The 55294-nt window shown below is 68.2% G+C and carries 53 protein-coding genes (2 of these 53 running past the window's edge); 26 read left to right on the top strand and 27 right to left on the bottom strand.

The annotated features are described in order from the left end of the window. The 7 genes from mtnA to BMZ21_RS21660 all read right to left on the bottom strand — a co-directional run. On the bottom strand, window positions 1-758 hold the 5' portion of the coding sequence (gene mtnA / locus BMZ21_RS21690; RefSeq protein ID WP_091839266.1) for an S-methyl-5-thioribose-1-phosphate isomerase. The gene continues 352 nt to the left of window position 1, outside the view; 758 of the gene's 1110 nt are visible here — the first part of the coding sequence; it begins with the start codon at window positions 756-758; the stop codon falls past the left edge of the window. Window positions 759-762: 4 nt separating this feature from the next. Then, window positions 763-1308 (bottom strand): adenine phosphoribosyltransferase, encoded by a 546-nt coding sequence (locus BMZ21_RS21685; protein ID WP_091839483.1) that lies wholly within the window; start codon window positions 1306-1308, stop codon window positions 763-765. Window positions 1309-1377: 69 nt separating this feature from the next. Continuing rightward, on the bottom strand, window positions 1378-2259 hold the full coding sequence (locus BMZ21_RS21680; RefSeq protein ID WP_091839262.1) for an S-methyl-5'-thioadenosine phosphorylase: 882 nt from the start codon (window positions 2257-2259) through the stop codon (window positions 1378-1380). 134 nt (window positions 2260-2393) lie between these two features. Next, window positions 2394-3272, bottom strand: a complete 879-nt coding sequence (locus BMZ21_RS21675; RefSeq protein WP_091839259.1) for a cytochrome c1 — start codon at window positions 3270-3272, stop codon at window positions 2394-2396. An 8-nt stretch (window positions 3273-3280) separates the two neighbouring features. Then, window positions 3281-4552, bottom strand: a complete 1272-nt coding sequence (locus BMZ21_RS21670) for a cytochrome b (RefSeq protein ID WP_091839256.1) — start codon at window positions 4550-4552, stop codon at window positions 3281-3283. 54 nt (window positions 4553-4606) lie between these two features. Then, window positions 4607-5158, bottom strand: a complete 552-nt coding sequence (gene petA, locus BMZ21_RS21665; RefSeq protein ID WP_280141487.1) for a ubiquinol-cytochrome c reductase iron-sulfur subunit — start codon at window positions 5156-5158, stop codon at window positions 4607-4609. Between the two features lie 191 nt (window positions 5159-5349). Beyond that, window positions 5350-7215: an ABC transporter ATP-binding protein gene (locus BMZ21_RS21660; protein WP_091839253.1), complete on the bottom strand. Its 1866-nt coding sequence runs from the start codon at window positions 7213-7215 to the stop codon at window positions 5350-5352. A 133-nt stretch (window positions 7216-7348) separates the two neighbouring features. Between BMZ21_RS21660 and BMZ21_RS21655 the strand changes: the two genes are divergently transcribed. Together BMZ21_RS21655 and hemF are read left to right on the top strand one after the other, a co-directional pair. Continuing rightward, the gene (locus BMZ21_RS21655; RefSeq protein WP_091839249.1) at window positions 7349-7822 is read left to right on the top strand and encodes a tRNA (cytidine(34)-2'-O)-methyltransferase; all 474 of its coding nucleotides are present in this window, start codon (window positions 7349-7351) and stop codon (window positions 7820-7822) included. Window positions 7823-7836: 14 nt separating this feature from the next. Then, a complete protein-coding gene (gene hemF, locus BMZ21_RS21650; protein WP_091839245.1) occupies window positions 7837-8760 on the top strand; it encodes an oxygen-dependent coproporphyrinogen oxidase in 924 nt (307 codons plus the stop codon). A gap of 145 nt (window positions 8761-8905) precedes the next feature. On the opposite strand, the gene BMZ21_RS21645 is transcribed toward hemF, so the two are convergent. From BMZ21_RS21645 to BMZ21_RS21630, 4 genes are read right to left on the bottom strand one after another with little or no spacing between them, the layout of a single operon-like run. Next, entirely contained in the window at window positions 8906-10150 is a 1245-nt protein-coding gene (locus BMZ21_RS21645; RefSeq protein ID WP_091839242.1) for a CCA tRNA nucleotidyltransferase, read from the bottom strand. Next, window positions 10147-10419 (bottom strand): DUF6111 family protein, encoded by a 273-nt coding sequence (locus tag BMZ21_RS21640; protein ID WP_091839239.1) that lies wholly within the window; start codon window positions 10417-10419, stop codon window positions 10147-10149. Before BMZ21_RS21640 ends, BMZ21_RS21645 begins: the two co-directional genes overlap by 4 nt. Window positions 10420-10445: 26 nt before the next feature. Continuing rightward, the gene (locus tag BMZ21_RS21635) at window positions 10446-11114 is read right to left on the bottom strand and encodes a CoA pyrophosphatase (protein ID WP_091839235.1); all 669 of its coding nucleotides are present in this window, start codon (window positions 11112-11114) and stop codon (window positions 10446-10448) included. Further along, a complete protein-coding gene (locus tag BMZ21_RS21630; protein ID WP_091839231.1) occupies window positions 11114-11698 on the bottom strand; it encodes a DUF1285 domain-containing protein in 585 nt (194 codons plus the stop codon). Before BMZ21_RS21630 ends, BMZ21_RS21635 begins: the two co-directional genes overlap by 1 nt. A 182-nt stretch (window positions 11699-11880) precedes the next feature. On the opposite strand from BMZ21_RS21630, the gene BMZ21_RS21620 reads away from it, so the two are divergent. From BMZ21_RS21620 to BMZ21_RS21605, 4 genes are read left to right on the top strand one after another with little or no spacing between them, the layout of a single operon-like run. Beyond that, window positions 11881-12897 carry an AAA family ATPase gene (locus tag BMZ21_RS21620; RefSeq protein ID WP_091839224.1) on the top strand — a complete coding sequence of 339 codons (1017 nt, stop codon included), beginning with the start codon at window positions 11881-11883 and terminating at the stop codon, window positions 12895-12897. 10 nt (window positions 12898-12907) lie between these two features. After that, window positions 12908-13825, top strand: a complete 918-nt coding sequence (locus BMZ21_RS21615) for a DUF58 domain-containing protein (RefSeq protein WP_091839220.1) — start codon at window positions 12908-12910, stop codon at window positions 13823-13825. A 13-nt stretch (window positions 13826-13838) separates the two neighbouring features. Further along, a complete protein-coding gene (locus BMZ21_RS21610; protein WP_091839217.1) occupies window positions 13839-16664 on the top strand; it encodes a DUF4159 domain-containing protein in 2826 nt (941 codons plus the stop codon). 18 nt (window positions 16665-16682) lie between these two features. Further along, window positions 16683-18770, top strand: a complete 2088-nt coding sequence (locus BMZ21_RS21605; protein WP_091839214.1) for a hypothetical protein — start codon at window positions 16683-16685, stop codon at window positions 18768-18770. Here BMZ21_RS21605 and BMZ21_RS21600 read toward each other — a convergent pair whose 3' ends face one another. The 5 genes from BMZ21_RS21600 to BMZ21_RS21580 are packed head-to-tail and all read right to left on the bottom strand — an operon-like array spanning window position 18771 to window position 22645. Then, a complete protein-coding gene (locus tag BMZ21_RS21600; protein WP_091839211.1) occupies window positions 18771-19271 on the bottom strand; it encodes a GNAT family N-acetyltransferase in 501 nt (166 codons plus the stop codon). Window positions 19272-19317: 46 nt separating this feature from the next. Next, a complete protein-coding gene (locus BMZ21_RS21595) occupies window positions 19318-20157 on the bottom strand; it encodes a class I SAM-dependent methyltransferase (protein ID WP_091839207.1) in 840 nt (279 codons plus the stop codon). After that, entirely contained in the window at window positions 20154-21203 is a 1050-nt protein-coding gene (locus BMZ21_RS21590; protein ID WP_091839205.1) for a glycosyltransferase family 4 protein, read from the bottom strand. The genes BMZ21_RS21595 and BMZ21_RS21590 overlap by 4 nt, the downstream gene beginning before the upstream one ends. Next, window positions 21200-21601 (bottom strand): 6-pyruvoyl trahydropterin synthase family protein, encoded by a 402-nt coding sequence (locus tag BMZ21_RS21585; protein ID WP_091839201.1) that lies wholly within the window; start codon window positions 21599-21601, stop codon window positions 21200-21202. The genes BMZ21_RS21590 and BMZ21_RS21585 overlap by 4 nt, the downstream gene beginning before the upstream one ends. Window positions 21602-21652: 51 nt before the next feature. Continuing rightward, a complete protein-coding gene (locus BMZ21_RS21580) occupies window positions 21653-22645 on the bottom strand; it encodes a zinc-dependent alcohol dehydrogenase (protein WP_425285464.1) in 993 nt (330 codons plus the stop codon). 56 nt (window positions 22646-22701) lie between these two features. Between BMZ21_RS21580 and mdoH the strand changes: the two genes are divergently transcribed. Next, window positions 22702-24510, top strand: coding sequence for a glucans biosynthesis glucosyltransferase MdoH (gene mdoH, locus BMZ21_RS21575; protein WP_244543943.1), 1809 nt, complete (start codon window positions 22702-22704; stop codon window positions 24508-24510). Then, entirely contained in the window at window positions 24507-25265 is a 759-nt protein-coding gene (locus BMZ21_RS21570; protein ID WP_091839195.1) for an FkbM family methyltransferase, read from the top strand. The genes mdoH and BMZ21_RS21570 overlap by 4 nt, the downstream gene beginning before the upstream one ends. A 7-nt stretch (window positions 25266-25272) precedes the next feature. On the opposite strand, the gene BMZ21_RS21565 is transcribed toward BMZ21_RS21570, so the two are convergent. Continuing rightward, window positions 25273-25662 (bottom strand): hypothetical protein, encoded by a 390-nt coding sequence (locus tag BMZ21_RS21565; RefSeq protein ID WP_208862339.1) that lies wholly within the window; start codon window positions 25660-25662, stop codon window positions 25273-25275. 194 nt (window positions 25663-25856) lie between these two features. Here BMZ21_RS21565 and BMZ21_RS21560 point away from each other — a divergent pair, with 194 nt between their 5' ends. The 5 genes from BMZ21_RS21560 (at window position 25857) to BMZ21_RS21540 (ending at window position 30721) form a co-directional block, all read left to right on the top strand. Then, window positions 25857-26840: a hypothetical protein gene (locus BMZ21_RS21560; protein ID WP_091839469.1), complete on the top strand. Its 984-nt coding sequence runs from the start codon at window positions 25857-25859 to the stop codon at window positions 26838-26840. Between the two features lie 163 nt (window positions 26841-27003). Beyond that, complete coding sequence (locus BMZ21_RS21555; RefSeq protein WP_091839191.1) at window positions 27004-27756, top strand: sulfite exporter TauE/SafE family protein; 753 nt, start codon at window positions 27004-27006, stop codon at window positions 27754-27756. A gap of 95 nt (window positions 27757-27851) precedes the next feature. Then, a complete protein-coding gene (gene otnI / locus BMZ21_RS21550; protein WP_091839188.1) occupies window positions 27852-28631 on the top strand; it encodes a 2-oxo-tetronate isomerase in 780 nt (259 codons plus the stop codon). Further along, window positions 28628-29629, top strand: a complete 1002-nt coding sequence (locus BMZ21_RS21545) for a glucokinase (RefSeq protein WP_167561702.1) — start codon at window positions 28628-28630, stop codon at window positions 29627-29629. The genes otnI and BMZ21_RS21545 overlap by 4 nt, the downstream gene beginning before the upstream one ends. Window positions 29630-29674: 45 nt before the next feature. Next, window positions 29675-30721, top strand: a complete 1047-nt coding sequence (locus tag BMZ21_RS21540; protein ID WP_244543942.1) for an acyltransferase family protein — start codon at window positions 29675-29677, stop codon at window positions 30719-30721. A 96-nt stretch (window positions 30722-30817) separates the two neighbouring features. Here the strand turns inward: BMZ21_RS21540 and BMZ21_RS21535 are convergent, their stop codons facing one another. Further along, window positions 30818-31177 (bottom strand): hypothetical protein, encoded by a 360-nt coding sequence (locus BMZ21_RS21535; RefSeq protein WP_091839180.1) that lies wholly within the window; start codon window positions 31175-31177, stop codon window positions 30818-30820. Window positions 31178-31389: 212 nt separating this feature from the next. Here BMZ21_RS21535 and BMZ21_RS21530 point away from each other — a divergent pair, with 212 nt between their 5' ends. After that, window positions 31390-33201, top strand: a complete 1812-nt coding sequence (locus BMZ21_RS21530; protein ID WP_091839176.1) for an ABC-F family ATP-binding cassette domain-containing protein — start codon at window positions 31390-31392, stop codon at window positions 33199-33201. A 118-nt stretch (window positions 33202-33319) separates the two neighbouring features. Further along, window positions 33320-34066, top strand: coding sequence for a glucose 1-dehydrogenase (locus BMZ21_RS21525; protein ID WP_091839171.1), 747 nt, complete (start codon window positions 33320-33322; stop codon window positions 34064-34066). 9 nt (window positions 34067-34075) lie between these two features. On the opposite strand, the gene BMZ21_RS21520 is transcribed toward BMZ21_RS21525, so the two are convergent. Then, the gene (locus BMZ21_RS21520; protein ID WP_091839167.1) at window positions 34076-34975 is read right to left on the bottom strand and encodes a metallophosphoesterase family protein; all 900 of its coding nucleotides are present in this window, start codon (window positions 34973-34975) and stop codon (window positions 34076-34078) included. Window positions 34976-35311: 336 nt separating this feature from the next. On the opposite strand from BMZ21_RS21520, the gene BMZ21_RS21515 reads away from it, so the two are divergent. Continuing rightward, entirely contained in the window at window positions 35312-35833 is a 522-nt protein-coding gene (locus BMZ21_RS21515) for an NUDIX domain-containing protein (RefSeq protein WP_425285463.1), read from the top strand. A gap of 155 nt (window positions 35834-35988) precedes the next feature. Here the strand turns inward: BMZ21_RS21515 and BMZ21_RS21510 are convergent, their stop codons facing one another. Next, a complete protein-coding gene (locus BMZ21_RS21510; RefSeq protein ID WP_091839161.1) occupies window positions 35989-36579 on the bottom strand; it encodes a cytochrome b in 591 nt (196 codons plus the stop codon). 260 nt (window positions 36580-36839) lie between these two features. Between BMZ21_RS21510 and ribA the strand changes: the two genes are divergently transcribed. After that, window positions 36840-37967: a GTP cyclohydrolase II RibA gene (gene ribA / locus BMZ21_RS21505; protein WP_091839156.1), complete on the top strand. Its 1128-nt coding sequence runs from the start codon at window positions 36840-36842 to the stop codon at window positions 37965-37967. A gap of 47 nt (window positions 37968-38014) precedes the next feature. After that, window positions 38015-40393 (top strand): hypothetical protein, encoded by a 2379-nt coding sequence (locus BMZ21_RS21500; RefSeq protein WP_091839153.1) that lies wholly within the window; start codon window positions 38015-38017, stop codon window positions 40391-40393. Here the strand turns inward: BMZ21_RS21500 and BMZ21_RS21495 are convergent, their stop codons facing one another. The 4 genes from BMZ21_RS21495 to BMZ21_RS21480 all read right to left on the bottom strand — a co-directional run bounded on the left by BMZ21_RS21495 (window position 40394) and on the right by BMZ21_RS21480 (window position 44182). Further along, the gene (locus BMZ21_RS21495) at window positions 40394-41254 is read right to left on the bottom strand and encodes a TIGR01459 family HAD-type hydrolase (RefSeq protein WP_091839149.1); all 861 of its coding nucleotides are present in this window, start codon (window positions 41252-41254) and stop codon (window positions 40394-40396) included. Next, on the bottom strand, window positions 41251-42183 hold the full coding sequence (locus tag BMZ21_RS21490; protein WP_091839144.1) for a sugar kinase: 933 nt from the start codon (window positions 42181-42183) through the stop codon (window positions 41251-41253). The genes BMZ21_RS21495 and BMZ21_RS21490 overlap by 4 nt, the downstream gene beginning before the upstream one ends. Before the next feature lie 92 nt (window positions 42184-42275). After that, window positions 42276-43523, bottom strand: a complete 1248-nt coding sequence (locus tag BMZ21_RS21485) for a coiled-coil domain-containing protein (protein ID WP_091839140.1) — start codon at window positions 43521-43523, stop codon at window positions 42276-42278. Window positions 43524-43609: 86 nt separating this feature from the next. Next, on the bottom strand, window positions 43610-44182 hold the full coding sequence (locus BMZ21_RS21480) for a DUF1134 domain-containing protein (RefSeq protein ID WP_091839135.1): 573 nt from the start codon (window positions 44180-44182) through the stop codon (window positions 43610-43612). 185 nt (window positions 44183-44367) lie between these two features. Here BMZ21_RS21480 and BMZ21_RS21475 point away from each other — a divergent pair, with 185 nt between their 5' ends. Continuing rightward, window positions 44368-44886 carry a YHS domain-containing (seleno)protein gene (locus BMZ21_RS21475; protein WP_091839130.1) on the top strand — a complete coding sequence of 173 codons (519 nt, stop codon included), beginning with the start codon at window positions 44368-44370 and terminating at the stop codon, window positions 44884-44886. 120 nt (window positions 44887-45006) lie between these two features. Here the strand turns inward: BMZ21_RS21475 and BMZ21_RS21470 are convergent, their stop codons facing one another. Next, window positions 45007-45852, bottom strand: a complete 846-nt coding sequence (locus BMZ21_RS21470; protein ID WP_167561701.1) for a 3'(2'),5'-bisphosphate nucleotidase CysQ family protein — start codon at window positions 45850-45852, stop codon at window positions 45007-45009. A 280-nt stretch (window positions 45853-46132) separates the two neighbouring features. On the opposite strand from BMZ21_RS21470, the gene chpT reads away from it, so the two are divergent. The 6 genes from chpT to BMZ21_RS21440 all read left to right on the top strand — a co-directional run bounded on the left by chpT (window position 46133) and on the right by BMZ21_RS21440 (window position 52464). After that, complete coding sequence (chpT, locus tag BMZ21_RS21465) at window positions 46133-46771, top strand: histidine phosphotransferase ChpT (RefSeq protein ID WP_091839123.1); 639 nt, start codon at window positions 46133-46135, stop codon at window positions 46769-46771. Window positions 46772-46894: 123 nt separating this feature from the next. Next, on the top strand, window positions 46895-49513 hold the full coding sequence (locus tag BMZ21_RS21460) for a hybrid sensor histidine kinase/response regulator (RefSeq protein WP_091839120.1): 2619 nt from the start codon (window positions 46895-46897) through the stop codon (window positions 49511-49513). After that, window positions 49510-50013 carry a chemotaxis protein CheW gene (locus BMZ21_RS21455; RefSeq protein ID WP_091839117.1) on the top strand — a complete coding sequence of 168 codons (504 nt, stop codon included), beginning with the start codon at window positions 49510-49512 and terminating at the stop codon, window positions 50011-50013. Before BMZ21_RS21460 ends, BMZ21_RS21455 begins: the two co-directional genes overlap by 4 nt. Window positions 50014-50034: 21 nt before the next feature. Then, complete coding sequence (locus BMZ21_RS21450) at window positions 50035-50400, top strand: response regulator (RefSeq protein WP_057190702.1); 366 nt, start codon at window positions 50035-50037, stop codon at window positions 50398-50400. Window positions 50401-50452: 52 nt separating this feature from the next. Beyond that, the gene (gene cheB / locus BMZ21_RS21445) at window positions 50453-51571 is read left to right on the top strand and encodes a chemotaxis-specific protein-glutamate methyltransferase CheB (protein ID WP_091839114.1); all 1119 of its coding nucleotides are present in this window, start codon (window positions 50453-50455) and stop codon (window positions 51569-51571) included. Further along, window positions 51568-52464, top strand: coding sequence for a CheR family methyltransferase (locus BMZ21_RS21440; RefSeq protein WP_091839110.1), 897 nt, complete (start codon window positions 51568-51570; stop codon window positions 52462-52464). The genes cheB and BMZ21_RS21440 overlap by 4 nt, the downstream gene beginning before the upstream one ends. A 296-nt stretch (window positions 52465-52760) precedes the next feature. Here BMZ21_RS21440 and ctrA read toward each other — a convergent pair whose 3' ends face one another. Further along, on the bottom strand, window positions 52761-53462 hold the full coding sequence (gene ctrA, locus BMZ21_RS21435; protein WP_091839107.1) for a response regulator transcription factor CtrA: 702 nt from the start codon (window positions 53460-53462) through the stop codon (window positions 52761-52763). 392 nt (window positions 53463-53854) lie between these two features. Between ctrA and fliI the strand changes: the two genes are divergently transcribed. Beyond that, on the top strand, window positions 53855-55147 hold the full coding sequence (fliI, locus tag BMZ21_RS21430; protein ID WP_244543948.1) for a flagellar protein export ATPase FliI: 1293 nt from the start codon (window positions 53855-53857) through the stop codon (window positions 55145-55147). Between the two features lie 6 nt (window positions 55148-55153). On the opposite strand, the gene BMZ21_RS21425 is transcribed toward fliI, so the two are convergent. Then, window positions 55154-55294 carry the final stretch of a TlpA disulfide reductase family protein gene (locus tag BMZ21_RS21425; protein WP_091839099.1) on the bottom strand. Its footprint extends 438 nt past the window's final position, so 141 of the gene's 579 nt are visible here — the last part of the coding sequence; the start codon falls outside the window, past its right edge; the stop codon is at window positions 55154-55156.

Raw genomic sequence — 55294 nt, 5'->3', positions numbered from 1 at the left:
GCGACGTCGCCGCTGGCGGTCGTCCGGTCGGTGCCGACGATCACCATGTCGACCTGCCCGTGCTGCATCAGATGGCCGCCGGCATTGTCGACGATCACCGCATGCGGCACGCCATGGCTGCCGAGCTCATAGGCTGTCAGCGCCGCGCCCTGGTTGCGCGGCCGGGTCTCGTCGACCCAGACATGGACCGGGATGCCGGCATCGTGAGCCAGATAGATCGGCGCCAGCGCCGTGCCCCAGTCGACGGTGGCGAGCCAGCCGGCATTGCAATGGGTCAGGATGTTGACCGGCTCGCCTGCCGGCTTTCTCGCCGCGATCTCGCGGATCACGCCGAGGCCATGCTCGCCGATGGCATGGCAGAGCGCGACATCCTCGTCGCAGATCGCCCCCGCCTCGGCATAGGCCGCAGCGACGCGCTCGGCTTGCGGCAGGCCGGTCAGGCGCCGGCGCATCCGCGCCAGTGCCCAGTTCAGGTTGACCGCCGTCGGCCGGGTCGCGCCGAGCAATGCAAGCGCCTGCTCCAGGGCCGCGTCGGAGGCATCGACGCGCAAAGCCAGCGCGACACCGTAGGCCGCGGTCGCACCGATGAGCGGGGCGCCCCGCACCGTCATGTGGCGGATCGCATGCGCGGCTTCTTCTGCGGTCGCCAGCCTCACCGTCTCGAAATGGAAGGGCAGCCGCGTCTGGTCGATGACGACAACGCCCCAGCCGTCCTCGTCGAGCCAGATGGTGCGGTAATGCCGCCCGTGGATCTTCATCGCCTCAATGCCCCGCGAAGGAGACCAGCGTGCGCACCGGCACGCCGAGCCGCCTGACCCTGTCGGCGCCGCCGAGGTCCGGCAGGTCGATGATGAAGCAGGCGGCGACGACCTCGGCCCCGAGCGAAGAGAGCAGCTTCACCGCCGCCTCGGCCGTGCCGCCGGTGGCGACGAGGTCGTCGACCAGCAGCACCCGCTCGCCGCGCGAAACCGCGTCCCTGTGTACCTCGATCTCGTCGTCGCCATATTCGAGCGAATACGGCATGCCGACCGTCTCATGCGGCAGCTTGCCCTTCTTGCGCACCGGGACGAAGCCGGCCGAGAGCTGGTGCGCCACGGCGCCGCCGAGGATGAAGCCGCGCGCTTCGATCCCGGCGATCTTGGCGATCTTCAGCCCGGCGAAAGGCTGCACCAGTTCGTCCACGGCACGACGGAAGGCACGGGCATCGCCGAGCAGGGTGGTGATGTCGCGGAACTGGATTCCCGGCGCCGGATAGTCGGGGATCGTCCGGATCGCATTCTTCAGATCGTCGAGCGCGCTGCGGTCCATGACAAAGTCCATCGGCTGGGGCGGCTCCTCTTAACCCGAGGTGGCCGGTCCGGGAAAGCCGGCGCAGTGTCAGCCCTGCGCCGTCAGCACGCGCCCGGCCACCGCGTCGAGCTTGGCCACGAGGTTGGGGTCGCGATGCTCTGGTGCCGTGACGATGGCGAAGTCCAGCGCATTGTGCGAGCCGGCCGGGCAGGCTTCGCGCTCGCGCGGGAAGTCGGCGGCGAGCCGCGCCACCAGCCGGCGGGCCTTGTCGGCATTGGCGTGCAGCACCGCGATCACGGAGGCGACGTCGACCGCTCCATGCTCCTCGTGCCAGCAATCATAGTCGGTCACCATCGCGACGGTGGCGTAGGTGATCTCGGCTTCGCGCGCGAGCTTGGCCTCCGGCATCGCCGTCATCCCGATCAGGTCGTAACCGAGGCCTTTGTAGGTCAGCGATTCCGCCAGCGTCGAGAATTGCGGGCCTTCCATGGTGACGAGCGTGCCGCCCTTGACGAACGGCAGGTCCTCCGCCGTCGCCGCAGCGGCGATCCGCCCCTGCAAGGCCGGGCCGACCGGATGCGCCACCGAGACATGGGCGACGCAACCCTTGCCGAAGAAGGAGCTGGCGCGACCTGCCGTGCGGTCGACGAACTGGTCGACCAGCACGAACAGGCCGGGATAGAGCTCGGCCTTGTAGGAGCCGCAGGCCGAGAGCGAGACGAGATCGGTCACCCCTGCCCGCTTCAGCACGTCGATATTGGCGCGGTAGTTGATCTCCGAGGGCGGGATCGCATGGCCGCGGCCATGGCGCGGCAGGAAGACGATTTTCGTCTCTCCCATCCGCCCGATCCGGAGCACGTCGGACGGCTCGCCCCAGGGGCTCTCGATCCGCTCTTCGCGCAGATCGGTCAGGCCCGGCAGGTCATAGATGCCGGACCCGCCGATGATGCCCAGAACCGCTTCAGCCATGCCTCAGCCTCCGATGATTGCCCGGATAAGGATCGAGATTCGTGACAGCCGTAATACGGCTGCGCAGACGATCGAATGTGGCCGATAAACGAAAAGGGCCCCGTCTCCGGGGCCCTTTCGAACTCAGATCTCGCTCAGTGCGCCGAGGCGTGGTCGGGCAGGCGCGACCAGATCTTCTTCTTGGTGAAGTAGAGCAGGCCGGCGAAGAGCGCCAGGAAGATCATCACCTGGAAGCCCATGCGCTTGCGCGCCTCGAGATGCGGCTCCGCCATCCAGACCATGAAGGCGGCGACGTCCTTGGAGTACTGCTCGACCGTCTCCGGCACCGGCGACTTGCCGTCCGCACCCTTCGGGTACTCGACCTGGCCGTCGCTCAGCGGCTTCGGCATCGCGATCAGGTGGCCGGGCATGTAGTTGTTGTAGTTCTGCCCCGGCAGCAGCGTCACGCCGGCCGGCGGCTCGGCATAGCCGGTCAGGAGCGCGACGATATAGTCCGGCCCCTGCTCCTGATACTGGGTGAAGATGTCGAAGATGAAGGTGGGGAAGCCGCGCGTATAGGTGCGCGCCTTGGCCAGCATGTCGATCGGCGGCGGATAGGCGCCGCCATTGGCGGCACGGGCCGCCTGCTCGTTCGCGAACGGCGCCGGGAAGGCGTCGGCCGGACGGCCGGGGCGCTCGAACATCTCACCCGCGTCGTTCGGGCCGTCCTTGATGTTGGTGTAGCTCGCCGCAAGCGCCGCGACCTGCGACGGGGTGAAGCCAGGGCCGCCCGGCTGCGACAGGTTGCGGAACCGGATCAGGTTCATCGCGTGGCAGTTGGCGCAAACTTCCTTGGCGACCTTGAAGCCGCGCTGCAGCTGGGCCTGGTCGAACTTGCCGAACGGACCGGCGAACGACCAGCTCTGCGCCGGCGGCTTCGGAGCGCCTTCGGCAGCCAGGACAGGCGCGGACACGGCAAGGGTCAGGCCAGTGACGAGACCGGCGAGCGACAGGCGGAGGGACATCTTGCTCATGGTCTCGTTCAGCCCTTGGCCTGCGGTGCCGCGGCGGTGGCGTGGCCGAGGCGCGCGCCCGAGCCGCCGAGCACCGAGTCGGCGATGGAGGTCGGCAGCGGGGCCGGCCGTTCGAAGATGCCGATCAGCGCCAGCGCCACGAAGAAGCCGAAATACAGCACCGTCAGGATGCGCGAGATCGTCACATAGGGCTCGTCCGCCGGCATGGCGCCGAGATAGCCGAGGCCGATGCAGACCAGGACGAACATCCAGAAGAACTGGCGCGCGATCGGGCGGTAAGTCATCGACTTGACCTTGGAGGTGTCGATCCAGGGCAGGAAGGCGAGGATCACGATCGCGCCGCCCATCGCCAGCACGCCGCCGAGCTTGTCGGGAATGGCGCGCAGGATCGCGTAGAACGGCAGGAAGTACCATTCCGGCACGATGTGGGCAGGCGTCGAGGCCGGGTTGGCCGGGATGTAGTTGTCGGCGTGGCCCATGAAGTTCGGCTGGTAGAAGACGAACCAGGCGAAGACCAGCATGAAGCAGACCATGCCGAACAGGTCCTTGATGGTCGCATAGGGCGTGAAGGGAACGGTATCCTTCTTGACGTCCTTGACCTCGACGCCGGTCGGGTTGTTCTGGCCGACATGGTGCAGCGCCCAGATGTGCAGGACGACGACGCCCGCGATCATGAACGGCAGCAGGAAGTGCAGCGAGAAGAAGCGGTTCAGCGTCGGGTTGTCGACCGAGTAGCCACCCCACAGGAAGGTCACGATCGTCTCGCCGATCACCGGCAGCGCCGAGAACAGGTTGGTGATGACGGTCGCGCCCCAGAAGGACATCTGGCCCCAGGGCAGCACGTAGCCCATGAACGCCGTGGCCATCATCAGCAGGAAGATGATGACGCCGAGGATCCAGAGCACCTCGCGCGGCGCCTTGTACGAGCCGTAGTACAGGCCGCGGAAGATGTGGATGTAGACCGCCACGAAGAACATCGAGGCGCCGTTGGAGTGCAGGTAGCGCAGCAGCCAGCCGAAGTTCACGTCGCGCATGATGTGCTCGACGGAGTTGAACGCCATGGTCGCGTTCGGCGTGTAGTGCATCGCCAGGATCACGCCGGTGATGATCTGCGCCACCAGCATGAACACCAGGATGCCGCCGAAGGTCCACAGCAGGTTGAGATTGCGCGGCACCGGATAGGAAACCGCGGAATCGTGCATCAGCCGCACGATCGGCAGCCGTGCATCGAGCCAGCGCTCGATCCCGGTCTTCGGTTGGTAGGTGCTGTGACCGCTCATGCTCGCCTCAAGCTCTCTCAAATCCGCTCGATGCCGTCCTCGCCTTCAGGAGGCTCAGCCGATCTTGATCTTGGTGTCCGCGGTGAACGCGTAGGGCGGCACCGGCAGGTTCAGCGGCGCGGGACCCTTGCGGATGCGGCCGGAGGAATCGTAGTGCGAGCCGTGGCAGGGGCAGAACCAGCCATCGAACTCGCCCTTCGGCTCGCCGGCGGCGTTGCCGAGCGGCACGCAGCCGAGATGGGTGCAGTTGCCGTAGACGACGAGATAGCGCTCATGGCCCGCCTTGGTGCGCTGTTCGTCGGTCTGCGGATCGCGCAGCGTCGCGACATCGACGGCCTTGGCCTCGTCGATCTCCTTCTTGGTGCGATTGCGCACGAAGATCAGCTTGCCGCGCCAAAAGAGTTTGATCGCCTGGCCTTCCGCGATCGGGGCGAGGTCGAGATCGATCGGAGCGCCGGCGGCAACGACCTGCGCGTCGGGAGCCAGCTGGCCGAGCAAAGGCACGACGAGGGCGGCGGCGCCGACGGCGCCGAAAGCGCCGGTCGTCAGCATCAGAAAATCGCGGCGGGTGGGTTCGGTGCCAGTCGTATCGGTCGCGTGCGCCACGATCCAGTTCCCTGCTCGGCGGCCGGCCTGGCCGGCTGAAACAAATCAAGCGCCCCACAGGGGCGCGGGCACACAGCCCGCCTTGCGGCGGCGCGTCGCCTGCCGCGCTCTTTGGCATGCAGTTTTGACGAAGTCTACTGTCGCGCGTGCCGCAGCCCACTGCATCGCAGCAATGCCGCCGTGCAGCCGGCTCAGGCCGGAATCCGCTCGCTGTCGGCCAATGCGAGGAAGCCACCGGACTGCCGGGCCCATAGGCGGGCATAGAGCCCGCCGCGCCGCACCAGCTCGTCATGGCTGCCCATGTCGACGATCCGGCCCTTGTCGAGCACGATCAACCGGTCGAGCGCGGCGATGGTCGAGAGCCGGTGCGCGATCGCGATCACGGTCTTTCCTTCCATCAATGTGGAAAGCTGGGCCTGAATTTCGGCCTCGACCTCCGAATCGAGCGCAGAGGTCGCCTCGTCCAGGATCAGGATCGGCGCGTCCTTGAGCAGCACGCGAGCGATCGCGATGCGCTGGCGCTGGCCACCGGAGAGCTTCACGCCGCGTTCACCGACACGCGAATCGAAACCCTGGCGCCCATCCTGGTCGGAAAGTCCGAGAACGAAGTCGTGCGCCGCCGCCCGCTTGGCCGCCGCCGCGATCTCGTCCTGCGTCGCGCCGGTCCGGCCATAGGCGATATTGTCGCCGATCGAGCGGTGCAGCAGCGAATTGTCCTGCGTCACCATGCCGATCTGGCTGCGCAGCGATTCCTGCGTGACATGGGCGATGTCCTGCCCGTCGACCAGGATGCGGCCCGAATCGAGCGGGTAGAGCCGCAGCAGCAGGTTGACCAGCGTCGACTTGCCGGCTCCGGACGGGCCGACCAGCCCGATCTTCTCGCCCGGCTTGATCTCGAGGTCGAGATTCTCGAACAGCCCCTGCGGCTTGCCGTAATTGAAGCGGACATGCTCGAAGCGCACCCCGCCCTGCGTCACCTGGAGCGGCACCGCGTCCGGCGCATCCGGCAGGTCGTGCGGCTTGGCGATCGTCTCCATGCTCTCCTGCACCGAGCCGATATTCTCGAAGATGCCGCGCACCAGGTGGATCAGCCAGCTCGACATCTGCACGAGGCGCAGCACCAGGCCGATCGAGGCGGCGACCGCGCCCGGCGTCATCTCGCCTTGGCTCCAGAGGTGCAGACAGAGCCAGGCGGTCGCCACGACCAGCAGGCTGTTCATCGTCTGCAGGATGACGCTGACGCCGGTGATCAGCCGCGACAGGTTGAGGAAGGAGGCGTTCCAGCGCGTCAACGAGTCGCGCACGGCCGAGCGCTCGGCGTCGGCACGGGCGAAGAGCTTCACCGTCAGAATGTTCGTATAGGCGTCGACGATGCGCCCGGTCGTGCTCGAGCGACCGAGCGAATTCGCCTCCGAGCGCTTCTTGGCCCGCGGCACGAAATAGATCAGCAGGGCGACATAGGCCGCCAGCCAGACGATCACCGGCATGGCGAGCCACAGGCTGGTCGAGCCGAAGAAGCCGATCGCGACCGAGGCGAAGATCAGCGCGTACCAGAGGTCGTCGATCACCTCGATCGTCGCGCCGCGGATCGCCTGCCCGGCCTGGATCACCCGCGACGAGAGCCGGCCGGCGAAATCGTTCTGGAAATAGGAGAGCGCGTGGCCGAGCGTGTAGACATGGTTGCGCCAGCGGATCTGGTTGGTGATCTGCGGCACCACCACCTGGTCGACGATGGCGTGGTTGGCGAAATAGATCAGCGGCCGCGCCACGGTGACCACGAGCGCCGCGCCGATCAGCAGCCAGCCATGCTCGCTGAAGACCTGTTCCGGTGAGTTCTTGGTCAGAAGATCGACGAACCAGCCGACCATCAGGTACATCGCCGCCTCGATGCCGGAGAAGCCGAGGCCGGTCAGCATGATCAGGGCCATCCAGCCCTTCACGCCCTTGATGTGGTGCCACATGAAGCGGAACACGCCGGTCGGCGGCGTCTGCCGCTCGTCGAAGGGCGCGAACACGTCGATGCGGCTTTCAAGGAAACGGAAAAGCGGGGCGAACATGGAGTTAGGGTGGCCCTCCTCGGGCAGCTGGCAATGACGACGCTTCGTTATATGGGTCGACTGCCAAATGAAGGCCAGAGCATGGCCGAGCTGCCGCTTGACGTGCGCCCTGCGCAGACAGCATGACCCCGCCATGCTGCGCCTCGCCCTCTACCAGCCCGACATTCCGCAGAACGCCGGCACCATGATCCGCCTGGCGGCCTGCCTCGGCATCGCCGTCGACATCGTCGAACCGGCCGCCTTCGACGTGTCCGACCGCAATTTCCGCCGCTCCGGCATGGATTACATCGAGCGGGCCGCGGTGACCCGGCATGATTCCTTTCGCGCGTTCGAGGACTGGCGTCGGCAGGCCGGCCACCGCCTCGTCCTGGCCGAGACCGACGGCGCCTGCGCCCATACCGACTTCGCCTTTCGCCCGGGCGACATCGTCATGGTCGGCCGCGAGAGCGCGGGCGTGCCGCCCGAGGTCTATGCTGCGGCGCAGGCCAGCGTACACATCCCGATGCGCCGCGATTTGCGCTCGCTCAATGTCGCCATGGCCGCGGCGATGGTAGTGGGCGAGGCGCTGCGCCAGCTGCGTGCCTATCCCACGCCGGCTGACGCCTGACGAAGAGACCGCACATGACCGCACAAGCCACGCAACCCGCAGCCGTCGATCCCGCTGTCGTCGAAGCCCTGAAGCCACGCGCCGCCGCCTGGTTCGAGAGCCTGCGCGACCGCATCTGCGCCGCCTTCGAGCAGGTCGAGGAGGAGGCTGCCGGCCCTTTTCCCCCTGAGACCGACAAGCCCGGCCGCTTCGTGCGCACGCCCTGGCAGCGCAGCAACCATGACGGCGCGCCGGGCGGCGGCGGCGTGATGGCGCTGATGTCGGGCCGCGTCTTCGAAAAGGTCGGCGTCCATGTCTCGACCGTGCATGGCAGCTTCGCCCCGGAATTCGCCGCGCAGATCCCGGGGGCGGCCGAGGATCCGCGCTTCCACGCCACCGGCATCTCGCTGATCGCCCATCCCTGGAACCCGCACGCGCCGACCGTGCACATGAACACCCGCTTCGTCGTGACGACCAAGCCCTGGTTCGGCGGCGGCGCCGACCTCACTCCGGTACTCGACCGCCGGCGCAGCCAGGACGACCCCGATGCGCAGGCCTTCCATGCCGCGATGCGCAGCCCCTGCGAGGCCCATGCCGGTGTCGCCGACTACGAGCGCTTCAAGGCCTGGTGCGACGAGTACTTCCACCTCAAGCACCGCAACGAGCCGCGCGGCATCGGCGGCATCTTCTACGACTATGTCTGGACCGGCGATCCTGATGCCGACCTCGCCTTCACCAAGGCGGTGGGCGAGGCCTTCCTCGACATCTATCCACGCATCCTGCGCGGCAATCTGGCGACGCCCTGGAGCGAGGCTGAGCGCCATGAGCAGCAGGTCCGCCGCGGCCGCTATGTCGAGTTCAACCTGCTCTACGACCGCGGAACGATCTTCGGCCTGAAGACCGGCGGCAACGTCGCCTCGATCCTGTCCTCGATGCCGCCGACGGTCAGGTGGCCGTAGGGACCTGCGCTTTCCACCTTATCGCGGGTCATCCCGGACAAGCGGCGAAGCCGCGCCGATCCGGGATCCATTGCTGAGCCTCACCGATCGAGGTTCAGGAATTGATCCCGGGTCTCACTTTGGTCGCCCGGGACGACCGCGAGGGCTACGGCGAGACCTTGTGCCGGTTCTTGGTTCCGATCACCTTCGCCAGCATCCGCAACTGCACGCCCCGCCCGGCCGGACACCCAGCCTCGATCCAGGCCTCCCGCGCCGCCTCGAGCACCTGCCCGACCTTCGGGCCGGCGCCGACGCCGAGCGCCAGCACATCCTTGCCGGTCGGCAGGAAGGGGGGTGTCCGCGCCAGCTCGGCGATCACACCCTGAACCTCGACCCCTCCGCCCTGCGTGCCCAGCAGCACCAGCCCGCCCGCGACTGCATCCATCCCGAGGCGATGGGCCAGTCGGCGCAACGTCGCGATCTGCGGCAGCGCCTCTCTGCCCGACAACCCCTCCAGTGCCGCGGCAACGCCGGAAACCCGCTCGAACTCCGCATTTGAGAGCCGCAGCCGCTCGCGCAGCCTGAGCGCATCCTCGCCGACCGCGACCGCCAGGGCCGCCAGCCGGAAGGCGGGATACACACCCTCCCCCGGCCCATCGGCGATTGCGGCGAAGCGCGCGAGACGGGGTACGCCGCCGATCACCGGCATCAGCAGCCCGGCACCTGCCATCGCCTGCAGGGTTTCCGCCGCACGCGGCGCACTGAGGAGCTTGCGCAGCTCCGCCCAGACCCGCTCGCGCGACAGCCCCTCCAGGCCGCCACGGCCGGCGACGCAGGCAGCGAGCGCTGTCCTATCCGGCTCACCGACGCCATAGCGGGCATGGAAGCGGAAGAAGCGCAGGATGCGCAGATAGTCCTCGGCGATCCGCTCGCCGGCCGCACCGATGAAGCGCACCCGCCGCACAGCAAGATCAGCGAGCCCATCGGCATAGTCGTGCAGCCCGCCGGCAGCATCGAGCCCAAGCGCGTTGATCGTGAAATCGCGGCGCAACGCATCCTCGCGGAAGTCGCGACCGAAGGCGACGACGGCATGGCGGCCATCCGTCTCGACATCGCGCCGCAGCGTCGTGACCTCGAAAGGCGCGCCGTCGATCACGACGGTGACCGTGCCGTGTTCGACCCCGGTCGGCACCGCCTTGAAGCCGGCGGCGCGTACCCGCCGCATCGTCTCGTCAGGCAGGCAGGTCGTGGCGACGTCGATATCGGCGACGGGCTCGCCCAGCAGCGCATTACGCACGGCGCCGCCGACGATGCGGGCCTCCTCCCCGCCCCGGTTCAGCGCGGAAAGCAGCGCGGCGACATCGGCGCGCGCCAGCAGTCCGGCAAGCCGCTCGCGCTCGGCACCGGTCATCGCTTCGGCCGGTCGTCGAACTCGCCGGGGACCACCCTGCCGTTTTCGACATGCGGCGGCACGAACGGCCCGGTATGTCGCGGCGCGACCAGGCCGGCGTAGACGAAGGAGCCGATCCCCAGCACGATGCCGACCACCGACAGCCAGAACAGATGGCGGCTCCAGTGCTCGACATCGAACGGATTGCGCCGCCGGACCACGAGATAGCCCGCGAACAGGCAGAACGGCAGGACGAAGAGCAGGAACTCCTCGATCAGCGTGCGCAGCATTGGATGATCTGTCCCGGCCTCTCGTTTCAGCCGGCGAGCCGCTCGTAGAGATTGCGGATCATGCCGGCCGTCGCTCCCCAGATATAGCGATCGCCATGTGGCATCGCATAGTAGGTCCGATAACGCCCGCGAAATTCCCGGCCATGGCGCTGGTGATTGGCCGGATCGAGCAGGAAGGCGAGTGGCGTCTCGAAGGCCTCGTCGACCTCGTGCGGGTTGATCGTCAGCGCCAATGGCGGCTCGACCAGCCCGACCACCGGCGTGACGCGATAGCCGGTGCCGGTGAGATAGGCGTCGAGATAGCCGACCGCCCTGACCTTCCCGGGGGAGAGTCCAACCTCTTCTTCCGCCTCGCGCAAGGCCGCCACCAAGGGCGAGCCGTCGGTTTCATCGACGCGCCCGCCCGGGAAGGCGATCTGCGCGGAATGCTTGCGCAGCGCCGCGGCGCGCTGGGTCAGAAGCACGGTCGGCTCGCCCGGATGCAGCACGATCGGGATCAGCACGGCAGCCTCGATCGCGCTGGCCTCGTCCGGAATGTCGATCGGCTCGGATTGGAGATCGTGATCGCCGCGCGGCCGCGCGATCAGGTCGCCATGGGCCGGCGGCTCGGGTCTCAAGGCGTGCAGCAGCAGCGCCTCGAGATCGCCACCGTTCCAGAACGCCGTCTCGGCAAGCCGCTTGGCAAGTTGCTGCATCAGAGTACCTCGATCTCGCTGGCCGGCGCGACCACGTGGAAAACGCCGCCGGCCGCGATGCCGAACCGCGCCTCTCCGTCGCCCTCCCTGATCTCGCCGAGCGCCAGCAGATCATAGGTCAGAGCCCGCGTGAGCCGGGCCCAGAGCCCGCGCCGGACATGCACATAGGGCTTCACGCCCTCGTTCGCAGCCCTCTCGAAGCGCAAGACATTGTCCGGTCCGACCGTCACCAGATCGTCGGTACGGGTCCGGAAGGCGATGCTGCGCCGGTCGCGCTCACCCTCCACCGCCATCTCGACGGCCTGGAGCGGCGCATCCTCGACCTTGATCCCGACCTTCTCGACCGGGGTCACGAGAAAGTAATCGTCGCCCTCGCGCTTCAGCACCGAGGAGAACAGCTTGACCAGTGCCGGCCTGCCGATCGGCGTGCCCAGATAGAACCAGGTACCGTCTGCGGCGATGCGCATGTCGAGATCGCCGCAGAAGGGCGGGTTCCAGCGCTCCACCGGCGGCAGCCCGCGGGCAGGACCGGCGCCGAGCCCGCTCAGCAGGCGATTCATCGCGCCTGCGGCCTCGGCAGTCATGTCACCTCGCGCTTTCGTCATCGGCATGCCGGTTGCATCGCTCTCTCGCCTTGAACTCTACATAATCGTGAAGCGGACTGTTGTGCACCGCCGCTCTCTGCCCCTTGAGCATGCTCCCCGCGAGGGTCACAGTTTGGAATCGGACAGGAAGGCCCGCGAGCGCGAGGCTGAAGGAGATCGACATGGTGGCGCAAGCCCGTGATGCCAACGCCCCGATCAACCTCGACACCGGCATCGTCGAGGCGGCGGAAGCGGCCCTCGCCGCCATCGGCGCCGCCCGCACCGAGATCGGCCAGGTCATCTTCGGCCAGCAGAAGGTCGTCGATCTCTCGCTGATCACCCTGCTCGCCGGCGGCCATGGCCTGCTCGTCGGCGTGCCCGGCCTCGCCAAGACCAAGCTGGTCGAAGCGATGGGCACCGTGCTCGGCCTCTCGGCCCGCCGCGTCCAGTTCACGCCCGATCTGATGCCATCGGACATTCTCGGCTCCGAGGTGCTCGACGAGAGCGAGGGCGGCAAGCGCCATTTCCGCTTCATCAAGGGCCCCGTCTTCGCCCAGCTGCTGATGGCGGACGAGATCAACCGCGCCTCGCCGCGCACCCAGTCGGCCCTGCTGCAGGCGATGCAGGAGCACCACGTCACCGTCGCCGGCGAGCGTCACGACCTGCCGGCGCCCTTCCACGTCCTCGCGACCCAGAACCCGATCGAGCAGGAAGGCACCTATCCGCTGCCGGAAGCCCAGCTCGATCGCTTCCTCCTGGAGATCGATGTCGGCTATCCCGACCGCGAGGCCGAGCGCCGCATCCTGCTCGAGACCACCGGCGCCGCCGAGCACAAGCCGGTGCAGGCGATGACGGCCGAGACCCTGATGTCGACGCAGCGCCTGGTCCGCCGCCTGCCGGTCGGCGAGGCGGTGGTCGACGCGATCCTCGACCTCGTCCGCTCGGCCCGCCCCGGCGACGGCGAGAAGGCGATCACCGACAAGCTCGCCTGGGGCCCGGGCCCGCGCGCCAGCCAGGCGCTGACCCTCGCCGCCCGCGCCCGCGCCCTCGTCGAAGGCCGGCTCGCGCCCTCGATCGACGACGTCGCGGCACTCGCCGCCCCTGTCCTGAAACACCGCATCGCACTGACCTTCGCCGCCCGCGCCGATGGCGAGACGGTCGAGGGTGTCGTCGCCAAGCTCGTGGAGCGTCTGGGTTGAGGGCATTCTGATGCTGCGCACCCGCGTCCTTGGCCAATCCGAGCGCCAGCCGGGCCAGCCGGTCCTCAAGGCATCGCTCGACCTCGCCGCCCGCCTGCCCAGGCTGGTGCTGGAGGCGCGGCGGGTCTCGGCCAGCGTGCACGGCATCCATGGTCGCCGGCGCTCCGGCCCGGGCGAGACCTTCTGGCAATACCGGCCGCTGGTGACAGGCGAATCCGCCTCGCGCATCGACTGGCGTCGCTCTGCACGCGACGGCCATCTCTTCGTCAGGGAACGCGAGTGGGAAGCCTCGCACGCGATCTGGCTCTGGATCGATCGGTCGCCCTCGATGGGCTTTTCCTCCTCGCTCTCCCAGGTCAGCAAGGTCGACCGCGCCTTGATCGCCGGCTTCGCCTTGGCCGAAACGCTCGTCGAGGGTGGCGAGCGCGTCGGCCATATCGGCCTGACCCGTCCGATGGCCTCGCGCCGCATCGTCGAAATGCTGGCTCAGGCGATCCTGGCCGATCGCCGCAATGGCGAGGCCGACCTGCCGCCGGACGAGCCGCTGCCGCGCCTCGCCGACGCGATTATGATCACCGATGGCCTGACGCCGGCGGCGGCGCTCGCCAAGCGCATCGCCACGCTGGCGAGCAGCGGCGCCAGGGGGCATATCCTGCTGATCGCCGATCCGATCGAGGAGACCTTCCCGTTCTCCGGCCAGGCCGAATTGTTCGACCTCGAGGACGGCCTGACATTGCGGGTCGGCGATGCCGGCAAATGGGGCGAGGATTATCGCGAGCGGCTGCAGGCCCATCGCGACGCCATCCGCGAAGCCTGCCGCCATGCCGGCTGGACGCTGACCCTGCACCGCACCGACCGACCGGCCAGCGAAGGCGTGCTGCGCATCGCCAGCCTGATCGCCGCCTCGCGCGGCGGCCCGGCGGGTTGAGGGAGAACGGACGATGCTCTCATCGCTGCCGATCGCCTTCTCCGCGCCGCTGGCCCTGATCGCGCTGGCCGTGCTGCCCGTGCTCTGGCTGATCCTGCGGGTGACGCCGCCGCGGCCGAAGCGCATCGACTTCCCGCCGCTGAAGATCGTGCGCGACCTGATCCCGCAGCGCGAGACGCCGGCCCATACGCCCTGGTGGCTGCTGGCGCTGCGCATGGCCGTGGCGGCGCTGGCGATCCTCGCCGTCGCCGGCCCGGTCTGGAATCCGGTGCGCGACGCCGCCGCCCTGCGCGGCCCGCTGCTGCTCCTGGTCGACAACGGCTTCGGCGCCGCGACCGACTGGCTGGAACGCCAGGCCATCGCCGAGAGCCGCATCATGGCCGCCGGGCGCGAAGGCCGGCCCGTCGCGGTCGTCGGCCTTGCCGAAGCCCCAAACGAGATAGCGTTGTCCGAGCCGCAGGGCGCCCTCGAACGCCTGCGTGCACTCGCCCTACAGCCGCATGCGCCCGATCGCAGCGCTCATCTCCAGCGGCTCGAAGCCTTCTGGCGGGCCCAGCCCCAGGCCGAGACGGTCTGGGTCGCAGACGGGCTCGGCGTCGGCGGCGGTGACGCCGATTTCCTGGCCAGGCTGAAGCAGGAAGCTGGCGCGAGCCGCCTCTCAATCCATGCCGGCCAGGCCGATCAGCGCGCCCTCGCCGGGCCCGAGAACCTCGCCGGCGCGCTGACCGTCAAGGTCCTGCGCCCGACGACGAATGCTGCGGCGAGCGGCCAGGTCCGCGCGCTCGACCTCAAGGGCCTGCCACTCGGCGACGCGCCTTTCGTCTTCGGCGGCAATGAGCTCGAAACCACCGCGCGGCTGACCTTGCCGATCGAGGTCCGCAACGCCGTCTCGCGGCTGGAGATTACCGGCGAGCGCAGCGCCGGCGCCGTCGCTCTGCTCGACGACCGGGCCAAGCGCCGCCGCGTCGGCATCGTCTCGGGCGCCACCGCCGACACCGCCCAGCCGCTGCTGTCGCCGACCTATTACGTCTCGCGCGCTCTGTCGCCCTTCGCCGAGATCCGCGAGCCCCGCGCGGGCTCGACCGACCCGGTCGGCGAATTGCTGGCGCAGAACCTCTCCGTGCTGATCCTTGCCGATATCGGCGCGCTCGACGGCGACACCGCCGCCAAGGTCTCTACCTTCGTCGAGCGCGGCGGCGTGCTGCTGCGCTTCGCCGGAGCCCGACTTGCCGCCTCCTCCGACGAGCTGACGCCGGTGCGCCTGCGCCGCGGCGGCCGCACCCTTGGCGGCGGCCTCTCCTGGGAAGCGCCGCGCAAGCTCGCGCCCTTCACCCGCGAGAGCCCTTTCTTCGGCTCGTCCCTCGCCGAGGACGTCCGCGTCACCCGCCAGATCCTGGCCGAGCCGGAGCCCGACCTCGCCCGCAAGACCTGGGCGGCTCTGGAGGATGGCACGCCGGTCGTCACCGGCGAGCGCCGCGGCGACGGCGTGCTCGCCATGGTCCATGTCACCGCCGACACGACCTGGTCGAACCTGCCGCTCTCCGGCCTGTTCGTCGAGATGCTGCGCAAGGTCGTAGCCATGTCCGGCACGAGCTCCGCCGAGAGCCAGGGCGGCGAGATCAAGGTCGAGACCCTGTCGCCGACCCGTGTGCTCGACGGTCAGGGCGCCTTCCGCTCGCCTCCTGCGACCGCACAACCCGTCGCCCGCAACTTCACCGGCCGCGCCACGCTCGCGCATCCGCCCGGCATCTATGGCCCGACCGACGGCGCCATGGCGGTCAACACACTCGCCCCTGCCGACACGCTGGCGGCGCTCGATCTCGCCGCACTGGGAGCGCCGATGTTGCCGATCGACCAGCCCGTCGCCCGCGATATCCGCCCGCAGCTCCTCGTGCTGGCATTGCTCCTCCTCGTCGTCGACACGCTGGCCACGCTCTGGCTCGGAGGCCGGATGAACCTCGCCCGCTTCCGACGGGCGGCGCCCGCTGCGCTGCTTCTCGCTGTCGCCCTCGCGACCCTGCCCGGTCCGGATACCGCACAGGCGCAGCAGCCGGCCCCGCCTGCCCCGCCGGCCGATCAGCGGCCGCCGGTGCCGCGCGATCTCGTCACTGCCGCGAGCGCGACCCGCCTCGCCTATGTGCTCACTGGCGACAGGACGGTCGACGACATGTCAAAGGCCGGCATGGCCGGTCTCAACATCGTTCTGGGCGCCCGCACCGCGCTGGAGCCGGGCGAGGCCGCCGGCGTCGACGTCTCCCGCGACGAGCTTGCGCTCTACCCGATCCTCTATTGGCCAGTGGTCGCCGGCCGGCCCATTCCCCCAGCCGAGACGCTGCGCAAGGTCGAGGCCTATATGAAGGGCGGCGGGCTGGTGATCTTCGACACGCGAGACGCGATGAGCACCCGGCCGGGCGGCGGTACCACGCCCGAGGGCGATCAATTGCGTCGCATGCTGCAGACGCTCGACATTCCCGAACTCGAGCCGATCCCGCGCGACCACGTCCTGACGAAAACCTTCTACATCCTCGACGGCTTCGTCGGCCGCTATGACAGCGGCACGACCTGGGTCGAGGTGCTGCCGCCCGCCAGCGAGGACGGCCGCCGCCCGGCCCGCGCCGGCGACAACGTCTCGCCGATCGTGATCACCTCGAACGATCTCGCCGCCGCCTGGGCCGTCGGGCGGCGCGGCGAGGCGCTCGTGCCGATGTCCGGCTCCGATCCGCGCCAGCGCGAGATGGCGCTGCGCGCCGGCGTCAACCTGGTGATGTACGCGCTGACCGGCAACTACAAGGCCGATCAGGTCCATGTCCCGGCCCTGCTCGAACGCCTCGGTCAGTAGCGAAGGAAATCCTGCCCGATGTGGAGCCTGACCTTCGCCCCGCTTGTCCCGATGCCGCTGCTGATCGGCCTTGCCGTTCTGGCCGCAGTCGCCGCCGGCATGGCGCTCGTGCTGGCTGGACGCAGCGCGATCCTGCGTGCGCTCGCGCTCACCGTGCTCGCCATTGCCCTGGCCGACCCCTCGCTCGTCTTCGAGGATCGCGAGCCGGTCAAGGACGTCGTCGCCGTCGTCGTCGACAGATCCGCCTCGAACCGCCTCGCCGACCGCTCGCAGCAGACGCAAGCGGCCCAGGCCGAGGTCGAGCGGCAATTGCGCGGCATCGCGGGTGTCGAGGCCCGTACGATCGAGGTCACCGACCAGCAGGGCGCCGGCGACGGCACCCGCCTGTTCGAGGCGCTCGCCTCCGGCCTTGCCGACGTCCCGTCCGAGCGCGTCGCCGGCGCGATCGTGCTGAGCGACGGCCTTGCCCATGACGCGCCTGCCACGGCCGAGGCGCTCGGCCTGCGCGCCCCCTTGCATGTGCTGACCACAGGCCGCGAGCGCGAGATCGATCGGCGCATCGTGCTGGTCGATTCCCCGCGCTTCGGCATCGTCGGCAAGGAGCAGAATGTCCGCCTGCGCGTCGTCGAGAAGGGCGGCCCAGGCCGGGCCGCGATAACGGTGCGCCGCGATGGCGAGATCATCGCGCGGCGCGCGGCGATCGCCGGTGAGACCGTCCAGGTGCCCGTTCGCATCGACCGCGGCGGACCGAACGTCATCGAGATCGAGGCCGCCCCGCTCGACAACGAGCTGACGCTCGCCAACAACCGCGCCGTCATCACCATCGACGGCGTCCGCGACAAGCTGCGCGTACTGCTCGTCTCGGGCGAGCCGCATCCGGGCGAACGCACCTGGCGCAACCTGCTCAAGGCCGACGCCAATGTCGATCTCGTCCATTTCACCATCCTGCGCCCGCCGGAGAAGCAGGACGGCACGCCGATCAACGAGCTCTCGCTGATCGCCTTCCCGACGCGCGAGCTGTTCCAGGTCAAGATCAAGGATTTCGACCTGATCATCTTCGACCGATACGCCAACCAGTCGATCCTGCCGCTGGTCTATTTCGACAATATCGTCCGCTATGTCCGCGACGGCGGCGCCCTCCTGATCGCGGCCGGGCCGGAATACTCCGGCGCCCAGTCGCTGGCGCGCACCCCGCTCGGCCAGATCCTGCCGGCGCAGCCCGATGGCAGCGTCTTCGACGAAGCCTATCGCGCAAGGGTCAGCGAGCCCGGCAAGCGCCACCCCGTCACGCGCGACCTGCCGGGCTCGGAGGTCGAGCCGCCGCGCTGGGGCGAATGGCTGCGCCTCGTCGGCTCCCGCGCCCGCTCGGGTTCGACCGTGATGACCGGCCCCGGCGATCGTCCGCTCTTGCTCCTGGCGCGCGAGCAGAAGGGCCGCGTCGCGCTCTTCCTCTCCGACCATGCCTGGCTCTGGGCCCGCGGCTTCCGCGACGGCGGCCCGCATCTCGATCTGTTGCGCCGGCTCGGCCACTGGCTGATGAAGGAGCCGGACCTCGAGGAGGAGGCACTGCGCGCCAGCGCCCGGGGCCGCAATATCGAGATCGAGCGCCAGACGCTCGGCGACAATCCCGCGCCTGCGATCATCACCGCGCCCGACGGCTCGACCCGCACCGTGCCCTTCGAGCCCGGCCGCCCCGGCCTCTTCGTCGCCCGCACCGCTGCGAGCGAGTTCGGCCTGCACAAGATCACCACCGAGAACCTGACCGCCTTCGCCAGCATCGGCCCGGAGAACCCGCGCGAACTGATGGAGGTCGTCAGCGATCCCGGCAGGCTTCAGGCGTTGTCCGAGGCGACCGGCGGCTCCTCGCGCCGGATCGGGCAGGAGAACGGCTCGGGCGTCACCATCCCGCGCATCGTGCCGGTCCGCTCCGGGCGGCAGTTCGCCGGTGCCGACTGGATCGGCCTGCGCATCAGCGATTCCGGCATCGTCCGCGGCGTCTCGATCTCGCCGCTCTTCGTCGGGCTGATCGGCCTTGCCATCCTCTTCGGCGCACTGGTCGCTGGCTGGATCGGCGAGAGTGGGCGGAGATTCAAGCGCGAGGCTTGATCAGCGCAGCGCCACCACCGCGCCCTTGCGCTGTGCCAGCACGCCGTCCTTGAGCTCCAGCGCCAGGAAGCGGCCGGGATCGGCCGGGCCGGGCAATACGAGATGGCCGGGCTTCACCGGCCTGAAGCCGAAGCGGGCGTAATAGGGCGCGTCGCCCACCAGCAGGATCAGCTCGTGGCCGCGTTCGCGCGCTGCCTCGATCGCGGCGTTCATCAGCGCAGCGCCGATGCCGCGGCCCTCGAAGGCCGGATCGACGGTCAACGGCCCAAGCATCAGCCCCGGCCCGCCACCGGCGAGGATCGGCGTCACCCGGACCGAACCGACCAGTAAGGTGCCGACATGGCTGGCGAAGGACAGCGCCGGATCATGCGGCGCGCCTTCGCGCAGGCGCGAGGCGGTGCGGGCATAGCGGCCCGGCCCGAAGGCACGCTCGTGCAGGCGCTCGATCGCCGCGGCGTCGCCCGGCAGTTCCTGGCGGATGGTGAGGGGAAGCGAAGTCATGGTCGGGATCGCGGCATGGCCGAATTCGGCGCGGTTGGCAATGGCTTCAGACCGGCCGCGCCCAGAGGTCCTGATGGCCGACGCTGACTGAGGTCGCGCTCCGCTTCGCCTCCAGCCAGCTCGCGATCGCCGCCGGCGCGACATGCCCGGTCTCGGCAACGGCAGCGGCGATCCCGGCCGCCAGTTCGCGAACGAGATCGGCATGATCCACGCCAAGCTGCCATGGGCTCTCGCCGACCGTCACCGCCGTGCCGGCCTTGCGAAAGGCTTGCGCCAGAGCCTCCGTGGCCTCGGGCCCGGCCGCGGGGCCAAAGCCCTTGTCGGTGTGCTGGTGATGGTTGAAGGCGGCGAGCATGCGCTGGTCGTCAGGATGCGCCGGCTGCCAGCTCTCGCGCCCGTCATAGGTCAGCACCGTATAGAGCGGCAGCCGCATGCTGACGAGCGAGGCGACGAAGCGCTCAAGCCAGCGCACCGAGGAAAGGTCGAACAATGCGGCGGCCGTGACCAGGTCGGGCTGCCAGCCGAGCACCCATTCGAGCTCCTTATTGAGGTCGGCCTGCCGGAAATCGACCGTCAGCGTCTTGTCCCCCTTGCGCAGGACGAGCTCCTCGCCCTGCTCCTGCGCCTCGTCGGCCCATTGCGCGAGCTTGCGCCGCGCCACCGACAGCAGGCGGCTGTCGGCATCGACCAGTGTCCAGTGCTGGCGCACCGGCAATGCGCTGTAGCTGCCGCGCAGGTTCGAACCGGTGCCGCAGCCGAGATCGATGATCGACAGCGATTGCCGGCCGGCAAAGGTCGAGCCCACCGCCGCCAGAACCTGCGGATTGCGGGCTGCATGGTCGGCCGGTTCGCGCAAGGCGAGCCAATCGGGGGAGAATCCGCTCATGGGATAACCTTCGCACAGACTTCAGCAACGATCGTCGCAGTCCCGCGCCAGCGCGGCAATGTGCCGGCTGCCTGCCAGGCTGCATCAGAGCGCTGCACGCGCTCCTGCTTGTCATCCAACAGCCGTACCAGCCCGGCACGCAGTGCCGCGACATCGCCCGGCTGCACCTTCAGCGCAGCCGCGTCCGGCGCCGTCTGCGCTGCCGCGCCGCCGGTCGTGCACAGGATCGGCAGCCCGCGCGCCAATGCCTCGGTCAGCACCATGCCATAGCCCTCGAACAGGGAGGGCATGACGAAGAGGTCGGCCTTGGCATAGGCCGCGTCGAGTTCGGCCTGTCCAAAAGCTCCGGCGAGCCTGACCCGCTCCGCCAGCCCGGCAGCGGCAATCTGCGCCTTCAAGGAGGCCGCGGTCCCGGGAGCCCGATCATCGGCACCGACGATGGTCAGGCGCCATGGCCTGTCGGCCACCCCCTCAAGCGCTGCGATCAGGACGTCGTAGCCCTTGCGCGGCACGAGCGAGCCAACCGCCAGCAACGCGATGGTCTCACCATCAGAGCCAGTCGCCCTCGCGGCCGAATCGACACCCGGTTCCGCCACAGTGATCTTCTCCGCCGGGACGGCGAAGTCGGCGACGAGCAGCCGCTTGGTCGTCTCGCTGGTAGCGATGACCGCAGCCGCATAACGCAAGGCTGCCGCCTCGCGCCTGACGAACTCCGCCGCCCGCACCGGCGACAGTCCGGTCTCGAGGCCGAGCGGATGATGCACCATCGCGACGACGCGCCCTGCAAGCCCGGCCGCGACGCTCTCCGGGAAGGCGCCATAGGCGAGCCCGTCGATCAGCAGCACACTGTAATAGGGCTGCGACAGGATCGCCCGGCCGGTCTCTGCCAGATCAGCCTCGTCCGGATTGGGAAAACTCCCCGGCAGCGGCAGGTGCCGCGCCGCGACGCCCATCTCGCGCCATTCCGCCAGCAGCCGCCGATCATAGCCGTAGCCACCGGTCGGCAGCGAGAGATCGCCGGGAATGGCGAAGACGATCTCGCTCACGCGAGCGCGCCCTCATAGCTCGCCCTGGCGAGATCGGTCTCATGCAGCGTGACGCGGATCTTCGCGAGATCGGCCGCATCCGCCCCGAGCTTGCCGGTGCGGGCCGCCAATGCCATCGCGTCGAAGATATACTTGCAGAGGAATTCGGTGGTGGTCAGCACGCCCTCGAACTGCGGCAGCGTGTCGAGGTTCTTGTAGTTCAGCGGCTTCAGCGTCTCGTTCAGCACGGTCAGCGCCGCGCCGATGTCGACCACGACGTTCTGGCGCGTGAGGCTCTCGCGGAAGAAGGCGACGTCGACGACGAAGGTCGCGCCGTGCATCGCCTGCGCCGGGCCGAAGAACGGATCGGGCAACGAATGGCCGATCATGATGCGGTCACGGACTTCGACGGAAAACATGGGGCGGTCTCCTTCAGCGGCCGCAGTCTTGGCGAAGGCCGGGGCGCGGCGTCAATAGCGCAGAACGGCGGTCAGCCCCGCGCCGGCGAATAACGCAGGCAGGCGTGTCGGCGCATCCTCGAAGGCGATCTCGTCGGTGATCAGTGCATCGAGCCGCTCATCCTCCAGCAGTACCAGCGCCGCCTGCATGCGGCGGGCGTAGTCGAAGCGCGCCCGCCGCGATGGCGAGACCTGCCCGACCTGCGAAGAGATGAGCTGCAGCCGACGGGCGTGGAAGGCGCCCCCGAGCGGCGTGGCGACGTTGCCTTCGCCATACCAACTCAATTCGACGATCCTCGCCTCGAACCCGGCTGCGCCGATCGCGGTGGCGAGGCCGGCGGCGCTCGCACTGGCGTGGAAGACAAGATCGGCATCCTGCGGACAGTCCGCCGGCAGCGCGAAGCGGCAGCCGAGCGCCCGCGCGAGCCCGGCACGGCCATCGTCGAGATCGACCAGCGTCACCTCCGCGCCCGGCAGCCTGGCCGCGATATACGCCACGAGCAGCCCGAGCACGCCGCCGCCGACCACGACGATGCGGTCGGCCGGGCCGGAGCCGGCATCCCAATGCGCATTGAGCGCGGTTTCCATATTGGCGGCGAGCACGGCGCGCCTTGCCGAAAGCCCCTCAGGCAGCGGGGTCACGCGATCCGCCGACACGACGAAGCGATCCTGATGCGGATGCAGGCAGAACACCGTACGGCCAAGCAGCCGTTCTGGCCCCGCATCCACCGTCCCGACGGCGCAGTAGCCGTATTTCACCGGAAACGGAAAAGCGCCCTGCTGGAGAGGCGCCCGCATGCGCTCATATTCGCTCTCGGGCACGCGCCCCTCGAAGACCAGCCGCTCGGTGCCGCGGCTGATGCCGCTCCAGAGCGTGCGGACCAGGCATTCGCCCGGTCCCGGCGCCGGCAATTCTTCGGTGTTCAGGACACATTCACCCGCGGCGGCATACCAGAGCGCCGTCGCCTGTGCGCTTGCTTCGTTCGCAATTGCCGGCTTTACCACGCATCGCCCTCCGCGCCGTTCCCCGCCAGCCTGATGAGCCCATGACGGAAACCGCCATGAACCAGCGCCCCGCTCCGACCACGTTCCAGGCGGCGGCGCAAGAGGACTTGCGGCTGACGCCGGCAGGACTGCAGTCGGTTTCGACCTTGCGGGTACGGCGCTGGCTCGTCGCCGGCCTGAACCTGGTTACGCTGGCGGCCCTGCTCTGGGGCCTCGCTCATGTGCTCTCGGCCGGTGGCTGGAGCCTCGCGGATATCGCGATCTTCGTCGCCTTCCTGTTTGGCGCGCCCTGGACCGTGCTCGGTTTCTGGAACGCCGCGATCGGGCTCTGGCTGCTGCACGGCAGCAAGGACGGGCTCGACCAGGTCGCGCCCTTCGCCGCCGCCGGCGAGGCCGATACACCGCTCGCGATCCGGACCGCCGTGCTGATGACCCTGCGCAATGAGGATCCCGCACGCGCCTTCCGCCGGCTCGAGATCGTCAAGCAGAGCCTCGACGCCACCGGCCAGGGCGCCTGGTTCGACTATTTCGTCCTCTCAGACACCAATGACCCGGGCGTTGCCGCGGCCGAAGCAGAGCTCGCCGCCGCCTTCGCCGCGCGCATCGGGGAACAAGGTCGCCTGACCTATCGCCGCCGCAGCGACAATGCCGGCTACAAGGCCGGCAATGTCCGCGAATTCTGCGAGCGCTGGGGCGATCGCTACGAGCTGATGCTGCCGCTCGACGCCGACTCCGTAATGTCGGGGCAAGCCATCCTCGCCCTCGCCCGGATGATGCAGGCCTATCCCAGGCTCGGCATCCTGCAGAGCCTGGTCGTGGGCATGCCGAGCAAGTCCGCCTTTGCGCGCATCTTCCAGTTCGGCATGCGCCACGGCATGCGGCCCTACACCATGGGCTCTGCCTGGTGGATCGGCGATTGCGGCCCGTTCTGGGGCCATAACGCCATGGTGCGGATCGCGCCCTTCCGCGATCACTGCCATCTGCCGGCCGTGCCGGGCGGGCCGCCGCTCGGTGGTCCGATCATGAGCCATGACCAGGTCGAGGCGACCTTGATGCGCCGCGCCGGCTACGAGGTCCGGGTGCTACCGGTCGAGGCCGGCAGCTGGGAGGAGAACCCGCCGACCATGCTCGAATTCGCCCGGCGCGACCTGCGCTGGTGCCTCGGCAATCTGCAGTACCTGAAGATCATGGACATCCCCGGCCTGAAGGCGATGAGCCGCTTCCAGCTGGCCTGGGCGATCCTGATGTTCATCGGCCTGCCGGCCTGGACGCTGATGATCGCGCTCCTGCCACTGAAGGTGCTGGAGGATCGCGGCATCGCCGACTACCCGGCCGGCTCCGCCGCCTTCCTCTATGTGCTGTTCTTCGCGATGTACCTCTCGCCGAAGCTCGCCGGCTTCGCCGACATCCTCATGACCAGGGGCGGGACGCAGCGTTATGGCGGCACGGCGCGCTTCATTGTCTCCTCGCTGATCGAGATCGTCTTCGCCTTCCTGCAGGGCGCGGTCTCGACCTTCCGGACGACACTGTTCATGATCGGCCTCGCCTTCGGCAAGGCGAAGATCGGCTGGAACGGCCAGGCGCGCGACGCCCACGCCCTCTCCTTCGCGACCGCCTTCGCCGGCCTCTGGCCGCATCTGCTCTTCGGCCTCTACATCTTCGGCACGCTCGCCGTACTGTCGCCGACCGTGCTGATCTGGTCGCTGCCGCTGACCGCCGGCTACATCTTGGCGATTCCCTTCGCGATGCTGACCGCTGCGCCGGCACTGGGCGCCTTCTTCGTCCGCACCGGCCTTTGCGGCATCCCCGAGGATTTCGACCCGCCGGCCGAGATCGTCGCGATCCAGGGCGGCGCAGCGCGATGAAGCCGGTCGCCTATCCCAGGGGCACGGCGAAAAGCCTGTCGCGCTCGCTGCGCGTCTATCATGGCGACCATGTCCGCAAGGTCGCGATGGATTCGCTCTATGCCCGCTTCCTCAGAGCCGGTGATCTCGCCTTCGACATCGGCGCCCATGTCGGCGACCGCATCTCCTCCTTCCGCCGGCTGGGCGCCCGCGTCGTGGCGCTGGAACCGCAACCCGGCCCGGCCAGGGCCCTGCGCCTGATCCATGGCCGCGATCCCAAGGTGACGCTGGTCGAGGCCGCCTGCGGCGACAGCGAGGGCACCGCGACGCTCCGCATCAACACCGCCAACCCCACCGTCTCGACGCTTTCGGGCGAGTTCGTCGATGCCGCCCATGGCCAGGACGGCTGGCGCGAGCAGGTCTGGGATCGCGAACTCACCGTGCCCTGCACCACGCTCGATGCGCTGATCGCCAAGCACGGCCTGCCCGCCTTCGTCAAGATCGATGTCGAGGGCTTCGAGGCGCATGTCCTTGCCGGCCTGTCGCAGACGCCGGCCGCCCTTTCCTTCGAGTTCACCACGATCCAGCGCGATGTCGCCGAAGCCTGCCTCGCCCGGCTCGCGGCGCTCGGGACCTATCGCTTCAATGTCGCGCTCGGCGAGAGCCAGCAGCTTGCCTTCCTTGAGCCAGTCGACGGCGAGGCGATGCGTGGTCACATCCGCGACCTCCCGCATGATGCCAATTCGGGCGACGTCTACGCCCTGCTGTCGCGCTGAGTTCTGCTTACGCGGCGCTCTGACCGAGCCAGGCAAGTCCGGCAGCGACCAGCAGGCCGAGCCAGCCGGGATGCCGCCCTCTGGTCGCGTAGAGCACGAGGAGCGAGCCGGCTAGCGTCGCGATCGCGATGATGCGGATGCTAGGCGCGTATGTCGGCAGGTCGGGGGACCCAGCGATCACGATCAGCAGTGCCGCCAGCCCCCATCCCAGCACCGAGCACAGGTGCCAGTTCGCCCAGAGAATGCGCAGATGCCGCTCGCGCAGCGGCGGCGGAGCGAGCAGCGGCACGATCGCCCCCGCCCGCCGTTGCCGGAAGATCAGGATCTCGCCGATGACGGAATGGGCGATGCCGATCAGGATCATCAGCACGCCGGCGGCCAGCAGATAGCTTTGCATCGAAGGCAATCCATGCCCGTGAAGGGGCAGGTCGCGCCTCACGCAACGGCAATCTGACCCAGCCCGCAGCGATTGCGGAAGCTGCCACGGTGTCGCGCTTCCGTCTCGGGCGCATCGGCTTTATGACCCGGCTCAGCCTGCGTTCATCTTGCGCTGTCCAGGCTGACCACGAAGGCAACCGGCCAAGGATGACCATGCTCGCTCTCGTTCGCCCCCTCGCCATCTCCGCGGCGCTTCTGCTGACCGCCCTCGCCGCCCGGGCAGCCGGCGACGTCGCCGTCGAGGTCAGGAACGAGTCGGAGCAGGTTGCCTGCGCCGAGAAGGACAACGTCACCATCAAGGCGATCTCGCCCGAGGTCCGGCGCTTCCGCATCGAGGCGGCGCACCCGGCCTATATCGCCGGCCTGCTGCGCGACAACTGGGATGCCGACTGGACCGATTGCGACATGAGCGGCGATCCCGTCCACAAGGCGCCAGTGCCCCCGCAGCGCATCACCTTCTACGAGAGCATCGAATACTGGCTGGTCGGCTACACCTTCGAGAGCTTCTGGCGCCCGGCCGAGACGACCTTCCGCGTCGGCGACCGCGTCGAGAAGGGCCTGCACCTCGTCCAGCTCTGGAAGCTCGGCAAGACCGGTTCCTACGAGGTCCTCGTCGTCTATCCGCAGGACGGCTACTGGCGTGTCCGGCCGCTGCCGCCGCAGCAGCTCTCGGCGGCCGCCTACGGGTCCTCCTTCCTGTTCGGCCCGGTCGAGCAGGATGGCGCGCGGCCGGTGGTAAACATCAGGGAGATCGCCTTCGATCCCAAGACGCTCTCCTTCAACCTCGCCTTCAAGGACGGCTCCTCCGGCACGCTCAAGCTCGACAGCGTCGACGAGAATCGCATGGTGCTCGACGCCGTGCTCGACAAGCCAGTCACCGGCGGCAAGGCCTTCGCCGCGCTGCGTTCGATGTACGTCACCGAGTTCAACAACGACGTCGCCCGCATCGCCATCCGCGAGCCGGGCGCCAAGGGCTGGCGCGAGGAGGCCCTGATGCCCTTCACCGGCGGCAAGGCGACAGATGTCTGGATGGGGCGCACCACCCATTCGCGCCACAACACCTCCTCGCCGGACATGGTCTTCCGCGCCTTCTCGAAGGACCCGAACCCGCCGGCCAAGCCGGAGGCGAAGAAGTAGCCTTTCGCTATAGCCACTCGCGAGTCATCCCGGACAAGCCGCGAAGCGGCGCAGACCCGGGATCCATGCCTGAACCATTCCGGAATGGGTCCCGGGTCTCCCTTCGGTCGCCCGGGACGACCAGAGCCTTTGAAGATGAGGCGTGCGAAGAACGGGCCCGGCCATGGATACCAGCACCATCCCGAGCCTCGTCCTCGGCGCCGCCCTGGCCGGCTTCGTGCAGGGTCTCTCCGGCTTCGCCTTTAGCCTCGTCGCCATGTCGGTCTGGGCCTGGACCATCGACCCCAGGCTCGCAGCGGTCATGGCCGTGTTCGGCGGGCTGACCGGCCAGACCATTGCGGCCGTGACGGTGCGCCGCGGCTTCGACTTCGCCCGGCTCTGGCCCTTCCTGCTCGGCGGAATCGCAGGCATACCGGTCGGCGTCCTGCTCCTGCCGCTGGTCGAGCCCGATATGTTCAAGGCAGGGCTCGGCATCCTGCTCGCCGTCTGGTGCCCGATCATGCTGTTCGCGCCGCATCTGCCGCCGGTCCGCTCTGGCGGGTCCCTGGCGGACGGCGCGATCGGCTTGATAGGAGGCGTCATGGGCGGCTTCGGCGGCTTCACCGGTGTGCTGCCGACACTGTGGTGCTCGCTGCGGCGCATGGACAAGGACGCGCAGCGCTCCATCGTCCAGAACTTCAACCTCGCCACGCTCGCCGCGACCATGCTCGGCTACATCCTTGCCGGAAACGTCACACGCGGGATGTGGCCGGCCTTCGCCATCGTCGCACCGGCGATGCTGATTCCCTCGCTGCTGGGTGCAAAGCTCTATATCGGCATCAGCGAGCAGGCCTTTCGCCGCATCGTGCTCAGCCTGCTGACGGTGTCCGGAATCGCACTGCTGGCCTCGTCCTTGCCCCGTCTGCTCGGCGGCTGACTGAGCGGAACCCCCACCCGCCGCGCAGGTTAACGATGACGGGCCCGTCCTTACGGGCTAGCCTGCTGCCTCGATCCGACTGACGAGACCGACCAATGCCGCGTTTTGCCGCCAATCTCTCGATGATGTTCAACGAGTGGGAGTTCCTCGACCGCTTCAAGGCGGCGGCCGAGGCAGGATTCGAATCGGTCGAGTTCCTGTTCCCCTATGAGCATGCACCGGAGAAGGTCGGCCTGGCGCTTGCCGGCGGCGAGTTGGAGCAGGCTCTGTTCAACCTGCCGCCCGGCGACTGGGCCAAGGGCGAGCGCGGCATGGCCGCCCTGCCCGGCCGCGAGGCGGAGTTCCGCGCCGGCATCGAGACGGCGCTGGCCTATGTCCACGAGACCGGCGTCAAGCGCGTGCATATGATGGCGGGCCTGACCGACCCGAACGATCCCGCCGCGCAGAAGGCCTATCGCGCCTCGCTCGCCTATGCCGCCGACAAGCTCGGCGAGCACGGCATCGACCTCCTGCTCGAGCCGATCAACGGCAAGGACATGCCGGGCTATTTCCTCAATGATTTCGACCAGGCTGCGACTTATGTCCGCGAATCCGGCCGGCCGAACGTCAAGCTGCAGTTCGACATGTATCATTGCGAGCTGATCCATGGCGATGTCGGCACGCGGCTGGAGGCGCTCTACCCGCTGGTCGGCCATGTCCAGATCGCCAATGCCGAGGGCCGGCACGAGCCCGACGGCACGCGGCCCGACTATCCCGCGCTGTTCGCCCAGCTCGATTCGCTCGGCTATCCCGGCTTCGTCGGCTGCGAGTATCGTCCCCGCGCCGGCACGCTCGAAGGCCTCGGCTGGTTCTCGCCCTGGAAGAAGCACGCGTGAGCGCGGGCTTTCCCCATCCGGTGCTCGTCGCCGATATCGGCGGCACCAATTGCCGGCTCTCGCTGGTGCCCACCCCCGGCGCCCTGCACGAGCCGCTCGCCCGGATCAGTACCGGCGCGCACCCGACGCCCGAAGCCGCGCTCGGCTCTGTATTGTCGACGCTGACGGTGAAGCCGCGCTCGGCCATCCTCGCCGTCGCCGGCCCGCTGGATGGGCGCAAGGCGCAGCTCACCAATGCCAGCTGGCATTTCGATGGGCCGGAGCTCGGCCGCGCGCTCGGCTTCGAGCAGGGGTTGCTGGTCAATGATTTCGAGGCGCTCGCGGCGTCGCTGGCCGTGCTCAGGGATCGCGATCTATTCAATCTCGTCCGCGGCCAGCCGGAACCCGAGGGCCCGCGCCTCGTGCTCGGTCCCGGCACGGGCTTCGGCGCTGCAGCCCTCTTGCGGCGCGGCGACACCGGCATGCTGGTGCCCACCGAATCCGGCCATATCGGCATCGGCCCGGAGGACCCGACCGAGGTGAAGCTGTGGCCGGCTCTGTCCGATGGGCTCGCGCGCGTCACCGTCGAGGAACTGCTCAGCGGCAGCGGTCTCATCCGCTTCCATCGCGCGGTGATGCGCCAGTCCGACGTCGCCGAGCCTGATGTCAGCGCCGCCGACGTGAGCGCGCTGGCGCTCGACGGCAACCCCGGCGCACTGATGGCCGTGGTCTGCTTCTGGCGGCTGCTGGCTCGCGTCGCCGGCGATCTCGCGCTCGGCTTCAAGGCGACGGGCGGCGTCTACCTGGCTGGCGGAATCGCGCCGCGCATCCTGCCGCTCGCCGACAAAGCCACGATCCACGCCGTCTTCGCCGGCAAGCCGCCGGTCGAGGATCTCGCCGCCCGTTTCGCGCTCAACGTGATCACTGCCGACGATCCAGCCGAACAGGGACTCGCCGCCATAGCCGCGGCTCCCGGCCGCTTCGGCCTCGACGATCCCGCGCGCTTGTGGTTTGCCTAGGCGCAGCGGCGCTCGCCTGACCTCATTCGAAGACGATTCCCAGCCTTGCCCCAGCTCTACGGCATCCAGGTCCTGCGCGCCCTCGCGGCGCTGATGGTTGCAGTCCATCACGTCCAGGCCGAAGCCGGCTTTCTCGCAGCCAGGGCCGGCACCGTCTTCATCCCCTCGCATGCCTTGCCTTGGAACGCCGGCGTCGACCTGTTCTTCGTCATCTCCGGCTTCATCATGGTGCATTCCTCGGCCGGTCTGTTCGACAAGCCCGGGGGAGCGCGCCTGTTCATCGCCCGGCGCATCGCCCGGATCGTGCCGCTCTACTGGGCCGCGACCACGCTCTTCCTCGTCGTGCTCCTCGCCTCGCCAGCCCTGCTCAATTCCGGTGCTCCGAACCTCCAGCAGATCGCCGCCTCCTATCTGTTCTGGCCCACGACGAATGCGGCGGGCGAGTTGCAGCCGGTCTATTCGCTCGGCTGGACGCTGAATTACGAGATGCTGTTCTACGTCCTGTTCGGCGCGGCCTTGCTCGCGCCGGGGCGGCTGGTCGTGCCTCTGGTGACCGTGGCGCTCGCCGGGCTGGTCGGGGCCCAGGCCCTGGCCGGGCCGCTTCCCCTGCCCTTCGGCTTCTGGGGCCAGCCGATCGTGCTCGAATTCGCCGCCGGCATGGTGGTCGGCCTGCTCCGCCAGAACGGCCTCAGGCTCGACGGCCGCCTGCGTTGGCTGATGGCGGCAGTGGGGATCGCCCTCTTCGTACTCGCCGCCGGCGATGGCTGGGCCCAGACCTCCTGGGGCGCGGTTGTCCTGCGCGGTACCGGTGCACTGCTCCTCGTCGGAGCCGCCGCCTGCGGGCGCAATGTCACCGCCCCTTCGGCGCTGGTGCGTTCGCTGGCGGCACTGGGAGATGCCTCCTATGCGCTCTACCTGGTCCATCCCTTCGCGATGCGGGCGCTGCGCGAAGTCTTCGCCCATCTCGCACCGAGCGCGACCGGCCTCTTCATCGTGCTTGCGCTGGTCGCCGCCGTGCTCGCGGGGCTCGCGGTCTACCATTGGTTCGAGCGGCCGATGACGAAGGTTTTTAGGCGGGCGCTGCGGGCTTAGGCTCGTCATGGTCGGGCTTGACCCGACCATCTCGGAAACCAGCTAGCTGGTCCTGAGATTCTCGGATCTGCGCTTCGCTTCGTCCGAGAATGACGCTCACTTTTTCTTCAACCGCATCCCCTTCAGCGACTGCCCGACCACGCCGCCATCGCGCCGGCGCTGAGACCGGTTGGCGACGATCGTTTCGACGTGCTCGGCCTGCGGGAAATAGCCGCGCTCCAGCACTTCGAGGGTATATTCCTCATAGGTCAGGCCGAGGGCCTCGGCCCGCTCCTGGCGCCTGAGCGCGATCTCGCGCGGCTTCTTCCAGGCCTTGCGATGGGCGAAGCGCCAGTCGAACGTGCGGCCGATCTCGCCTTTGTCGGTCGCGGGCTTGCGCTTCTTCTCGTCCAGAGGCGGGCCGCCATTATCGCCGATGCGGGCGGTTCTGGGCTTGCGCAGGGCCGGCTGTCTCATGGCTCTTATCTCATATGAGATACAAAACGTATCTCATAGTGGATCGAACTTGGTCGCGCCGCAAGTCCCGGCGGGGTGACAGGCGGGCCGCCGCAATAGATCGCCGCGCGTTCGACCGGACGCGGCAACCGTGATCTATCGATTTGGTTTCGCATCAAGCTCTTCCGAAAAGTGGTTTCCACTTTTCGGCCCGATGCGATATCCCGCCCGCCATGGCTCCTTTGCTCCACCTTCGCGACGTCGCGCTCACCTTCGGCGGCCAACCCTTGCTGGAGGGCGCGGAAATCGCCGTCTCGGCCGGCGAGCGGGTCTGCCTGGTCGGCCGCAACGGCTCCGGCAAGTCGACCCTGCTCAAGATCGTGGCCGGCATCGTCGAGCCCGACAGCGCCGAGCGGTTCGTCCAGCCCGGCGCGACCATCCGTTATCTGCCGCAGGAGCCCGACTTCTCCGGCTACAAGACCTCGCTCGCCTATGTCGAGGCGGGCCTGGGCCCCGGCGACGATGCCTATCGCGCGCAATATCTGATCGAGGAACTGGGCCTGACCGGCGAGGAAGACCCCGCCAGCATGTCGGGCGGTGAATCGCGCCGCGCCGCGCTCGCCCGCGTGCTCGCGCCCGAGCCGGATATCCTGCTGCTCGACGAGCCGACCAACCATCTCGACCTGCCGGTGATCGAATGGCTCGAGCAGGAGCTGAAATCTCTGCGTTCGGCCATGGTGCTGATCAGCCATGACCGCCGCTTCCTGAGCTCGCTCTCGCGTGCCACGATCTGGCTCGACCGCGGCGTGACCCGGCGCGTCGAGCGCGGCTTCGGCGAGTTCGAGGCCTGGCGCGACGAGGTTCTCGCTCAAGAAGAACTCGACCGCCACAAGCTCGACCGCAAGATCGCCCGCGAGGAGGACTGGCTGCGCTACGGCGTCAGCGCCCGGCGTACCCGCAACCAGCGCCGGCTCGGCGAGCTGCATGGCCTGCGCGAGCAGCGCCGGACAGCCCGCCAGGCCGTTGGCTCCGTCCGGCTCGAAGCGAGCGAGGCGCAGGCCTCCGGCAAGCTGGTGATCGAGGCCGTCGACATCGCCAAGGCCTATGACGGCCGGCCCGTGGTCAAGGACTTCTCGCTACGCGTCGCCCGCGGCGACTGCATCGGCATCGTCGGCCCCAACGGCGCCGGCAAGACGACGCTGATCAACCTGCTGACCGGCGCGCTGAAGCCCGACTCCGGTACGGTCAAGCTCGGCGCCACGCTCGAAATGGTGACGCTCGACCAGCGCCGCGAGAGCCTCGACCCGGCGACGCCGCTCGGCGATGCGCTGACCGGCGGCGGCTCGGACCAGGTCATGGTCGGCGGCACGCCGCGCCACGTCATCAGCTACATGAAGGACTTCCTGTTCCAGCCGATCCAGCGCGGCACCGCGGTCGGCGCGCTCTCCGGCGGCGAACGTGGCCGGCTGATGCTGGCCCGCGCGCTCGCCAAGCCGTCCAACCTGCTGGTGCTCGACGAGCCGACCAACGATCTCGACATCGAGACGCTCGACCTGCTGCAGGAATTGCTCGCCGACTATGGCGGCACCGTCCTGCTGGTCAGCCATGACCGCGACTTCCTCGACAGGGTGGTGTCCTCGACCCTGATCTCGGATGGCGATGGCATCTGGACCGAGTTCGCCGGCGGCTATTCCGACATGCTGGCCCAGCGCGGCCGCGGCGTCGGCGCCAAGGTGCGCGCCGTTCCGGTGAAGGGATCGGCAACGGCGTCAGCGACGCCCACCCCGACCACCAGTACCGCTGCTGCGAAGCGCAAGCTCTCCTTCAACGAGCAGCACGCGCTGAAGACCCTGCCGCAGCAGCTCGAGAAGCTGCAGGCCGAGGCCGGCAAGCTCAATGCGGCGCTGGCAGGCGACCTCTACACCCGCGATCCGAAACTCTTCGCCAAGGCGACCGCGAGGCTCGACGAGGTCACGCGCGAGATCGCACAGACGGAAGAGCGCTGGCTCGAGCTGGAGATGCTGCGCGAGGAGATCGGGGCTTAAGGCGGCGGCCGGTGCAGCCCATACAATTCCGCTATCCGGCCAATCGCGAAAGCGTATTTATCTCGACCGCCAAATCGCCCCACAGTCACCCGGCAAAATGCTTTCCGAGGGAACACCAATGAGACTCAAGGGCAAGACCGCGCTGATCACCGGCGCGGCGCAGGGCTTTGGCCTCGGCATCGCCGAGACCTTCGTACGCGAGGGCGCACGGGTCGCGGTGCTCGACATCAACGGCGACAAGGCCCGCGAGGCCGCCAAGGCGATCGGCCGCAAGGCCTTCGCGGTCGCCTGCGACGTCGGCAAGGCCAAGAGCGTCGATGCCGCCGTGGCCAAGGTGATCAAGCGCTTCGAGCGGCTCGATATCGTCGTGAACAATGCCGGCATCAGCCATCGCAACCAGCCGATGCTCGATGTCACCGAGGCCGAGTTCGACCGCGTCTTCGACGTCAACGTCAAGTCGATCTTCCTGATGGCCAGGGCGACGGTGCCGCATTTCCGCGAGCATGGCGGCGGCGTCATCCTCAATATCGGCTCGACCGCCGGTGTGCGCCCGCGCCCGGGGCTGACCTGGTACAACGGCTCGAAGGGTGCCGCGAACCTGCTCTCGAAGTCGATGGCGGTCGAGCTCGCGCCGGACAGGATCCGCGTCAACGCCATCGCCCCGGTCGCCGGCGAGACGCCGCTGCTCGCGACCTTCATGGGCGAGGACACGCCGGAGAAGCGCAAGGCCTTCACCGCGACGATTCCCTGGGGCCGCTTCTCGACGCCGCAGGACATCGCCAATGCCGCGCTGTTCCTGTGCTCGGACGAGTCCGAGATGGTGACCGGGTCGATCCTGGCAGTCGACGGCGGCCGCTGCGTCTGACGCGGCCCTTCAGACCAGCCCGCCGCCCGTCAGCGGTATCGACTGCAGCAGCTTTACCGTGCCGTCGAGATCGAAGGCACGGCGCTCCAGGCTGATGCGAGGGGCCGCCGCAGGCCCCTCGATGCGCAGCAGGTGCCAGCAGGCGAGCTCGGCATGACCGCCGCGCAGGCCGATCGAGGCCGAGGGCACGCCGACGATCGGCACGTCGTGGTCGAGCCCCCGCCGCCAGGCCAGCGAGAAACGGTGATTATGGCCGTGCAGGACGAGCTCGGCCCCGGCCCGGCGCAGCATCGCCTCGAAGGCATCGGCGTCGACCAGTTCGCGCGTGCGCCGCGCGCCGCCGATATAGGGCGGGTGGTGAATCAGTACGACGCGGATCAGCCCCTCGGCCTTGGCTTGCGCCAGCAGCTTCTCGGCAATGGCGATCTGGGCCGAGCCCACACGCCCGGTCGCCATCAGCGGCATGGTCGGGATGCCGGTGTTCATCCCGATCAGCGCGACGGAGCCGCGCTGGCGATACCAGGGATAGCCGGCCTGTCCGTCATCACTGGCGCACCAGGGCGCAAGCTCGCGCGCCAGCGCCGACAGTGACGAACGCGCATAGCAATCGTGATTGCCCGGCACGAAGCTGACGGCATCGCGCGGGCCGAGCGTATCGAGGAAGGAGAGCGCCGTCTTGAATTCGGTCGGCAGGCCGATATGGGAGACATCGCCGGTGCAGGCGATGTGGTCGGGCTTTTGCGCCAGGATGTCGGCGACGATCAGCCCGAGGATCTCCATGTCATGGGCATGGCGCCGCTTGCGTCGCCAGTTGACATATCCGGTCGCGCGCTTGCCGATCAGCTCTCGCAGCGAGAACTTCGTCAGCGGCCCGAGGTGCGGGTCGGAGAGATGCGCGAGCGTGAACACACTCCAGCGCTTGCCTTCAACGCCCGCGCCGCGTCAAGCATGACAGCGGCGGCGGGCGAAGATGACGCAGCCTGAAAGGCTCAGTTGGCCGAGCCCATCAGCTCCGAGACGATGCGCGGATCGGTCAGGGTGACAGCCGGCTTCCAGACGAAGCGGGGCTTGGCGTTCAGACGGGCGGTGATGAATGCGAGAAGCATGGTAATTTCCCCAGCGGTAACGGTGTGAGCTTGTGCCCCCTATTTAAGGCGCGTTTGTGTTATATCGAGAGGGCAAACAGAGTTCCGTTATGCACCCATTGCATAGACAATTAACCCGGCAGCAGGATTTGCCCACATCGTGAGCAGCGAGGACGGATCCGGCCCGCGCTCCGACGCATCGGGAATCGAGCGAGTGCCGCGCGCGCTGCGCCGGCTCGCCGGCCGTGTCCTGCATCTCTATTTCCGCTTGCGCCGCGGGATGACACTCGGCGTCCGCGCCGCCGTGCTGAGCGAGGCTGGCGAGGTCCTTTTGGTACGCCACACCTACACGCCGGGCTGGCATATGCCCGGCGGTGGCGTCGAGCCGGACGAGACGCTTCTCGACGCACTCGCCAAGGAACTGCGCGAGGAGGCCAATATCGCGCTGACCCGTCCGGCCGTGCTGCACGGGGTCTTCCTCAACCGCCATGTCTCCGACCGCGACCATGTCGCCGTCTTCATCGTACGGGCCTTCACGCAGAGCGCGCCGAAGCAGCCGGATCACGAGATCGCCGAGGCGCGCTTCTTCCCGCTTTCCGCCCTGCCGGACAGGACGACGCCGGGGACCCGCCGCCGGCTGGCGGAGATCGTCGAGGGGACAACAACACCAGCTGAATGGTGACGGGTAGAGCGCAAAAATGAAAAAACGCGAGTCGTCCCGGGCGAACGCAGAGAGACCCGGGACCCATTCCGGAACTTTCATCGGCAAGGCTCAGGAATGGATCCCGGATCTCCGCTGCGCTCCGTCCGGGATGACACCGAGATAAATGTCGGGACTTAACGTCTTGAAAGCCCCGGCAGCATCCGGCGCAGCACGCCGTCCTTGCGGATGAGATAGTGGAAGAGCGCCGCGCCGATATGCGCGCAGACCAGCAGCGCCAGCAGGATGGCGAGCCAGCCATGGACGGACAGCACGCGCTTGGCGACCTCCTCGTTCGGCGCAGCCAGCGCCGGCAGCTCGAACAGGTTGAACACCATCAGCGACGGGAACAACGAAACGCCAATCCAACCGAGCAGCGGCACGATCAGCAGCAGGCCGTAGAGCGCCCAATGCACGAGATGCGAGGCAGCCTTCTGCCACCATTCCAGCGTCGGTTCGTCAGGCGGCGCGCCATGCAGCAGCCGGTAGAGCAGTCGGCCGGCGCTGAGCCAGAGGACCAGGAAGCCGAGCAGCTTGTGCGAGGAATAGAGGGCGTCGGTCACGCCATCCCAGATGTCGAGCGTGTTGCCGCGATAGGTCATGGCGAACCCGAGCGGGATCATCACGAACACCGCGGCGACCGTGATCCAGTGCAGCGCGCGCGCCGCCGCACTGTAGACGGCGACGCGTCCCGCGCCTGGCGTTACCGGGTCATGCCCCTGCGTCATTTCCCTTACGCGCTCCGGCTCGCCATATCTGGTCAGGGCCCGCTGCCACGACTATTCATCTGGTGTTCAATCTCGCGCTTTTATAGCCCAGTCTGCAATCTGCTGGCGATCAGGTCGATTGCAGGCACTGTCTTGGGAACCACGCAGAACCGGAAACGTTGTAGAAGCGCCGTGTCGCGCCGGGTGATCTGTCCGAGCGAGATACGCGTAAGAAGCTCACACTCCTCCGCGCTCTCGGGCGCAATCTGACGGACCTTCCGATGCCTCAGTCGCGTAAGCTTTTCGACCGGCCGGGTGAAACCGATCTGGTCGCCGTCGACCGCGCTCTCGCCGAGTTTCGCGCCGCGCGTCCGGTGCTGCTGCGCCATGGCGCGGAGCTGGCTCTGGCTCTGTCGGCTGAGCTTGCGGAGGCCGATCTTACCGGCCGCCTCGACTCCCTGTCCGCCGGCAATACTCGTCTGGTTCTGAGTTCGGCGCGCTTGCGCCGTCTCGGCGCCAAGGGGCGCGCGGAGACCGGCATCCTCGCCATGCCAACGATCGATCTCGCCCGCGTCGAGACTCTGGCCCTGAAGCTTGATGCCCGTGTCGATGCCCCCGTCGGGCCGGCAGGTGCGCTCGACAATGCCGCGCTCGAACTTGCTCGCCTCGCACTCGTGCTGCCGGCAGTGATCCTCGTCCCGGTCCAGGCCGCGCAGGTCGCTGGCGAGCCGCTGATCGAGGTCTCGATCGACGCGATCAACGGCTACCGCGCTGCGCAGGTCGCGCGGCTTGCCATCGTAGGCCGCGCCCCCGTCCCGCTCGAGGGCGCGCCTGAGACCGAGTTTGTGGTCTTCCGCGGCGGCGAGGGCCTGCGCGACCAGGTCGCGATCATCGTCGGCAAGCCGGATCTCTCGACTGCCGTGCCGGTGCGCCTGCATTCGGCCTGCCTGACCGGCGACCTGTTCGGCTCGCTGAAATGCGATTGCGGCGACCAGCTGCGCGAGACCGTGCAGTGGATGGCTGAGAACGAGGGCGGCATCCTGCTCTATCTCGACCAGGAAGGCCGCGGCAACGGCATCTCCAACAAGATGCGGGCCTACAAGCTGCAGAGCCAGGGCTGGGACACCTACGATGCCGACGAGGTGCTCGGCTTCGATCTCGACCAGCGCCATTTCGACTTCGCCGCAGCGATGCTGAAGCAGCTCGGCGTTTCCAGCGTCACCGCGCTGACCAACAACCCGCTGAAGATCGGGGCGATCAAGGCCGCCGGCCTCGAAGTCGCCGCGACGCAGCGCGTGCTCGGCCGCCCGAACGTCCACAATGTCCGCTATCTCGCCTCGAAGCGTGATCGCGCCGGCCACTTCATCGATATGGACGCACTGATGGCGCGTGCCGCGCCCAAGGATTGACCGGCGCGAGCATTGATCGCGCACCGGACCTGGGGCAGGAAGCCCGGATGTCCGATGCTCCCCTGCCAGATCGGGACCACCACGAGACCGAGCACCCGCCCGCACCCTGGCCGACCGCCAGGGTGATGTTGCTGGTCTGCGCCGGCTGGCTGGCGCTGTCCTGGCCCTGGCTCTCCGGCGCGGTCACCATACCTTGGGACGCCAAAGCGCATTTCCACCCGCAGCTGCAATTCCTGGCCAGCTCGCTGCACAGGGGTCTCTCGCCGTTCTGGACGCCCTACGTCTTCGCGGGATCGCCGCAGGTGGCCGATCCGCAGTCCCTGATCTTCTCGCCGCCCTTCTTCCTGATCGCACTGCTTAACCCGGCTCCGGATTTCCGCTGGAGCGACGGCGCACTGCTCGGCTCGCTGCTCGTCGGCGCACTCTGCCTCGTCCTCATCTTTCGCGATCGTGGCTGGCATCCGGCCGGCGCGGTCGTCTGCGCCCTGTCCTTCGCCTTCGGCGCAGCTGCCGCCTGGCGCATCCAGCATGTGGGCCAAGTGCTGAGCCTGTCCTATTTCGCGGTGACGCTGCTCTTGCTCTCGCGGGCGCTCGAACGCAGCTCCTGGCGCTATGGCTTCGCCGCAGGCCTCGCCGCCGGCTTCATGGTGCTGGGGCGCGACCAGGTCGCGCTTCTCGGCGTCTATGTCCTCGCCGGGCTCGTGCTCGCCGCCATCGCCATGGCCGACAAGCCGCTGCCGGCACTGCGCGCCAGCCTGATGCCGCTCCTGCTCGGCGTCATCGGCGCCACATTGGTCGCGACCGTCCCGATCCTGCTGACCGCCGTCCTGGCGGAGGAATCGAATCGGCCGGTCATCGATCTCGCCGGGGCCGGCAAGGGCTCGCTGCATCCGGGCTCGCTGCTGACCGGGCTGATCGCCAATCTCTATGGCGCATCGGGACCGCTGGAGAATTTCTGGGGCCCGCCCAGCCCGGCCTGGGAGAAGCGCTTCGGCCCGCTCGACCTCTATCTCGCCCGCAATATGGGCGAGCTTTATCTCGGCCTGTTGCCGATTCTGCTTGTCGTGGGCGTCGGCATCGTCCGCGGCGCCCTGCTGCGGCGCGAGATCGTCGCGCTCAGCGTTGCGGCGCTGCTCGTGCTGGTCTTCGCGCTCGGCCGCTACACGCCCGGCTTTGCCCTGCTCTTCCACCTGCCGGGCATCGATTTCTACCGCCGTCCGGCCGATGCGCTCTTCATCCTCGGCGCGCTGCTGGCGATCCTCGGCGGCTACCTTACCCATCTCGTCCTGACCGATACGGCGCCACGTCCGCGCCGCTGGCAGATCGGGCTCGAGATCCTGCTGCTGCTGGCAGCGTTCGCCGCCGCGATCTGGCTGGCCTGGACGGTCGGCCGCCTGCATGTCGCCGTCGTGCCGTTGGTGACGGCCGTGCTCTGCCTGATCCTGGTCGCGGGAGCGCTGGTCGCGGCACGCGGGCTCGCGCTGCAGGGCGCCGGCATGGCCGCGGCGGTCATCCTCGCCGCGACAATGGTCGTCGACCTCGCGGTCAACAACGGCCCGAGCGAGTCGACCGCGCTTCCGGCCTCGATGTACGACGTCCTGCGCGCCGACAGCGGCAACGAGACAATCGCCTTGCTGAAGCGCGAGACCGCCCGCACTGCCGGCCCCGACCGGCGCGACCGCATCGAGCTCGCCGGCATCGATTTCCACTGGCCCAATGCCAGCCTCGTGCATGGGCTCGACAACACGCTGGGCTACAACCCGCTCCGGCTCGGCCTCTACAGCCAGGCGACCGGTGCCGGCGACCATGTCGCCCTGCCCGACCAGCGGACGTTCTCGCCGCTGATGCCATCCTACCGCTCGCTGCTCGCCGACATGCTCGGCCTGCGCTTCATCGCGACCGGCGTCCCGGTCGAGGAGATCGACAAGCGCCTTAAGCCGGGCGACCTCGTCCAGATCGCCCGGACCAAGGAAGCGTATGTCTACGAGAACCCACGCGCCTTGCCGCGCGCGCTCCTCGTCACCGAGGCGCAACAGGCCGATTTCAGCGCCATCCTGAAAACCGGGCAATGGCCTGTCGGATTCGACCCGCGCCGTACCGTCCTGTTCGACAAGGCGCCGCCACCGCTGCCGACCGGTCCGGCCCAGCCCGGAAGCGTCCGCATCCGCAATTACGGCACCACGGAGGTGCTGCTCGATGTCGACGCGCCGCGTGGCGGCTTCGTCGTATTGAACGATGTCTGGCAGCCCTGGTGGCAGGTCGAGGTCGACGGCAAGGCGACGCAGCTGCTGCGGGCGAACGTGATCTTCCGCGCTGTCCAGGTCCCGACCGGTCGCTCGACCGTCCGCTTCGTCTTCCGCCCGTTCGATGGCCTCTATCACGCGATCGGCGAGCGGATCCGCAAGGCGAACCCGCCGCCGGTCTGATCAGCCGAGCGCCGCCATCGCCGCGACCGGCAGCGGCCGGTGCGTCGCCAGAACACGAGCAAGCCCGTCGGGAACGACAGAGCCATCCCGGATCGTCTCGTCGCGGTGGATGCCGCCGGCGATGAACAGGCTGTCGAAGCCCATCATTCTGGCGCCGGCGAGGTCGGTGCGCACCGCATCGCCGATGACGAGCACACGGGCTGGATCGACATCGCGCCCACCCCGCGCCTCGCGAGCCGCCGCGAGCGCAAGGTCATAGGCCGGACGGTGCGGCTTGCCAGCCCAGGCGACATGACCACCGAGCTCTTCATAGATCGTCGCCAGCGCTCCGGCGCAGGGCAGGAGATCATGGCCGACATGGACGACGAGATCGGGATTGCCGCAGATGAAGGGCAGGCCGCGCGCCGCGAAGCGCGACAGCAGGGGCCGGTACTGTTCCGGCTGCTCCTTGCGATAATCGTTGAGCTCGGTCGCGACGACGAACTCGGCTTCATCCTCGCCGACTATCTCGACATCGAAGCCCTCGAACACCGCCCGGTCCTGCGGCCAGCCGATATGATAGGCTTTGCGCAGATGCGTCTCGGCGATCAACGCTCGCGTCACATCGCCCGAGGTCACCAGCCGGTCCCAGGCGGCGCGTGGCACGCGCTTGCCGTCGAGCACGCCGGCGATCTGAGCCGAGGGGCCCGGCGCGTTCGAGAGCAGCACGACGGTTCCGCCGCCCTCGCGATAGCGCATCAGCGCCTCGCAGGCAGGATCGAGCGCCAGCACGCCGTCATGGACGACGCCCCAGACATCGCTGATCAGCACATCGTAGCGGGCGAGCAGCGCGCCCGCTTCCATCAGAACTGGAACGCTCATGCCCGGCCAGCCGCCTCTTGGGTGATCCGCGCTTCCACGTCGGCGCGACGCGGCAACGGCGCCACCGCGCCATAGCCCTGCGTCGACAAGGCGGCCGCGACATTGGCATAGGCGCCGGCGGCGAAGGCGTCGCCGGTGCGGATGTATTCGGCTAGAAAGGCGCCGTCATAGCAGTCGCCCGCTCCGGTCGCATCGATCGCATCGACCTTGATCGGCACGACGCGCTGGCGCCGGTCCGGCGTCGCGACCAGCGAGCCCTCATGGCCGAGCGTCAGCGCCACGACCTTGGCGCCGAGCTTGAGATAGAAATCGACGATGGCGTCGGGCTGCTCCAGCCCGGTCAGCAGCTTGGCGTCGCCGTCGCCCGGCAGGACGATGTCGGCCATCCCGCAAGCGGCGTGGACGATCGCCCGCGCCCGCGTCAGCGGCCAGAGCTTGAGCCTGAGGTTGGTGTCATAGGCGGTGAGCACGCCGTTCTCGCGCGCAATCGCAAACGCCTCGAACACCGCGTCGCAAGCACTCGCCGAGATCGCTTGGCTGATGCCGGAGGCCTGAACCACCCTGGCCGAAGCGATGAGGTCCCTGGGCAACTGCGCGGGACCATAGAGGCTCGCGGCCGAGCCGGCGCGCAGATAGGAGAAGAGGTGGCCCTGCGGGCCGTGGGAGACGAAATACAGCCCGGTCGGCGCGGTGGGGTGCGTCGAGACATGGCTGTCGTCGACGCCCTCTTCAGCCCACACCGTCCGGAACGTACGACCCGGCTCGTCATCGCCGAGCGCGCCGATATAGGCGACCTTCGCACCCTGCCGCGCCGCCGCGATCGCGCAATTGGAGGTGTCGCCGCCGAGGCCGAAACGGTAGGCGCCCGCTTCGCCCCGCGTCGCATTGAACTCGCCGAGAGGCTCGCCGATACAAACGATATCCGTCATGAATCCAAACCGAGAAGCGCGACCGCGGACGCGAACGATCTTCTCACTAGAACATTGCTGGCCGTGGTCAAAAGGCTTTGGCCGGAAAGCGCCTATTCCGCCGCCTCGCGGCTTTCCGATGCGACCAGCAACGCATCGGCCAGCCGGACGATCTCCTGGCGCAAGGCCGCCTCGCCGGCGGCCTTGCCGCCATTCTGCTTGCGCAACGCCGCGAGCTCGCGCTTCAAGCCCGCCCGATCCGCTCGAGCCTGGTCGCGAGCACCCTGGACCGTGCCGATCTCCGCATGCAGCGCCTCAAACATCTCGTCGCGCTCGCGCAGAGCCGCGCGATGAGCAGCGGCCTCGCCCGCCATCTGCTCCTTCAGATGGGCCTCGGCCGCAGCGGCAGCCTCGATCCTGCCCTCCAGCGCCTTGATCCTGGCCAGCGCCTCGGCATGCTCGGCGGATGCCTGGGTCATCGCCGCCTCCAGTGTTGCGATCTCGGCGCCGAGCTCGATGGCGTTCGCATCGGCCGTGCGCAACGCAACTTCGGCTTCGTTTGCACGCGTCGAAAGAGCGTCGGCCCGCAATCTCTCGCTGTCACGATCCAATCTCATGGTGGAGAGATCCATGCGCGCCTCGGCCAGCGCCGTCTCGGCCGTGGTGAGGCGAGTCGAAAGATCGTCGCGCCCGGCCTCCAGCGTGAGCCTGAGCGTATTGGCCTCGACCAGGGCGACACGCTGGCGGTCATGTTCGCTGGTGAGCACCGACAGCGCCTGGTTGCGCTCGGCGAGCGTCGTCCCGGCCTTCTCGTGCAGCGCCCTCAGCTCGGCGAGCTCATGGCTGCGGGCGGCGAGGTCGGCCGAGGTGCCGCTGAGCGCCTGCCGGGTCTCGGCCAGCTGGGCCTCCACTGCAGCAAGATCGCTGACGCGGCTCGACAAGGTCGCCTGCGTGGTCTGGTGGCCAGCGCTTTCGCTGGCCAGTGCCTCGCGCGTCTGCGCCAGCTCGTGCGTCCTCTGCGCAAGCTCGACTTCGAGCGCCTCGATCCGCTGCTTGCGTTCCATGAGGTCGGCTTCCAGCCGGCCGATCGTCATGTCGCGCCGGCCGATCTCGCTCATCGCACCGGCCTTGGCAGCAAAGCCGCTCTCGGCCTTCTGTTCCAGCGCACGCTCGCGGACCGCCAGTTCGGCGCGCAGATGGTCGCGGTCGGCGGCGATCTCGGCGAGCGACAGCGGGAATGCGGCTTCGGCCCGGCGCCGTGCGAGCCGATCGGCCCTGCGGCTCAACGCCGGTAGCGCCGCAAGGGCGAGCAGGCTTGCCGACAGGAAGCCGAGCGCGACGAGCATGGCGGCTTCGATCAAGGTGGGGCGGCTCCGATGTCTTTGATCAGCCCGGGCTCAGGCTGCCATGCCTTGATAGATAAGGCCAGCAGCCGGCGATTGTCAGGTCAGAACGGGTTCCAGGTCGCCTCGGGCGTGAACTTGAGATAGCCGAGGTTGACGCCGAGCCGCCAGCCGACGCCGGTGCGGATCGGCACGACCATGACGCCTCCGGCCGTCAGGGCGGTGAAGCCGAACCCGCCGACGAAATAGACCGAGCCGTCGACGCCGCCGAAGCGCTGGTAGAGCGCGCTGACGCTCGGCAGGTTATAGACCAGCATCATCGTGCGGGCGCCGTCGCCGCCGAAATCGAAGCCCACCGACGGTCCCTGCCAGAACACCTTGCGGTCGCCGGCATTGCGGGTGAACAGCGTACCCTCGCCGAAGCGCAGCCCGCCCACGAAGGCGCCCGATGCCTCCTGGCCGAGGACATAGCCGTTCGGCTCGCCCCAGCGACGCACCGCCTCCTCGACCGTCAGAGCAAAGCCGCGCGAGACATTGCCGAAGAACTGGTGGCCGGAGCTGACCAGCTCGTTCTGGGTGAAAGAGCGCTCGGCCGGCTGGGCGGCAGCGGGACCGGCGGCAAGGCCCGCGCCGAGCAGCAGGGCGCTGGCGAGCAGGGTGCGGCGGGTAAAGTTCATCTCATCGTCTCCAGGCAAGCGCCGGGCATTGGGCATTCGGCCTCCTGCCGGGGTGGCGTCGACGGCGGACCCACGCGAATCCGCGCGATCACGGTAACCTCCTGGATACGCCGTATGTGTATCCAAGCGGTGAACTGCGGCGCAGGACGTGCCGTAACGCGACTAGAGCCAAGGATTGGTGGGCGATGAAGGCCGCAGCAAGGCATGCCGGGACCCTGATCGCCGGCATCATGGCAGGCTGTGCGTTTCTCTTCGCCGCCACGGCGAGCCGGGCTTCGACCCTCCCGGCGGGCTTGCCGGAGCTGCCCGGTCTCGGCGAGGTCATGCAGCGCGACAACCGCAACGGTCTTGCGCTCTCTGGCTTCGATCCCGTCGCCTATTTCCTGAACGATGCCGCAGTGCCCGGCCTGTCCGACTACGAGCTGGTCCACGATGGGGCGGTCTGGCGCTTCGCCAGTGCCGCCAACCGCGACGCCTTCCGCGAGGCGCCGCAGGTCTACATGCCGCGCTTTGGTGGCTTCGATGCCAGCGGCGTGGCGGATGGGCGCGCGGTCGATGCCGATCCGCATCGCTTCGCCGTCATCGGCTCGCAGCTCTATTTCTTCCGGAGCGACGAGAATCGCCGGCGCTTCCTCGACGAGGCGGCCCTGCGAGCCAAGGCTCAGGAACGCTGGCCGACCGTCGCGACCTCGATCGCGCGCTAGATCACGATGATTCCGGATCGCACCGATCCAAAATCATAAAATGTGATCGATTCCAGAAGATTAGAGCAGGATTTCTGCGAAAAACCGGTTCCGATTTTTTCGCCTCTGCTCTGATTCGGGTCAAGCGCAGCGACAGGTCGCCGCCTTCTCTATGGCGAGCCGGGCCAAACGTTCGCAGCTCGCCGCGACGAAGGGCGGATTGCGGAAATCCCGCTCGGCATGGCCGTAGCCCGGCCTTTCGCCCTCGAGGGTCAACACGATACCGCCAGCTGCCGCGAGGATCGCATCGCCGGCGGCGATGTCCCATTCCATGGTCGGTCCGCCGCGCACATGCAGGTCGGCCTCGCCCGAGGCGATCAGCCCGAACTTCACAGCCGACGACACCGGCGCGCCATCGCCTTTCGCGACCGCGGCCGCGACGCCGGCGCTGACCGGGTCGCCATGGAAGCGGCTCACCAACATCAACGGTCCCTCGGCCGGCTCGGTCCGGACACGGACCTGCCGCGCCGCGTCGAGCGGGTTCGCCTCGGCATCGAGATCCTGGGTGAAACTGCGCTCGCCGCCGAACCAGAGCCGGCCGATGGCGGGCGCGGCGATCGCCCCGGCGAGCGGACGCCCATCCCGGACCACGGCGATGGCGACGCAATAGCTGTCGCCGGAAGCGAGGAATTCACGCGTGCCGTCGAGCGGGTCGAGCAGGATGAAGACGGAAGCTGGCGCCACCTCGCCGACGCTCTCCTCGCTGATAACCGGAAAGCCCGGCAGCAGCTCGGCCAGCGCCTGCTTGGCGGCGAGATCGGCGGCAAGGTCGGCGGAACAGACCGGCGAGCCGTCCGCCTTGAGCTTGACGTCGCGCGCCGCCCGCTTCGCCAGCAGGACGGCGGCCGTGCGCCGCGCCGCCTCGCCGAGGGCGCGCGCGAGCCCGTCCCGATCGGTCAGGCGTGGATCGTCGTGAGCGATGGCCATCGTTCGAACCAGTCTCGCCGGCGCCGTGTGCAATCTTGGTTCCATGCCGGGCAGCGCTTCCGGCGATATCACTCCATTAGGTAGTGCATGGTGCGGTAAAGAAAAAGCCGGCTCGCCTTCTGGCAGCCATCTTGCCGGGGCATGCCGGCACGACACGTCCGCATAATCGCGCCGATGCGCCTCCGCAGCTATGGTTAACCAGCTGCAAACCAGCCTGGCGCATGCTCCACCACCGACATGGGGCGCGCCGCCCTGATTCTCTTGACCGCAGGACCGGATCATGACCGCCATCTCGCTTGAGCCGCTCGATCTGGCCGCGCTTCTCTGCAGCCGCGTCTGCCATGACGTGATCAGCCCGGTCGGGGCGATCGTCAACGCGCTCGAAGTGCTCGAGGAAGACGATCCCTCGATGAAGGACTTCGCGCTCGACCTGATCAAGAAGAGCGCGCGCAATGCCTCGGCTCGGCTGCAATTCGCCCGCCTCGCCTTCGGTGCCGCCGGCTCGGCCGGCGCGATGATCGACCTTGGCGACGCCGGCGCCGTCGCCAACGGCTTCCTCAACGACGAGAAGCTCTCGCTCGACTGGGAGGCGCCCCGCGCCCTGCTGCCGAAGAACCAGGTCAAGCTCGTGCTCAACCTGCTCGTGCTGGCGACGCAGGCGATCCCGCGCGGCGGCAAGATCACCAGCCGCTGCACCGTCGACGGCGAGCAGGGCAGCTTCGCCATCACCGCCACCGGCTCCCATGCGCGCATTCCCGCCCATGTCGAGGAGCTGATCGCCGGCCGTTCGGAGAGCGGCGCCATCGATGCCCATGCGGTCCAGCCGGTCTACACCGGCATGGTCGCGCGCGCGGCGGGAATGAAGATCGCCTTCTCGATCGAGGGCGACACGGTCAGCATCGTCGCCGAGCCGGCCTGACATCTCGAGGAAAGCCGCCCGCCGCCACGATTCCTTGCGGTTTCCGCTCGCTCTCAACTGATCATAAACCCTTGCGCCGCAATATCCGCGGCAGCATCGGTGGCGTGAGTGAGCGGTCCTTGCATGGACGAGTTGCTGCAAGAGTTTCTGGGAGAGACCGGCGAGCACCTCGACATGGTCGATCGGGAGCTCGTCCGCTTCGAGCAGGAGCCGAACAACGGCGACATCCTGCGCAACATCTTCCGGCTCGTCCACACGGTCAAAGGCACTTGCGGCTTCATCGGCCTGCCGCGACTGGAGGCGCTGACCCATGCGGCCGAATCCGTCATCGGCCAGTTCCGGGACGGCGCGAGCGTGTCCTCCAGCGCCGTCACCGCAATCCTCGAGACGATCGACCGGATCAAGGAGATCATGGCCGAGCTCGCCGAGAAGGGCCAGGAGCCACCGGGCCATGACGGCCAGCTGATCGACGAGTTGCGCGGCCTGGCGCAGCGGGCCAAGCAGGAACTGGCCAGGCGGCAGCCGCAGGGTTCGCTCGACCCCGTCGCCGCCTATCTCGCTCGCACGGCCGAAACGAGATCGACGGAAGCGGCCATTGCGCCCGCCCCCGGCTCGGTCCAGGACGAGATGGACCTGGTTTTCCGAGCTGCGCCGAGCCCGCTCGACCAGCCCGGCATGGCCCATGGCGAGACCATCCGCGACCCAAAGGCGACCGGCCCGGCGACGCTGCGCGTCAATGTCGACACGCTCGAACATCTGATGACCATGGTCTCGGAACTGGTGCTGACCCGCAACCAGCTGCTCGAGATCGCCCGCCGTCAGGAGGATGCCGGCCTCAAGGCGCCGCTGCAGCGGCTCTCGCTCATCACCGCCGAACTGCAGGACGGCGTGATGAAGACGCGCATGCAGCCGATCGGCAACGCCTGGTCGAAGCTGCCGCGTATCGTCCGCGACCTCTCCACGGATCTCGGCAAGCACATCGAACTCGTGCTGGAGGGCGCCGAGACCGAACTCGACCGCCAGCTGCTCGACCTGATCAAGGATCCCCTCATCCATATGGTGCGCAACTGCGCCGACCATGCGATCGAGGAGCCACAGGAACGCGCCGCGCTGGGTAAGCCGAAAACCGGCACGATCCGCGTTTCTGCCTATCACGAGGGTGGCTCGGTCACGATCGCGATCTCGGATGACGGACGCGGCATGGATGTCGCCCGCATTCGCAGCAAGGCGATCCAGCGCGGCCTGGCGACCGAGACCGAAGTCGAGCGGATGAGCGAGTCGCAGCTCCTGCGCTTCGTCTTGCACCCGGGCTTCTCGACCTCCGAATCCGTCACCGCCATCTCCGGGCGCGGCGTCGGCATGGATGTGGTCAAGGTCAATGTCGACGCGATCGGCGGCATGATCGACATCGCCAGCATCGCCGGCGCCGGCACCACGATCACCATCAAGATCCCGCTGACGCTGGCGATCGTCTCGGCCCTGATCGTCGCGACCGAGGGGCAGCGCTTCGCCATTCCCCAGGTGGTCGTGCGCGAGCTGGTGCGCGTCAAGGCCAATGGCGAGCACCGCATCGAGCGCATCAACAACGCGCCCGTGCTACGCCTGCGCGAACGGTTGCTGCCGATCATCGCGCTGGCCGGAGTGATGAACCGGACGACGGACGCGGCCATCGCCGATGACGGCTTCATCGTGGTGACCCAGATCGGCGAGCGCCAGTTCGGCATCCTGGTCGAATCGGTGTTCCACACCGAAGAGATCGTGGTGAAGCCGATGTCGACGCGGCTGCGCCATATCCCGCTGTTCTCGGGCAACACCATCCTGGGCGACGGCGCCGTGGTGCTGATCATCGATCCCAACGGCGTCGCCCGCCTCGTCGGCGTGGCGGCGGCGCAGGACGAGACGACCTCGGACGACCCGCTAGAGATGGGCTCTCCCGTCGAGCGCACGACGATGCTGGTCTTCCGGGCCGGGAAGGACACGGTGAAGGCCGTGCCCCTCTCCCTCGTCACCCGCCTCGAGGAGGTCGAGGCCGGGCTGTTCGAGACCGGCGGCGGACGCGCCTTGCTCAATTACCGCGGACGTCTCATGCCGGTCGTCCCGGTCGAGGGCTGCGCCCTGCGCCAGGCGGGCCTGCAGCCGATGGTGATCTTCTCCGAAGGCGATTTCAGCATGGCGCTGGCGGTCGACGCCATCGTCGACATCGTCGACGAGGTGCTCGACATCGAGATGCTGGCCATGCCCGAACAGGGGCTGCTCGGCTCGGCGATCATCCGGGGCCGCGCCACCGAGATCCTCGATCTCGCGCATTATTTGCCGAAAGCGAACCCCAATTGGCTGCATCTGCGCCGTGGTGAGTCCGGCTCGCCACGCGTCCTGCTGGTCGAGCCCTCCGAATTCCTGCGCGAGATGCTCGCCCCCGTTCTGAAGGCGGCGGGCCTGCAGGTCGTCCACGCCTCCGATCCCGCCATGGCCGCTGGCCTTGCTTCCGGCAGTGCCACCCTCGACGCCGTCGTCGTCGACATCGATCGCGACGCCGAGGCAGCTTTTGCTCTCGCCGCGCGGCTGCGGGCCGAAGCTCGCCATGCCGGACTGCGCATCATCGGGCTGACCAGCCTGCCGACCCCCGAACTGCATGTCGCCGCGATCCACGCGCAGTTCGACGAGGTCGTCGCCAAGTTCGACCGGCGCGCGCTGATCGCCGAGCTGGCTGAAACCCGTCCCAGACTGAGGCGAGCCGCATGACCGAGCCGCGCGAGGACAGCCCGTCCGGTCTTGCCGCCTTCGAGGACTCGCTCGACTACGTCACCGTCACGGTGGGCGGGCAATTGCTCGGCCTGCCGATCGGGCGCGTGCAGGACGTGTTCATCGCCACGCGCATCACCCCGGTTCCGCTGGCCCCGTACGAGATCGTCGGCCTAATCAATCTGCGTGGACGCGTCGTAACCGCGATCTGCATGCGTCGGCGCATGCGCCATGCCGACTCCGGCGCCATGCCGAGCGGCACCAAGGAACACGAGCTCACCGCGGTCGGCCTCGACCAGGGCGGCGAGGCTTTCGCCCTGATCGTCGACGCCGTCGGCGAGGTGATGCGCCTCAGCCGCGCGACCTTCGAGCCGGTGCCGATCCATCTCGACAGCGCCTGGGCAGCCATCGCCAAGGGCGTCCACCGCCTCGACGATCGTCTCCTGGTCGTCATCGACGTCGACGCCGTCCTCAACATCGAATTGCCGATCGCCGCCTGACGATCCGCTTGGAGCCATGTCATGAAATATTGCCTCGTCGTCGATGACTCCGCGGTCATCCGCAAAGTTGCCCGCCGTATCCTCGAAGGGCTGCAGTTCCGCATCGCCGAGGCGGAAGACGGCGCGCGCGCCATCGACGCCTGCAAGGGCGAGATGCCGGACGCAATCCTGCTCGACTGGAACATGCCGATCATGGACGGCTACGACTTCCTGCGGAACCTCCGCCAGATGCCCGGCGGCAAGCGGCCCAAAGTGGTGTTCTGCACCACCGAGAACGACATCGCCCACATCGCCCGCGCCATGCATGCCGGCGCCGACGAGTACATCATGAAGCCGTTCGACAAGGAGATCGTCGCGTCGAAGTTCCACCAGGTCGGCCTGCTCTAGCTCTGGAGCCCGAGCGGCATCCGACAGCCCCGCTTTCCCATCGCGTGCCCCCATGATCGCCACGCCGCATTTCGCCGAACGGCCAGCAGCGCGCCCGAGCACCGTGGTGATCGCCGACGATTCCGTCGTGGTGCGGGGCCTGTTCGCGCGCTGGCTCGGCGAGAGCGGCCGCTTCCATGTCGTCGGTGTCGCGGGTGATGGCGAGGCCGCCATCGAGCATGCCGGGCGCCACCATCCCGACATCATGGTGCTCGACCTCGACATGCCGGTGCTCGACGGCGTCGAGGCACTGCCGCGGATCGTCAAGGAAAGTCCACGGACAGCCGTGTTGCTGACGACCACTCTCACCGAGCGCAACGCGCAGCTGGCGCTGCAATGCATGAACATGGGCGCCATCGACGTCCTGCCCAAGCCAGACAGCCGCAGCGGCCTGACGCTCTCCCTGGACTTCCGCAGCGAGTTGCTCGGCAAGCTCGGCAGCATCGCCCAGTCCCGTCTCCGCAACGGCGAGGCGGCACCCGACGCAGGCGCGGCCGTCGCGATGCCGAACGGGGTCGCCGATCTGCGCTCGCTGGTCTCGGTGATGCCGCGCTATCTCGTGATCGGCGCCTCGACCGGCGGGCCGCGAGCGGTCGCGCGCGTGCTTGGCGACCTCGGCGAGGCCCTCGCCAACCTGACCACGCTGATCGTTCAGCACATGCCGCCGCTCTTCACGGCCTCCTTCGCCGACCAGATCGCGCTTCAGCTCGGCGTGCCGACGCGCGAGCCGCATGATGGCGAGCGCCTCGCCCGCGGTACGATCTATGTCGCGCCGGGCGGACGCCATCTCGGCATCGAGCGCAAGCTCGGCCACATCGTCGCCAGCATCAGCGACGGACCACCGGTGCATTTCTGCCGCCCGGCGGTCGATGTCCTCTTCGCCGAGGCCGCCCGCCATCTCGGCCCGGCCGCGCTCGGCCTGATCATGACCGGCATGGGCAGTGACGGAACCGACGGGGCGACCGCCCTGCGCCACGCCGGCGGCGCCGTCATCGCCCAGGACGAGCTATCGAGCACGGTCTGGGGCATGCCGGGCTCGGTGGTGCGCGCCGGCCAGGCCAGCGCCGTGCTGCCGCTCGGCGGTATCGGCCCCGCCATCCGCACGCTAGTCGGCGGGGGTCGTCCGGCATGACCGAGCTCGACTTCGACTTCCTGCGCGTCCTGCTGCAGCGGCGCTCCGGCCTCTTCCTCAGCATCGAGAAGCGCTATCTGGTCGAGAGCCGCCTCGGCATGCTCTGCCGCCGCCGTGGCATCGCCGGCATCACCGCGCTGGTCGTGCAGCTGCGTACCAGCCCCGCCTCCGACCTCGAGGCCGCCGTCATCGAGGCGATGACGACCAACGAGACCCTGTTCTTCCGCGACCGCATGCCTTTCGACCTGTTCCGCGACGTCGTCCTTCCGGAGAAGCTCACGGCCAATGCCGAGAGCCGGACGCTGCGCATCTGGTGCGCGGCGGTCTCGACCGGCCAGGAAGCCTATTCGCTCGCCATGCTGCTCGACGAGGTCGCCGACCGCTTCGCCGGCTGGACGATCGAGATCCTCGGCACCGACATCTCCGTCGAGGTGCTCGACCGGGCGCGCCAGGGGCTCTACAGCCAGTTCGAAGTGCAGCGCGGCCTGCCGATCCAGCTCCTGCTCAAGCATTTCCGGCAGGAGGGCGACAAATGGCGCCTGTCCGAGCGCATCCGCGACATGGTCAAGCTCAGGCAGCATAACCTCCTCGAGCCGAACCATCAGCTCGGCCAGTTCGATGTCATCTTCTGCCGCAACGTGCTGATCTACTTCGACGTCCCGACCAAGGCGCGGGTGATGGCGGCGCTCGCAGAGCGGCTGGCCCGAAACGGTGCCTTCATCCTCGGCGCGGCCGAGACGGTTATCGGCATCACCACGACCTTGGTGCCTGACCCGCAGCACCGGGGCATCTACCGCGACGCCGCATCAAGCCCGCAGGCGCGGCGACCAACCTTCCCAACCCCTGCCGAGACAAGCAGCGCCTTCTCCTCGCGGAAAATCGCGCGGCCCTGAGCCTCTCGGCTTTCGGGCTCGCTTATGGGTCAAGCCCACCTCGGCGTTTGATGGCTGAGCTCGGATTCCAGAGCCGAGACGGGCCGAAAAAAGCGCCCCTGCCGCAACGCCCATCCTGACAACCGGCATCGTCCGGCTTCCGGGCTCGCTGCAGCGCAAAGCCTCGGAACAACGCGACTGGCCGGCGCAAACAAAAACCCCGCCTCGCGGCGGGGTCCCCGTTCACCTGTCGTGTACATCCGACGATCAGGCGATCTAACTCTTGGACGTCGAACATGACGCCGTGATGACTGGCATCAGGCCGGAATGCGCTCTTCCACTTCGCTGGGCTCGCGCAGCACATAGCCGCGGCCCCAGACCGTCTCGATATAGTTCTTGCCGTCGGAGGCGTTGGCGAGCTTTTTGCGCAGCTTGCAGATGAAGACGTCGATGATCTTCAGCTCGGGCTCGTCCATGCCGCCATACAGATGGTTCAGGAACATTTCCTTGGTCAGCGTCGTGCCCTTGCGCAGCGAGAGCAGCTCCAGCATCTGGTATTCCTTGCCGGTCAGATGCACGCGCTGGGCATCGACCTCGACGGTCTTGGTGTCGAGGTTGACGACGAGGTCGCCGGTCGTGATCACCGACTGGGCATGGCCCTTCGAGCGGCGCACGATGGCATGGATACGCGCGACGAGCTCGTCCTTGTGGAACGGCTTGGTCAGGTAGTCGTCGGCGCCGAAGCCGAGGCCCTTCACCTTGTCCTCGATGCCGGCGAGGCCGGAGAGGATCAGGATCGGCGTCTTGACCTTGGCGACGCGCAGACTGCGCAGCACCTCGTAGCCCGACATGTCCGGCAGGTTCAGGTCGAGCAGGATGATGTCGTAATCGTAGAGCTTGCCGAGATCGACACCCTCTTCGCCCAGATCGGTCGTGTAGACGTTGAAGCTCTCGGACTTCAGCATCAGCTCGATGCTTTGAGCGGTCGCGCTATCGTCTTCGATCAGCAGAACCCGCATGTCACGTCCCCAATTTCGCCCCGAGGCCAGCGATTCCGTTCATTCCCCCAGAACCCTCGTGGCCCTGGAGACGAACGCTTGCCCGATGAAACGCCACGCGACACGCTACGGGGAAATGGTTAACAAACCCTGATTCCCGGGCGCAAGCGCTTCTTGGCAGAAGGTTGACGATCCTTGTCGAGGTGAGTCGAATTTGACACGGATCGTTCGAGCTTCGGCCGCGAAAGCACCTTTCGCGTAAGCTCGCGTCGAGGAAAACAGGCGTTAATGGCCCGGCTCTCCGACGCGGCTTCGAAACGTAGTGTTAATCACTCGGGTAAACGAAAGGTTTACGGCAGCGAATCATGAACGGCGCACGACCAGGCCAGGACCGGTTATCCACACTCGCCACCATGATCGGCGAACTCGATGCGACGTCCGTCTATGGCCGCGTCACCGCCGTGCGTGGCCTGCTCGTCGAGGTCTCCGGCCCGATCGCGGCGATGAGTCTGGGCGGCCGGGTCGGCATCGAGATCGCGCCCGGCGTGCGCGTCCCCTGCGAGGTCATCGGCTTTTCCGGAGAGAAGGCACTGGTCATGCCTTTTGGCGGCCTCGACGGCGTCCGCCGCGGCTGCCCTGCCTATGTCGACCGCACCGTCGCCGGCCTGCGCCCCACAACGGCCTGGCTCGGCCGCGTCGTCGATGCGCTGGGCCGGCCGGTCGATGGCGGCCCGCCGCTGCCGCAAGGCGAGCACACCATTCCCTTCCGCAACGACCCGCCTCCGGCCCATTCTCGCCGGCGCGTCGGCCCGCCGCTCGACCTCGGCGTGCGCGCCCTCAACACCTTCCTGACCTGCTGCCTCGGCCAGCGCATGGGCATTTTCGCCGGCTCCGGTGTCGGAAAATCGGTGCTTTTGTCGATGCTGGCGCGTTATGCGCGTGCCGACGTCAACATCATCGGCCTGGTCGGCGAGCGCGGCCGCGAGGTCCAGGAGTTCCTGCAGGACGATCTCGGGCCGGACGGGCTTGCCCGTTCGATCGTCGTCGTCGCGACCTCGGACGAGCCGGCGCTGATGCGCAAGCAGGCGGCGCTGACCACGCTAACCCTCGCCGAATTCTTCCGCGACCAGGGCCTGCAGGTGATGTGCCTGATGGATTCGGTCACCCGCTTCGCCATGGCGATGCGCGAGATCGGCCTCGCCGCCGGCGAGCCACCTACGACCAAAGGCTATACTCCGACCGTCTTCGCCGAACTGCCGCGCCTGCTCGAACGCGCCGGCCCCGGCACCGGCAACGGCGCGATCACCGGCCTCTTCACCGTGCTGGTCGACGGCGGCGACCATGACGAGCCCGTCGCCGACGCGGTGCGCGGCATCCTCGACGGCCATATCGTCATGGAGCGTTCCATCGCCGAGCGCGGCCGCTATCCGGCGGTCAACATCCTGAAATCGGTGTCGCGCACCATGCCGCGCTCCTGCGACCCGCTCTATTATCCGGTCGTGCAGAAGGCCCGCGCCACGCTCGCGACCTATGCCGACATGGAAGAACTGATTCGGCTCGGTGCCTATCGCCAGGGCGCTTCCGCCGAGGTCGACGAGGCAATTCGGCTCAATCCCGAGCTCGAAGCCTTCCTGAAACAGGCCAAGGACGAAGCAACCCCGCTGGGCGACGGCTATGCCCGGCTCGCCCGAATCATGGGGATGTGAGCGGCTCTACAGCGTCCCGACATGGTCGAGCAGCGCCAGTGCCGCGGGAGAAGCCCAGTCCGCGTCGCCGAGCATGTAGCCGCGCACGCCGCCGCGCCGATCCGTGACATAGATCACCGGCAATCCTTCGGCGTTCGACAGCAGCTG

Source organism: Allobosea lupini, from assembly GCF_900109525.1.
GTDB classification, from domain to species: Bacteria; Pseudomonadota; Alphaproteobacteria; order Rhizobiales; family Beijerinckiaceae; genus Allobosea; species Allobosea lupini.
This window is presented reverse-complemented; position numbering and strand designations above follow the sequence as displayed.

What these genes read in the sequence shown, in the direction of transcription:
- BMZ21_RS21535 (WP_091839180.1), bottom strand. Translation starts at nt 31,177, where the DNA reads ATGAGACAGCCGGCCCTGCGCAAGCCCAGAACCGCCCGCATCGGCGAT.
- BMZ21_RS21610 (WP_091839217.1), top strand. Translation starts at nt 13,839, where the DNA reads ATGCTCTCATCGCTGCCGATCGCCTTCTCCGCGCCGCTGGCCCTGATC.
- BMZ21_RS21585 (WP_091839201.1), bottom strand. Translation starts at nt 21,601, where the DNA reads ATGTTTTCCGTCGAAGTCCGTGACCGCATCATGATCGGCCATTCGTTG.
- ribA (WP_091839156.1), top strand. Translation starts at nt 36,840, where the DNA reads ATGCCTCAGTCGCGTAAGCTTTTCGACCGGCCGGGTGAAACCGATCTG.
- BMZ21_RS21510 (WP_091839161.1), bottom strand. Translation starts at nt 36,579, where the DNA reads ATGACGCAGGGGCATGACCCGGTAACGCCAGGCGCGGGACGCGTCGCC.
- BMZ21_RS21595 (WP_091839207.1), bottom strand. Translation starts at nt 20,157, where the DNA reads ATGAGCGGATTCTCCCCCGATTGGCTCGCCTTGCGCGAACCGGCCGAC.
- BMZ21_RS21480 (WP_091839135.1), bottom strand. Translation starts at nt 44,182, where the DNA reads ATGAACTTTACCCGCCGCACCCTGCTCGCCAGCGCCCTGCTGCTCGGC.
- BMZ21_RS21635 (WP_091839235.1), bottom strand. Translation starts at nt 11,114, where the DNA reads ATGCAGCAACTTGCCAAGCGGCTTGCCGAGACGGCGTTCTGGAACGGT.
- otnI (WP_091839188.1), top strand. Translation starts at nt 27,852, where the DNA reads ATGCCGCGTTTTGCCGCCAATCTCTCGATGATGTTCAACGAGTGGGAG.
- BMZ21_RS21655 (WP_091839249.1), top strand. Translation starts at nt 7,349, where the DNA reads ATGCTGCGCCTCGCCCTCTACCAGCCCGACATTCCGCAGAACGCCGGC.
- BMZ21_RS21455 (WP_091839117.1), top strand. Translation starts at nt 49,510, where the DNA reads ATGACCGAGCCGCGCGAGGACAGCCCGTCCGGTCTTGCCGCCTTCGAG.
- BMZ21_RS21470 (WP_167561701.1), bottom strand. Translation starts at nt 45,852, where the DNA reads ATGGCCATCGCTCACGACGATCCACGCCTGACCGATCGGGACGGGCTC.
- BMZ21_RS21670 (WP_091839256.1), bottom strand. Translation starts at nt 4,552, where the DNA reads ATGAGCGGTCACAGCACCTACCAACCGAAGACCGGGATCGAGCGCTGG.
- fliI (WP_244543948.1), top strand. Translation starts at nt 53,855, where the DNA reads ATGATCGGCGAACTCGATGCGACGTCCGTCTATGGCCGCGTCACCGCC.
- BMZ21_RS21525 (WP_091839171.1), top strand. Translation starts at nt 33,320, where the DNA reads ATGAGACTCAAGGGCAAGACCGCGCTGATCACCGGCGCGGCGCAGGGC.
- chpT (WP_091839123.1), top strand. Translation starts at nt 46,133, where the DNA reads ATGACCGCCATCTCGCTTGAGCCGCTCGATCTGGCCGCGCTTCTCTGC.
- BMZ21_RS21440 (WP_091839110.1), top strand. Translation starts at nt 51,568, where the DNA reads ATGACCGAGCTCGACTTCGACTTCCTGCGCGTCCTGCTGCAGCGGCGC.
- BMZ21_RS21460 (WP_091839120.1), top strand. Translation starts at nt 46,895, where the DNA reads ATGGACGAGTTGCTGCAAGAGTTTCTGGGAGAGACCGGCGAGCACCTC.
- BMZ21_RS21605 (WP_091839214.1), top strand. Translation starts at nt 16,683, where the DNA reads ATGTGGAGCCTGACCTTCGCCCCGCTTGTCCCGATGCCGCTGCTGATC.
- BMZ21_RS21555 (WP_091839191.1), top strand. Translation starts at nt 27,004, where the DNA reads ATGGATACCAGCACCATCCCGAGCCTCGTCCTCGGCGCCGCCCTGGCC.
- hemF (WP_091839245.1), top strand. Translation starts at nt 7,837, where the DNA reads ATGACCGCACAAGCCACGCAACCCGCAGCCGTCGATCCCGCTGTCGTC.
- BMZ21_RS21660 (WP_091839253.1), bottom strand. Translation starts at nt 7,215, where the DNA reads ATGTTCGCCCCGCTTTTCCGTTTCCTTGAAAGCCGCATCGACGTGTTC.
- BMZ21_RS21530 (WP_091839176.1), top strand. Translation starts at nt 31,390, where the DNA reads ATGGCTCCTTTGCTCCACCTTCGCGACGTCGCGCTCACCTTCGGCGGC.
- mdoH (WP_244543943.1), top strand. Translation starts at nt 22,702, where the DNA reads ATGAACCAGCGCCCCGCTCCGACCACGTTCCAGGCGGCGGCGCAAGAG.
- BMZ21_RS21500 (WP_091839153.1), top strand. Translation starts at nt 38,015, where the DNA reads ATGTCCGATGCTCCCCTGCCAGATCGGGACCACCACGAGACCGAGCAC.
- BMZ21_RS21615 (WP_091839220.1), top strand. Translation starts at nt 12,908, where the DNA reads ATGCTGCGCACCCGCGTCCTTGGCCAATCCGAGCGCCAGCCGGGCCAG.
- cheB (WP_091839114.1), top strand. Translation starts at nt 50,453, where the DNA reads ATGATCGCCACGCCGCATTTCGCCGAACGGCCAGCAGCGCGCCCGAGC.
- BMZ21_RS21645 (WP_091839242.1), bottom strand. Translation starts at nt 10,150, where the DNA reads ATGACCGGTGCCGAGCGCGAGCGGCTTGCCGGACTGCTGGCGCGCGCC.
- BMZ21_RS21685 (WP_091839483.1), bottom strand. Translation starts at nt 1,308, where the DNA reads ATGGACCGCAGCGCGCTCGACGATCTGAAGAATGCGATCCGGACGATC.
- ctrA (WP_091839107.1), bottom strand. Translation starts at nt 53,462, where the DNA reads ATGCGGGTTCTGCTGATCGAAGACGATAGCGCGACCGCTCAAAGCATC.
- BMZ21_RS21495 (WP_091839149.1), bottom strand. Translation starts at nt 41,254, where the DNA reads ATGAGCGTTCCAGTTCTGATGGAAGCGGGCGCGCTGCTCGCCCGCTAC.
- BMZ21_RS21490 (WP_091839144.1), bottom strand. Translation starts at nt 42,183, where the DNA reads ATGACGGATATCGTTTGTATCGGCGAGCCTCTCGGCGAGTTCAATGCG.
- BMZ21_RS21620 (WP_091839224.1), top strand. Translation starts at nt 11,881, where the DNA reads ATGGTGGCGCAAGCCCGTGATGCCAACGCCCCGATCAACCTCGACACC.
- BMZ21_RS21640 (WP_091839239.1), bottom strand. Translation starts at nt 10,419, where the DNA reads ATGCTGCGCACGCTGATCGAGGAGTTCCTGCTCTTCGTCCTGCCGTTC.
- BMZ21_RS21450 (WP_057190702.1), top strand. Translation starts at nt 50,035, where the DNA reads ATGAAATATTGCCTCGTCGTCGATGACTCCGCGGTCATCCGCAAAGTT.
- BMZ21_RS21630 (WP_091839231.1), bottom strand. Translation starts at nt 11,698, where the DNA reads ATGACTGCCGAGGCCGCAGGCGCGATGAATCGCCTGCTGAGCGGGCTC.
- BMZ21_RS21560 (WP_091839469.1), top strand. Translation starts at nt 25,857, where the DNA reads ATGCTCGCTCTCGTTCGCCCCCTCGCCATCTCCGCGGCGCTTCTGCTG.
- BMZ21_RS21675 (WP_091839259.1), bottom strand. Translation starts at nt 3,272, where the DNA reads ATGAGCAAGATGTCCCTCCGCCTGTCGCTCGCCGGTCTCGTCACTGGC.
- BMZ21_RS21475 (WP_091839130.1), top strand. Translation starts at nt 44,368, where the DNA reads ATGAAGGCCGCAGCAAGGCATGCCGGGACCCTGATCGCCGGCATCATG.
- BMZ21_RS21680 (WP_091839262.1), bottom strand. Translation starts at nt 2,259, where the DNA reads ATGGCTGAAGCGGTTCTGGGCATCATCGGCGGGTCCGGCATCTATGAC.
- BMZ21_RS21570 (WP_091839195.1), top strand. Translation starts at nt 24,507, where the DNA reads ATGAAGCCGGTCGCCTATCCCAGGGGCACGGCGAAAAGCCTGTCGCGC.
- BMZ21_RS21600 (WP_091839211.1), bottom strand. Translation starts at nt 19,271, where the DNA reads ATGACTTCGCTTCCCCTCACCATCCGCCAGGAACTGCCGGGCGACGCC.
- BMZ21_RS21565 (WP_208862339.1), bottom strand. Translation starts at nt 25,662, where the DNA reads ATGCAAAGCTATCTGCTGGCCGCCGGCGTGCTGATGATCCTGATCGGC.